Here is a 56,566-nt window from a genome sequence, read left to right as displayed (position 1 = left end):
CTGGCCAATATGAGCCATGAAATCCGCACCCCGATGAACGGCATCCTCGGCATGACCGAACTGACGCTGGACACCGAGCTGAACCGCGAACAGCGCGAATACATGACGGTGGTGAAATCCTCCACCGAAGCCCTGCTCACCGTCATCAACGACATTCTCGACTTCTCCAAGCTGGAAGCCGGCAAGATGACCATAGAAGAAACCGCCTTCGAACTGGAGGCGGTGCTGGGCAGCACCATGAAGAACGTGGCCATGCGGGCGGAGAGCAAGGGACTGGAACTGGCCTGCCGCATCGCCCCGGACATTCCGCCGGTGCTGCTGGGCGACCCCGGCCGCTTGCGCCAGGTGCTGCTCAACCTGCTGTCCAATGCCATCAAGTTCACCAGCGCGGGCGAGGTGCTGATCCGCGCCTCCCTGCTGGAACAGGATGGCAAGGACGTGCTGGTGAAATTCTCGGTCTGCGATACCGGCATCGGCATTGCCCGCGACAAGCAGGAAAGCATTTTCGAAGCCTTCGTGCAGGAAGACAGCTCCACCACACGCAAATACGGCGGCACCGGCCTGGGGCTGTCCATCTGCAAGCGTCTGGTGTCGATGATGCATGGCCAGATGTGGCTGGAAAGCCGGCCAGGCCAGGGCAGCACCTTTCACTTCACCGTGCGTTTCGCCAGCGTCGACCCGGCCAGCCTTCCGCGCCCGCTCAGCCCGGATGGCCTGCATGAGCTGCGTGCGCTGATCATCGACGACAACCGCATCAACCGCGACATTCTGCAGGAAACGCTGGCCAGCTGGGGGGTACAGGCAGAGCAAGCCGACAGCGGTGCCACCGGCCTGGCCATGCTGGCCAGCGCCTCGTCTGCTTATTCCTTTGTCCTGCTGGACGGCATGATGCCGGAAATGGACGGCTTCGAAACCGCCCAGCGCATCCAGGCGCTGCAACTGCCCGCACCACCGGTGCTGATCATGCTGTCCTCCGCCGGCAGCCACAGTGCCGAACAGTATCGCGCCAGCGGCATCACCTGCCACGTGGCCAAGCCGGTATTGCAATCGGAATTGCACCAGACCATCTTGCAGGCGCTGGGGGCAGCACCGCACCCCCTGCCCGCCAGCGACAGCCAGCCGGCCATCGCCACCAGCCATGGCAGCCTGCGCATCCTGGTGGTGGAAGACAATCAGGTAAACCAGCAGCTGGCCATCAGCCTGCTCAGTCGCTGGGGCCACCGGGCAACGCTGGCGGAAGACGGCCAGCAGGCACTGGACGAGCTGGCCGGCCAGCCCTACGACCTGGTGTTGATGGACATGCAGATGCCGGTGATGGGCGGGCTGGAAGCCACCCGCCGCTACCGCAGACAGGAAGCCGCCGGCCAGCACCTGCCCATCATCGCCATGACCGCCAATGCCCTGCCGGGTGACCGCGAACACTGCCTGGCCGCCGGCATGGACGACTACCTGTGCAAACCGGTGCGTGCCGCCGACCTGCAACAGCTGTTGCAGCGCTATGCACCGGCCGCCAGCCCGCCACCGGCATTCGACTACCGGGCCAGCCTGCTCCAGCAAGACCCTGAAGTCATCGACATCGTCGCCGCCAGTTTTCTTGCGTCTTTCCCGCAGGAAATCCAGCGCCTGCACCAGGCACTGCAGCAGCCTGATCCGCTTGCGGTAAAACGGCTGGCACACACCATCAAGGGCAATGCCGCGCTGTTTGGTGCCACGCCGATGGTCAGCGCCGCCGCACAACTGGAGCGAATCGCGGCCCAGAGCGACCTGGCGGCCCAGGAGCAGCTGCTCAGCACGCTGGAGCAGCAATTCAGCCTGCTGCGCGCCGTCCTGCTGGCCAGGCCACCGGTGCAGAACTGATCTTCGACAGGAATCAACCCCATGCTGATCCAGCTGATTTACTCCAGTAGCGCCAGTGCCGACTTCAGCCCTGCCGAGCTGACCGCCATCCTGGAGCAGTCAGTCAGCAACAATCAGGCCAATGCGGTCACCGGCTTGCTGCTGTACACCCATGGCAGCTTTCTGCAATTACTGGAAGGCAGCCCGGCGGCCGTGGATGCCACCTATGCCCGCATCGCACGCGACCCGCGTCATCACAGCATCGAGCCGCATCTGCGCACCCCCATCCACCAGCGCGAATTCAGCCAGTGGCATATGGGGTTTCGCCAGCTGGATGCGGCAGCTGCCCGCGCCCTGCCCCAGTTCGCCCCGGTGTTCGAACAAGGTTTCGACCCGCACCGACTGACGGCCTGTCCGGATGAGGGGCTGGCCATCCTCCGCGCCATCGCCGGGCTGGACAGCTAAACCTGCCAAGGGCCTTACCACTCCGCCATGCCCGCAGCACGCCAGTGTGCGGCAGTGTCTGCAATGCAGGTGTAGTCGGACAGAGCCAGCGGGCTGAAGCCATCAATAGCCGCCTCCCGGAAAAAAGCCTGTAGTTCGACCGCATGCAAGCTGTCGCCAATGGCCTGGCGTAGCCGTGCGACGGTCGCGGCAGGCGTGGACGCGGCCGTGATCAAGGGTAATCCGGGTTGCAAGCGGGTATGGCCAATGCAGGCCAGTTGCTCGAACAGCTGTGGCTGTTGCCGTGCCAGCAGGGCATGGCTGACACAGTCCAGCGCGGCAATATCCGCCTCACCCGCCGCCAGCAGCGCGGCCGAAGCGCGATGTGAACCGGAAAACCTGACCTGTGCAAAAAAGGGCTGCACCCCGGCCAGCGTCGCCACTTCGGCGCGCAAGGCGTGATAGCCCGACTGCGAATGCCGCTCATTGCACACCACACGCCGGCCATGAAAATCGGCCAGAGCAAGCCTGGCATCGCTCTTGCGCACCAGCAGTGCACTGCTGTAACGCCAGTCGGCGCAACCGGGCAGTTGATAATGAAAGGCTCCCAGCACCTGCACCTGTTCCCGCAGGAGCGCGGAAACCGGATAGCCGCAGGACTGGCTGAGCAGCACGCCCGGCTCGCGCCAGTGCGCCAGATAATCCTCTGGCCAGTACAGGTGGGTGGGTAAGGAAAGCTCGCCCAGTTGTTGCAGACGCTGGCGCAGCCACTGCCAGTAGTGTTCGGTCAAAGGCTGCGGCCACGGATACATGGGCAGGCTGGCCCAGGCCATGGCCTCAGTGCTCCACGCCGACATGCGGCGACAGGCGGTGGGCCAGCCAGTCGAAACACTGGTCGGCCACGATGGCCAGCAAGGCCACCAGCAGCGCGCCTTGCAGCACATAGGCGGTATTGAAACCGCTCAGCCCGACGATGATGGGCAGGCCCAGCGTGCGTGCGCCCACGGTAGAGGCAATGGCCGCCGTGCCGATATTGATCACCACCGAGGTACGCACCCCGGCCAGCAACACCGGGGCGGCCAGCGGCAGCTCCACCTGCCACAGAATGCGCCAGCGCCCCATGCCCAGGCCACGCGCCACTTCCAGCACGCTGTCCGGCACCGAGGCCAGCCCGGCCAGCGTACCTTGCGTCACCGGCAACAGGCCGTACAGCACCAGCGCAATCAGTGCCGGCCATTCACCAAAACCGATCAGCGGCGCGGCAATCGCCAGCACGGCCACCGGCGGCAGCGCCTGACTGATGGCCAGCACACTGTCCAGCAAGGGGCGGAATTCACGCCCGGCCGGCCGGCTGGCCAACAAGCCGGCTGCCACCCCGCCCAGTACGGCAATCAGGCTGGAGGCCAGCACCAGCAGCAAATGCGCCAGCACCAGGCTGGCAAAGCTGTCCTGGGTATAGAGCGGGCGTTCCACTTCGGGAAACAGCCAGGCAAACAGGCCGGCACTGTGCGGCAACAGGTAAAGCAAGGCCAGCAACAGGCCGCTGCTCAGCCACAAGGCCGCAGGCAGACGCGCCGGCTTCATGCGGCCACCGGCAGCAAGTCGGCAAAATGCAGCACGCCAGCCGGCTGGCCCTGTGCATCAATCACCGGCAGGCTGCTGACCCGGCGCGCGACAAAGGCCGACAGTGCCTCGCGCAGCGTGGCCGAGGCAGCAATCGGCTCGCCGCTGACTGGCTGCAGCGGCCTCATCCGGCTGGCCACGGTGTCCAGCCCCAGCAGCCGCACGCCGACATCGCTCTGGCCGACAAAATCGCGCACGAAATCACTGGCCGGATGCAGCAGGAAATCCTGGGCAGAACCCTGCTGCACCACCCTGCCCTTGTCCATCAGCACGATACGCTGGCCCAGCAGCAGGGCTTCATCGATATCGTGAGTCACCAGCACGATGGTTTTTCCGGACAGGGCCTGGATGCGCAGCAGCTCCTGCTGCAACGTGCCACGGGTAACCGGGTCCAGCGCGCCGAATGGCTCGTCCATCAGCAAGACTTCCGGGTCGGCCGCCAAGGCGCGCGCCACCCCGACACGCTGCTGCTGGCCACCGGACAACTGGTGCGGGTAGCGTGCCAGAAACTGCGCGGCCGGCAGGTGCAACAGCTCCAGCAGCTCGACCACCCGCTCGCGGATGCGGGCTTTCGGCCATTTGAGCAGGGACGGTACGGCGGCGATGTTCTGCTCCACCGTCCAGTGCGGAAACAGGCCCACCGACTGGATGGCATAGCCGATGCGACGGCGCAGCACCTCGGGCGGCTGGCTGCGGATATCCTCGCCGGCCAGCCGTATGCTGCCGCTGTCCGGCTCGATCAGCCGGTTGATCATCTTCAGCGTGGTGGATTTGCCCGAGCCGGAAGTACCGATCAGCACCGCCAGCTCGCCGGCGGCTACCTGCAGGTCGACATCGGCCACCGCCTGCCAGCCATTGAAAAACTTGTTTACTGCCTTGAGTTCAAGCATGGTCATCAGCCCCTTTCAGCCGGGCAATCAGCAGGCGAAACGCCACGTCCACCAGCAAGGCCAGCAGCAGCACCGGCAACACCCCCAGCAATACCTGGTCGAGTGCGCTGGCCGACAGGCCCTGGAACATGATGGCGCCAAAGCCACCCGCTCCGATCAGCGCCGCCACCGCCGCCAGCCCCACCGCCTGCACCGCAGTAATGCGCAGGCCGCTGAGAAACACCGGCAGCGCCAGCGGGGTTTCCACCTGCAGCATGATCTGCCACGGTGTCATGCCCATGCCACGCGCCGCCTCGCGCACCGCAGGCGGCACCTGCTGCAAGCCGGCCAGCGTGCCACGCACCACCGGCAACAGCGCATACAGGCTGAGCGCCAGCAGCGCCGGTGCCAGCCCGACGCCGGCAATGCCCAGCCCCGGCAACTGCCGGCCCAGCCAGGCCAGCGGGCCGATCAACAAGCCGAACAGCGCAATCGACGGAATGGTCTGCAATACATTGAGCACGGGAAACAGCAGCCGGGCAAAGCGGGCCGAGCGATAGGCCCACACCCCCAGCGCGCCGCCCAGCAGCAGCGCCGGCAGCACGGAAAACAGCACCAGCTGCAGATGGCGCAGCAGGGCATCGTCAAACGCATCCTGGTTATTGTGGTACTCGCGCAGCAGCGACAGGCTGTCCAGCCTGCCGGACAGCAACAGCCACAGCAGCGGCAGCTGGGCCAGCAACAGCAGCAACACGCGCCGAGGCAGGCCGCCAGCCAATACTTGCAGTGCTTCGGCCAGCTGCAGCAGCAACAACAGCTGCAACAGCCAGAAGCCACCGCCAAACGACACCCTCGCCAGCGCATCCTCATCGCCGGCACGCAGCGTGGCCTCGCTGCCGGCCAGCCACCACAGCGCCGCACCCAGCCACAGCGCCGCCAGATACACCAGCCGTTCGCGCCAGATACCTGGCCGCCACCACGGTGCCAGCAGCAGCGGCAAGGCTGGCAGCAGCGCCAGCCAGCGCAGGCCGGAGCCGCCCTGCAGCAAATCAAGCAGAGCGATGCCCTGCCCGGTCAGCAGGCGGTTGGGCGCATAGGTGAGCAAGGGCAGGCCCAGCGCCGCCGCCAGCGACAGCAACACCAGCAGCAGGCGCACCCGGCTATACAGACGCATGCGTTACCCTTGCAGGCCAGAAGCGCCCGCTCACTTGATAAAGCCCTTTTTCTTCAGGTAATCCTGCGCCACCTTGCGCGCATCGCGGCCTTCGATGGCAATGCTGGCATTCAGCTTCTGCAGCGTGGGGCCAGTGAGCGAGAGGAATACCGGCTTCAGCACGGCGGCGATTTTGGGCTGTCTGGCCAGCACTTCGCTGCGGATGATCGGCGTTGGCGCATAAATCGGCTGCACGCCCTTGACGTCATCCAGCGTCACCAGCCCCAGTGCCGCCACCGGGCCGTCCGTACCATAGGCCATGGCGGCGTTGACGCCGGAGGTCTGCTCCGCCGCCGCCTTGATGGTGACCGAGGTATCGCCGCCGGCCAGGGTCAGCAGCTGGTCCTGCTTCAGCTTGAAGCCATAGGCGCTCTGGAAGGCCGGCAATGCGTCGGCACGTTCGATGAACTCGGCCGATGCCGCCAGCTTGAAGCGGCCGCCCTTGTTGATCCAGTTGCCCAGGTCAGTCAGCGTCTTCAGCTTGTTGGCTGCCGCCACATCCTTGCGGATGGCAATGGCCCAGGTATTGTTGGCCGGCGATGGCGTCAGCCAGCTAATGCGGTTTTTTTCCTGGTCCAGCTTTTTCACCAGCTGATAACCCGCCTCGGCATTTTTCCAGGCCGGATTGCTTTCATCGGCAAAGAAAAAAGCGCCATTGCCGGTGTATTCCGGGTAGATGTCGATTTCACCGGCGGTAATGGCGCCGCGCACTACCTTGGTATTGCCCAGCGACACCTTGCTGACGGTCTTGATGCCATTGGCTTCCAGCACCTGCTGGATGATATTGCCCAGCAAGGCGCCTTCGGTGTCGATCTTGGAGCCAACCCGTACCGCATCGGCCGCCATGCTCTGGCCGGAGAAAGCGCTCAGCGCGAGCGCAGCCAACAGCCAGCGACGGGAAAATTTTGCTTGGGTCATGGTAGTCCTCTTGATGGATGAACAGCGGGCCTTCAGGCAAAGGGGTGCAGCGTATCGATCACCGGCCGGCGGCGGTGCCGCCACAGCAGCGGCAGATAACCCTGCTCGACAAAACCGCCACTGAGTTGCTGGTAATGCTGGCGTTCGGCCAGATAGGCCTGACGCAGGCGATACCAGGGCAGACCCGGCTGCAGGTGATGCACCAGATGGTAATTCAGATTGAGAAACAACAGCCGCCACGGCCAGGCGGCTTCGTTCAGCACCGAGCGGGCTGCTGCATCCGGCACAGCCCGGTGCTCGTAAAAGGAACGTACCATGGCCAGCGCCAGTGCGGGATAGGCAATGCACAACAGGTAATACCACGGCGCGATACCGTGCTGTCGCAGCCACAGTAGCAACAGGCCCAGCAAGAGCAGATGGCTGCCCCACACCAGCAGCTGTTGCCGCTGGCCGCTACGCACGGCAGCGCGCAGCGTGGCCAGCCAGCCCAGGGCCGGCCCCAGCAGCAAACGCCCCACGGCAGTGTTGCGCCAGCGCAGCAGGCTGCGGGCCAGCGCCCCGGCCGGCAGGGTGGCGTGGTAGTAGCTTTCCGGGTCCACCCCCGGCAGGGTCAGGCTGTCATCATGGTGATGGGCCAGATGGCTGTCACGATAGACGGCATAGGGATACCACACTGCCAGCGGCAGCTGGCCGAACAAGGCATTCAGCCAGCCATGACGCGTGGGGTGGCCGTGAATCAGCTCGTGCTGCAGCGACATATACCAGCTAGTCAGCACAATCAGCAGCGGCGTACCCAGCCACGGCCCCAGCTGGCGCCACAGCGCCGCCGTGCCAAACCAGCCGCCATAGATGACGACGATGAGCAGCCAGGTGGGCAGCTCCAGCCGCGCCAGCCAGGCCGGCGCCCCGGACCCGCCGGATGGCACAGCCAATGCACGATCACCATCCCGCGGGTCGGGAATGGCAGAACCCTCGCGATACAGACGGCCGGAATGCAAACCGGCATGTTGCAATGAGCAATACATGAGTCGGCTCCTGGAATGAGCCGACCACTATAGTGTTGCGCCTGCCACCACCAAACCAAGAAAAAATGACAAGCATTGCAGAAAAACGCCAACACTGAGCGTGTTGGCGATGTCAGGTTGACGTGGCAGAGCTTGTTTACGATTTAGCGAACGAAGGGTCAGGCAAGGCGAAAGGGCGTGAAAAAGCACAATGGACAGGGAGTCCATGCGCATTTTGAACGACATTTCAACACAGGATCACCCGAGTATCGCCGATCGTAAACACGCTCTCAGCTCTTGGGCAGGCCGGGCGGGTTAGTACGGGATTCGCTCACCGCCTCGGCACTCAGGCCCCAGCGGCTGAGTACCTTGGCGTAATTGCCGTTGGCAATCTGGGTATTGATGATTTTGGTAATGGCTGCGGCCAGGCCGGAGTCCTTGCGCGTGGTGACGGCGATATCCGCGGTCAGCGGCCAACCGCCAGAGAAGGTACCAGCCAGCTTCACCTTGCCGGTACGCGCGGCTTCCAGCGCATAGATGGCATTGGGGCCCAGCCAGGCATCGGCACGGCCGGACTGCAAGGCTACCCGTGCCACGGCTTCATCATCAAAATACAGGGCTTGCAAAGGCTTCAGGCCGGCGGCCTCGTTCTTCTTGTTCCACTCCAGCAGGATCTGTTCCTGATTGGTGCCCGCGCCCACAATCACCTTCAGCCCGGCGGTGTCCTTGGGCTCATTGATTTTCAGCTTGCTGCCCGCCTTGGTGTAAAAGCCCAGCAAATCCTTGCGGTAGGTGGAGAAATCAAATTTCTCCTTGCGCGCCTCGGTAACGGTGACATTGGAAATCACCGCATCGTACTTGCCGGACTGCAGGCCCAGCGGCCAGTCCGCCCAGGCCACGTTCACCAGCTCCAGCTTGCGGCCCAGGCCATCGGCCACCAGGCGCGAAATGTCCGGATCAGCCCCGATAATGGTTTTGGAGTCATTGGCAAAACCACCCAGTGGCAGAATGCCGCCGGCGATGGCCACCACCAGGGTCTTGTCCTTGACGAAGCGGACATCCTTGGGCAGCAGCTTGATGGCCTCTGGCACCGGGCGGGCACTGGGTTGGCCTTTTTGCTGCGGGCTCAGGTCGATGCTGCTGGCGGCATGGCCAAACAGCGGGGCCAGCAGGGTGAGGCTAAGGGCAGCCAGTACGGTACGACGCGGCAGATGGGTGTTACGCGACATGATGCTTTCCTTGTTGTGGTCTTGCTTGTGGTCGTGACGGTGTGTGAAATTTTTTGGTCAATGGCCCTAGAGCACGCGGGCCAGGAATTCGCGGGTGCGTTGCTGCTGTGGCTGGCGCAATACCTGCTCCGGGCTGCCGCTTTCCACGATGCGGCCCTGCTCCATGAACACCACGGTGTCGGCCACTTCACGGGCAAAGCCGATTTCATGGGTGACAATGATCAGCGTGGTACCGGAACGCGCCAGCTCCTTGATGACGTCCAGCACTTCCTGCACCAGCTCCGGGTCGAGTGCCGAGGTGGGTTCGTCAAACAGCAGCACCTTGGGGCGCAGGGCCAACGCTCGGGCAATGGCCACCCGCTGCTGCTGGCCGCCGGACAATTGGCGCGGCCAGGCAGCGGCCTTGTCCGCCAGCCCTACCCGCTTGAGCAGCAGCCGCGCCTGCGCTTCGGCCTCGGCCCGGCTCAGCCCGCGCAGCGCGATGGGCGCTTCAATCAGGTTTTGCAGAACAGTCAGATGGGGAAACAGGTTGAAGTGCTGGAACACCATGCCCACTTCAACGCGGCGTTGCAGGATGTCCTTTTCCTTCAGCTCATGCAGCGCGTGGCCCTGCTGACGGTAGCCGATCAGCTCGCCGTCAATGGCGATGAAACCGCCATCCACCCGCTCCAGGTGATTGATGCTGCGTAGCAAGGTGGACTTGCCCGAACCGGAGGGCCCGATGATGACGGTGACGCTGCCGGGCGGGACAGTCAGCGACACGTCATCCAGCACCTGCTGCTGGCCATAGCGTTTGCTGACCGCATGAATGGCCACTTCGCCGCCTTTGACGGCAGGCAGCTCGGTCAGCGACACCGGCTGCGCAATGAGCGCACTACCGCCAGCAGCCGCCGGCCACCAGCGCTGACGGGCACGCTGCCACAGCGACTGCGGTTGCTGGCGCAGCGCGCCACGCGCATAGCGACGTTCCACCTGCACCTGCACGGTGGACAGTACAGTGAGGATGATCAGGTACCACATGGTGGCCACCATCAACAGCGGAATCACTTCCAGATTGCGGTGGTACACCACCTGGATGGTGTAGAACAGCTCCGGCAGCGCCAGGATGTAGACATTGGCCGTGCCCTTGGCCAGACCAATGATGTCATTGAAAGCGGTGGGCAAAATGGTGCGCATGGCCTGCGGCAGCACGATACGGAAAATCTGCCGGCCACGCGGCAGGCCCAGCGCAGCGGCGGCTTCCAGCTGGCCCTGCTCCACCGACAAAATGCCGCCACGGATGATTTCCGCCGAGAATGCCGCCTGGTTCAGGCTCAGGCCCAGCACCGCTGCGGCAAAGGGGCTGATCAGCTCGGTGGTGGAATAGCTGAACCAGTTGATGCCGGTATACGGCACACCGATATTGATGGTTTCGTACAGATAGCCCAGGTTGTTGAGAATCAGCAGCAGCACGATCAGCGGAATAGAGCGGAACAGCCAGATATAGCTCCACGACAGGCTGGCCAGCAGCGGCGAGCGCGATACCCGCGCCAGTGCCAGCACCGTGCCCAGCGCCGACCCCAATACCGTGCCGATGGCGGTCAGCAGCAAGGTGCGGCCCAGGCCTTCCAGCACCGGGGCGGCCAGAAACCATTCGGCAAACACCGGCCAGCCCCAGCGTGGATTGGTGGCCACCGAACTGACGATGGCGGCCAGCAACAACAGGGCCAGCACGCTGCCGGCGATGCGTGCCGGGTAACGCGCCGGGATGATGCGCAGCCCGGCATAGCGGTTGCTGCCGCTGGCTTCTGCTGCCGCAGGCGCGTTTGCCTGCCGTGGCAGTGAATGGCTAAAGGCGATCTCGCCGACTTCGGTAATTTCACTCATGATGTCTTGTCCTGTGCAAAAGCCGGGGTGGGTGCTCGGCAAGCAAGTCAAAGCGGTTTCAGACGGCAATGCCGGCCAGTTCTGTCACGTAGGCAGGGTGGGATGGCACGCTGGCCTGACGTGGCACTGCCTTGGTAAACGGCAGGGTGCGCAAGGCTTCCAGATCGCCCGCCGGGTCGAACTGCGCCTGATAGCCGTGGCGCAGGTAGAGCCCGACCGCCTCGGGCTGGCGGCAACCGGTGGTCAGGTAAATCTGGCGGTAGCCCTGGCGCTGGCATTGCGCTTCCAGCTCCTGCAACACCAGCCCGGCCAGGCCCTGACGGCGGAACTGGCTGTGGGTCCAGATACGCTTGAATTCGGCGGTGTGCTCATCCAGCCGCTTGAAGGCCCCGCCGGCAATCGCCTGCCCCTGACGCAGCAGCAACAGGAAGTTGCCATGCGGCGGAGCAAAGGTTGCGGGCGGATAGCGCTGCATTTCTTCAGCCGCACCGCCGGGGCTGAACAGCTTGCCGTAGCGTGCGTCGTATTCCTGCGTCAGCTCGGCCAGCATCACGCTGGCGCGCGGGTCGGTACTGGTGGTGTAAACAAAGTAGTCACGCATGTGCTCGGTCCATTGCGATGTGTGTCTGGCTGTCGCTTGTTATGTGGCCGCCTGTGGCAGCGGCAGGTAGCGCTCGGCCAGGGCCACCCAGTAGCTGGCGGCCAGCGGCAGGATGGCGTCGTTGAAGTCGTAGCGCGGGTTGTGCAGACCGGCGCTGTCGCCATTGCCGAAAAACACGAAACTGCCGGGGCGCGCCTGCAACATGAAGGCAAAGTCCTCGCTGGCGGTACGCGGCCGGAAGGCCTCTTCCACCCGCGCTGCGCCCAGGGTGTCCTGCGCCACTTCACGTGCCAGTGCGGTTTCTGCCGGGTGATTGCACACCGGCGGGAAACCCAGGCGGTAATCCACCTCGGCCCGTGCGCCAAAGCTGGCGGCCTGTGCCTCCACCAGCGCCGGTACCCGCTGTTGCAGCAGGCTGCGCACTTCTGGGCGGAAGGTGCGTGCGGTCAGTTTCAGCTCCACGCTGTCGGGAATCACGTTGGACGCATGGCCGCCGTGGATGCTGCCCACGGTGAGCACGCCCATGTCCAGCGGGTCGACATTGCGTGACACCACCGACTGCAGCGCGGTAATCAGGTGGGCACTCACCAGCACCGGGTCCACCGTGTTATGGGGTTCGGCGCCATGGCCGCCCTTGCCGTGCACGGTGATGTGGGCCTGATCCACCGAGGCCATGGCCGGGCCTTCGATGCAGCCGATATGGCCGCAGCTCACTCCGGGCCAGTTGTGCAGGCCGAATACCGCATCGCAGGGAAAGCGCTCGAACAGGCCTTCTTCCAGCATGCGCCGTGCGCCGCTGCCGGTTTCTTCCGCCGGCTGGAAAATCAGCTGCAAAGTGCCGTCAAACTGGCCGTGCAGCGCCAGAAAGCGGGCGGCAGCCAGCAGGATGGCGGTGTGGCCGTCATGCCCGCAGGCATGCATCACCCCGGCGTTCTGGCTGGCATAGGGCAGGCCGGTGGCTTCCTGGATGGGCAGCGCATCCATGTCGGCGCGCAGGCCGAGCGCACGCTGGCTGCTGCCACGGCGCAAGCTGCCCACCACCCCGGTGCCGGCAATGCCGGTGGTCACCTGATAGCCCCACTGCTGCAACAGTGCGGCCACCTTGCCGGCGGTGCGGTGTTCGGCAAACGCCAGTTCCGGGTGCTGGTGCAGGTCGCGGCGCAGGGCCACGAATTCGGCATTGGCCGCCGCAATGCCGGTTTCGATCTGCAGGCTGCGCGGCAACACGGCGCTGTCTAATGCTGCATTCATCAGGCCACCTGCTGCTGGCTGCTATCGTCAGCCGCTTGCTGGTAACGGCTTTGCTTGCGCGGCAGGCCCAGATGGTCGCGCAGGGTGCGGCCGTCCAGCTGGCGCTTGAAGCGGCCACTGGCTTCCAGCACCGGCAACACATGGGTGATGAAGTCGTCCAGCCCTTCGGCCACCACCGGGAAACCCAGGATGAAACCGTCGGCCGCGCCCTCGTCCACCCAGCGGATGATTTCAGCCGCCACTTTTTCACCGCTACCGACAAAGTTGCTGCTCGGGGTGGCCACTTCCAGTGCCACCTGGCGCAGGGTCAGGCCATGTTCGCGGGCGCGGGCCTTGATCTGGTCGGTGGTGGAACGGAAGCTGTTGCGACCGATATCGCCCAGCTCCGGGAAGGCCTCGTCCAGCGGGTGCTGGGTAAAGTCGTGATGGTCGAAGAAGCGGCCCAGATAGGCCAGTGCGTCATCGATGGTCAGCAGTTGCTGGATGATGCGGAACTTGGCTTCGGCCTCGGCATCGGTAGCGGCTACCACCGGCGCAATGCCGGGGAAGATTTTCACATCGTCAGCCTTGCGGGCATGCAGTACGGCGCTGGTTTTCACCTTGCGCAGGAAGTCGCGGGTTTCCGCGATGGAGGGCGAGTGGGTAAACACCGCGTCGGCATACTTGCCGGCGAGGCCAATCCCGGCATCGGAAGAACCGGCCTGGAAAATCACCGGCTGGCCCTGCGGCGAGCGGCTGATGTTCAGCGGCCCGGCCACCTGGAAGAAACGCCCCTTGTGGTTCAGCGTGTGCAGCTTGTCCTTGTCGAAAAACTGGCCGGTTTCACGGTTACGCGGCAAGGCGTCGTCGTCCCAGCTATCCCACAAGCCCTGGGTGACTTGCAGGTATTCGTCGGCAATTTCATAACGCAGCGCATGTTCCGGATGCGGGCGGCTGTAATTGAGCGCCGTGCCTTCCAGCGGCGTGGTCACCACATTCCAGCCGGCGCGGCCGCCGCTGATCAGGTCGAGCGAGCCGAACTGGCGCGCCACGGTAAACGGGTCGCTGTAGGAAGTGGACACCGTGCCGGCGAGGCCGATCTTGCGCGTTACGCTGGCCAGCGCCGACAGGATCGAAATCGGCTCGAAACGGTTGAGGAAGTGCGGAATCGATTTTTCATTGATGTACAGGCCGTCCGCGACAAAGGCAAAGGCAATGCCGTTAGCTTCGGCCTTTTGCACGGTATCGATATAGAACTGCAGGTTGACGCTGGCATCCGCCGGGCCGCTGGGGTGTTTCCAGGCGTGCATGTGGCCGCCAGCGCCGTGCAGCATAATGCCGAAAGTAATGGGTTTGCTCATGTTCAGCTCCAAAAATGTTGTTCAGTACGGTCAGGCGGCCAGCGGCTCGCGCGCTTCGGCCAGCAGGGCAATGGAGGCGCGGCGCAGCGCAAACTGGGCCACAGGGATATCGATGATGAATTCGCGGATGCCGTAGCTCTGGTGCAGGGAATCCAGCTCGGCGCGCACATCACCGGCGGTACCGGCAATCACGTGCGGATGTTTTTCTTCCAGCTGGTACTGGCTGCTGCCAGCCTGGCGGGCAAACTCCTCGGCGGCCTCGCGGCTGGGCACGTTAACACTGCGGCCGTCTTCCAGCGTCACCTTGAACAGCTTCAGCTCCCCCACCAGCGCCTGTGCCTGTTCGCGGGTTTCCGCCACAAAGGCATACAGCGCCAGTGCCGGCACCTTGCCGGTCCACTGGCGGTACACGGCAATGGATTGCTGGATATTCAAAGGGTCGCCATTGAAGTGGCCGGCATAGGCAAAATCCCAGCCCAGGCGGGCGGCCAGCCGGGCGCTGTCCGGGCTGCCGCCCAGCAGGAAGCGGCCCGGTGTGATGGGCGGCTGCGGTGTGGCCTTGGCACCGGCCAGCGGGTGACCTTCCGGCTGACCTTCGTTCAGAAAGGCATTCAGTTCCGAGAGCTGGGCGCTGAAATCAGGCTTGCGGGCGGCATCGTGATAGTGCTGCAAGGCACGGGTGCTGAACGGCAGGCCGCCAGGGGCCTTGCCCACGCCCAGATCCACCCGGCCTGGTGCCAGTGCCGCCAGCAGGTTGAAGGTTTCCGCCACTTTGTAGGGGCTGTAGTGCTGCAGCATGACGCCGCCACTGCCCACGCGGATGCGGCTGGTATGCGCCAGTATGTGGGAGATCAGCACTTCCGGTGCAGAGCTGGCCAGCAACGGCGTGCTGTGGTGTTCGGCCACCCAGAAACGGTGGTAGCCCAGTTGTTCGGCCAGCTTGGCCAACGCCACGGTATTGGCCAGCGCATCGGCCGCACTAGCACCAGGGGGAATGGGGCTTTTATCCAGAATCGACAGTGAATAAGACATTTGTGTGCACCACTTGATTGACGCCACAAAATCTATTCCCGCCGCAATTTAATATCAATAGCAAATCCATAAGTTAAAAAGATAAGCTTATTAATCAACCCGGCAAATATTTTTTATAAAAAAATCGACTGGTACATTCTGAAAAAATGCTTATACCGATAATGGCAAGAACCAGCATAAATATTGCTAAGCCTTGAAACACAAAGCTGCATCAACACCGCCCACCCCTCGCAGTCATTCCCCAGACAATATCAGCTACCCATTTGCAATGACACGGCAGCTGATTAACTAATAATATTTTCTTGATTAATAAAACGGGAACATTGCGGAACAATAGCCATCAGCCACCGACAACGCATTCTGCACTGGCGGCCTGTGATGTTCTCTTTTCCAACTTAATCGCGACTTGATCATGAAAATAAAACTGCTCGCACTGACCATGGCGGCTCTGCCGCTACTGGCCCATGCCGATGATGGCGTCACCGTATACGGCAAAATCGCTGGCAACCTGTCCAATGTGAAAAGCTATTCAGCCACCACCAATAACGGCCAGCCCTTCAGCAGCTGGCGGGTAGATGACAACACCTCGCGCATCGGTTTCAAGGGCAGCGAGAATCTGGGTAATGGCGTCACCGCCATCTGGCAGGTGGAAAACCGCATTCACGTTGATGGCAGCGGTACGGATACCTTCGCCAGCCGCGACTCCTTTGTCGGCCTGCAAAGCGAGCTGGGCAAGATTCGCCTGGGTCGCCTGTCCGACTACGCCAACCTCGACATGGAATATATCGATCCGGGCTCCTACAGCAGCGTGGCCGGCCAGATCTACTCCACCCGTCTGGATGGCCGCATCAATAACGCCATCCGCTACGACAGCCCCAATCTGGCAGGTTTCAGCTTTACCACCACCTGGGGTGCCGATGAAAAGCGCGCCAGCGACAGCAGCGGCAACCCGACCAACAACCAGGTATTCAACCTGGGTCTGAGCTACGAACAGGCCGGCTACTTCGCCAAGTTCAGCTATGAGAACAAGGGCGATGCCCAGCAGGTGAACAGCTCAGCCCAGACCGGTGCCGTGAAAAACTGGTGGCGGGTGGAGGCTGGTTATATCAGCGACCCGATCTACCTGGCGCTGGGCTTCCAGAGCGTGAATGGCTACCTGGGGGTGAGCAGCGGCAAGTTCGTCGACAGCCCGGGCGTGGTTTACAACGTGAATGTGCTGAATGCCCGCCTGGCGGCCAGTGGCCTGAGCGCCAGCGCGGCGGCCTCCAGCCAGGAGGTGAAGGCGCGTGAGGCCGTACTCACCTTCGGCTACAACATCGGCCCGTGGCTGCCCTATGTCTCGCTGACCAAGGGCTATGACCTGAGCGTGGGCGGCAGTGACATCGACAAGACTGGCTACACCCAGTATGTGGTCGGCACCATCTACACGCTGTCCAAGCAGACCAAGGCCTATGCCTCGTATGGTCGTGCCAACTGGGGCGGCAATGGTGTGGCCAGCGAAAGCGCGCTGAGCCTGAGCCTGGCCAAGTATTTCTAAGCAGCACGGCCCCGCCTGCTGGCGGGGCTGCTTCCTGCCCACACCATAGCAAGGATGCCTGATGAGCCGTGACCTGTTATTGCTGCTGGAACCCGGTTTCAGCCGCCCCGACCACCCTGCCGCACAAGGCTTTGTCTGCCCGCACAGCACGCTGCTGGAAGGCCTGCTGGCGGTGCAACCGGCACTGGCCGAGCGCATTGAAATACGTCGACTACCGTTTCCACGCCCGCGCCATGCCGTGATCGAGCTGGTTGGCGAAGACAACCAGGCCCTGCCACTGCTGCTACTGGCTGCCGACAGCCCGGTGCCACCGCAGGCGGCGCAGCATCAGGGCCGCTATTTCCTGCAGGATGCCCGGCAGATCGCCGCCTATCTGGCCGAGCAGCATGCGGCCTATCATCTCTGAACCGTTCACCCTTAGCGAAAGCGCATCATGGGAATCAAACGCCTGAACCACGCCGTACTCTATGTCAGCGATGTGCCGCGCAGCACACGCTTTTACCAGGATGTTCTGGGCTTCCACCCCTCGTCCGGCCGGCAGCCGGAACAAGCCTTCTTTGCCCAGGCGGCAGAGTCGGACAACCATCACGACCTGGCCTTGTTCGCCCGCAATCTGGGGCAGCAACGGGCAGGCGTTTTCAGTCCGCGCGGCGAAACCCCGGCCGCCAACGAACCGCCGGCTGGCCTGTACCACCTGGCCTGGGAAGTGGATACCCTGCAAGAACTCAAGCGTATTCGCGACCAGTTGCAGGCGCTGGGCAAACTGGGTCTGGAAGAAGACCATGGCATCTTCAAGAGTGTGTATGGCCACGATCCAGACGGTTTGCTGTTTGAAGTCAACTGGTTCCTGCCCGCCGATGCCATCCGCGATGAAGACCGCGACATCGGCACGGCTGAGCTTGACTGGGAGCGCGAACTGGCACGCTTCGGCAAGCTTTAAAACACAGCGGGGGTGGTCGAGCCATGCTCGCCACCCCCTGGCCTATCCATCCCGCCTGCGCTTAGTGCTGATACCAGCCCACCGGCCCCGGCTGCAGATTGATATTCACCTGTTTCACCTGCTGGTATTCCAGCAGGCCGTTCACCCCCAGGTCACGGCCATAGCCGCTCATCTTGTAGCCGCCCCACGGCGCTTCATTGAAGGTGGGGTTGTAGCAGTTGATCCAGGTGACACCGGCACGGATTTCCTTCACCACCCGCAGCGCACGCGCACCATCGGTAGTGAATACACCACCAGCCAGGCCATAAGGGGTGTCATTGGCCATGGCAATCGCCTCGGCTTCGCTGGTGAAGGTCTGGATCGCCACCACCGGGCCGAATACCTCTTCACGCACGATGTCCATGTCGCGGGTGCAATTGTCGAAAATGGTGGGCTGCACAAAATAGCCCTTGGCGCATTCGCCCTCGGTATGGCGCACACCGCCGCACACCAGCGTGGCGCCCTGCTGTTTGGCGCGTTCGATATGGCCCAGCACCTTTTCCAGCTGGGCTGCCGACACGATGGCCCCCATGTCCGGGTCTTTCATGCCGGGGCCGATGCTCATGGCGCGGGCGCGTTCGGCCAGGCGGGCAACAAAGCGGTCCTTGATGCTCTCTTCGATCAGGATGCGCGAACCGGCCGAGCACACTTCGCCCTGGTTGAAGAACACGCCGATCATCGCCCATTCCACCGCACCTTCCAGATCGGCATCGGCAAAGATCACATTGGGCGACTTGCCACCCAGCTCCAGCCCCACTTTTTTCAGATTGCCCACTGCGGCGGCGGCAATGGTCTGGCCGGTGCGGGTGCTGCCGGTAAAGGTGATCATGTCCACATCGTGGCTGGCGGCCAGCTCCTGTCCGGCAGCCGGGCCGCTGCCCAGTACCAGGTTGGCGGTGCCGGCCGGCAGGCCCACCTGATGGAAAATCTCAAACAGGGCCACCGCCGACAGCGGGGTCACCTCGCTGGGCTTGAACACCACGGCATTACCAGCCGCCAGTGCCGGGGCCAGCTTCCACGCTGCCATCAGCAGCGGGTAGTTCCACGGCGTGATCAGCGCGCACACGCCAACCGGTTCGTGCATGGAATAAGCATGCATGGGGCCGAAGCCATCACTCACCTCGTACACCCCGCCCTGCGGCTTGGTGATCAGGCCGGCGTAGTAACGGAAGCAGGCAGCAGCATCATCCACATCGCAGCGCGCTTCGCGCAGCGGCTTGCCATTGTCCAGCGTGTCCATGACGGCCAGTTCGTCGGCGCGGGCGGCGATGGCATCGGCAATGCGCAACAGCAGGTCGGCGCGCTTGGGGCCGGCCATGCGTCGCCATGCGCCGCTCTGGTAAAACGCCGCCTTGGCGGCGGCAATCGCCTGCTTGCTGTCCTCGGCCACGCTGTCGGTGACCAGGGCAATCACCTCGCCATTGGACGGGTTGATCACTTCGCGGGTGGCACCGCTGACCGAAGCCTGCCACTGGCCGTTGATATAGTTGTTGCGCACTTCCATGCTTCCCTCCTCCTGCTTGTTATGGTCGCCCAGTCTCCGTGGTGGAGTGCTCAGGCGATATAGATCTTGCGTAGCGTGTCGGTGACGGTCCAGGTGGTGGCCGTACCCGCTGCCAGGTGGCCGACGCTGCCGGCCTGCAGCTGCAAGGCCGGGCGGCCATCGGCAAAGCTCACCGTAGCACTGCCGGCCAGCACCACGAAAAATTCGTCCACCTCAACGTCGGTGGTGACGCTGGGCGACATTTCCCACACGCCTATGCTGCAGCCATGCAGGCTGCCCAGTTCGGCCGTGCCGACACGGGCCGGGCCGGCAATCAGCTGAGCAGCCGGGACATCGCGGTATTCCAGTGCAACGCGCGTGGCGTCCACTGCGTGGTTGGCCAGCAGGGCAAAGGGATTGGACATGGTCGGTTCCTTGGATTCTCAAAAAAGGGGCGAACAGATTCAGGAGTCGAAGCCCAGACCCAGCGCATCCATGGTGCGCAGCATCAGGTTGCGCTTGCCGTGGTTGTGGTCGGCGCGGTTCAGCGACCAGCGCGTGGCCTGTACCGCCACATAGGCCAGCGGCTCCGGCGGGAAAGGCGGCGGGATCTCGCGCACCATGCGCAGCCGGGTGCGTTCGGTATCCAGCCCGTCCAGCTTGTCCAGCAGCACATTGCCGGCAAAGCGGGTGGCCCCGACACCCAGGCCGGTAAAGCCGGCGGCATAAGCCACCTTGCCACCACGCGCCAGCGCGAAAAAGGCACAAAAACGGGTAGAGGTATCAATGGCACCACCCCAGCGATGGCTGAAACGCAGCCCGGCCAGTTGCGGGAAGGTGGTGAAGAAATGGCTGGCCAGCCGTTCGAACGATTCGGGGCGGTCGTCATGCTGATCGCTCACCTTGCCGCCAAAGTTGTACACCGCATCGTAGCCGCCAAACAGGATGCGGTTGTCGCGGGTAATGCGGTAGTAGTGAAACTGGTTGGCCATGTCGGCAATGCCCTGACGATGCTGCCAGCCGATGGAGGCCAGTTGTTCTGGCGTCAGCGGCTCGGTCATCAGCACGTAGTCGTATACCGGGATGGTGTGCCAGCTATAACGCTTGAGCAGCGAGGGAAAGGCATTGGTAGCCAGCACCACCCGTGCTGCGTTCAGCTGGCCCTGCGCCGTATGCAGCGTCACCTGGCGGCCGCTGCTCTGCAGCCTGGTCACCGCCGACTGTTCGTAAATCTGCACCCCCAGCTCACTGGCCACCCGTGCCAGCTCCAGCACCAGCTTGCCGGGGTGGATCATTGCCGTGCTGTCCTTTTCCCAGAAGCCGGACAGGAAGGTGGGCGAATTCAGTTCGGCGCGGATTTCCGCCGCACTCATATAGCCTTCGCCGCGCAGCTGCTCGTCCTGGTAGGGCTCCACCGCCACCACCAGCACGCCGGTGCGCTCGAAATCACAGTCGATGCCATAACGCTGGATGGTGGCTTCGATTTCGTCCAGATTACGCAGGCCCAATGCTTCCAGCTCGGTCATCTCCTCCGGCCAGCGCTTGTGACCGTTTTCTTCGCCATGGGTGAGGCTGGCTTCGCAAAAGCCGCCGTTGCGGCCGGAAGCGGCCCAGCCTACACGCTGTGCTTCCAGCAGTACCACGCTGCGCGCCGGGTCGCGCTCCTTGGCCAGAATGGCGGTCCACAGTCCGAGAAAACCACCGCCGACAATGGCCAGCGCGGTATCGGCGCGGCCCTGGAACTGGGGAAAGGCGCGGCGGCGGGCGGCCACGTCGTCACCCCAGAACGGGCGGTTGACGCTATCGGCCAATGCGCTGTGGATCAGCGCGCTTGCGGGAGCCTGACGTTCGAAAACGATTTGCGGCATAAAGCTGTCATTCCTTGTGCACATTGCACGCTGTTTGAGATTGGGTACGACGACCGGCGGCGGACACACGGCAGCTTGCCAGCGCTGGCGAATGTTTGCTGGCCTTGCCGGTACGGCGCCAGACCAGTGTAGCCTGCACGCTGCGCCGCTGCCGCACGCCTGGCGTGGCAGGCCCGGATAATGGTCCGGACTGTGGCCAGTTTGCGGCTTGGCATAGCTTGTATCAGGTGATATGTTGAGATAAATCCATAATTTCTTAACTTCAGTTTTAGTTTTACTCACCTGATGAGCAAAAAACCCCCTTTAAGCCAGGTCAGCGATTTTGATATCCGCCTGCTGCGCCTGTTCAAGACCGTCGTGGAATGCGGCAGTTTTTCCGCGGCCGAAAGCGTGCTGGGCATCAGCCGCTCGGCCATCAGCCTGCATATGGGGGACCTGGAAAAGCGGCTGGGCATCTGTCTGTGTCAGCGTGGTCGCGCCGGTTTTGCGCTCACCGACGAGGGGCGCGCGGTGCTGCACGCCAGCCAGACCATGCTGGCGGCCATCGAGGAATTCCGCACCGAGGTCAACCAGCTACACCATCAGCTACGTGGCGAGCTGAACATCGGCATCATCAATAATCTGGTCACCCAGTCGCACATGCACCTGACGCGGGCGCTGAAATCGCTGAGCGCACGCGGGCCGGGGGTGCGCATCAATATCTCCATGACCACCCCCAGCGAAATCGAACTGGGCGTGCAGGACGGCCATCTGCATGTTGGCGTGGTGCCGCTGATCAACCCGCTGTCCGGGCTGGATTACATCCAGTTATATGAAGAACATTCCTTGCTGTACTGCAGCCGCGAACACCCCTTCTTTGCCCGTACCGACATGGATATCAGCGAGGAAGAGCTGTGCCGAGCCGAGGCGGTGGCCCCCAATTACCGCCTGACCGCCGAAGCCATGGAGCGCCACCATGCGCTCAATTGCAGCGCCACCGCCTCCGACCGCGAAGGGATTGCCTTCCTGATCCTCACCGGCGGCTATATCGGCTTTCTGCCCGACCACTTTGCCGCTGGCTGGGTGGCACAAGGGGTAATGCGCCCCTTGCACCCGGCCCGCTTCTGCTACGACATTCCGCTCAATGTGGCCATGCGCAAGGGCCGCCGCCCCAACCGGGTACTGGAATGTTTCCTGCAGGCGCTGGAAGACAGCCGCAAGGCCTGAAGGCCCGCGACAGGCCTGTCATGCAAAAAGCCCGCACAGGCGGGCTTTTGCTGTTGTGCGGCCGTGGCAGGCCGCAGCGGCGGATTTACTTGCCAGCTTCGCCGACAAAGATTTCCACGCGGCGATTGGCAGCGCGACCGGCCACGGTGCTGTTGTCGGCCACCGGCTGACGCGAGCCCATGCCATCGATGGCGATACGGTTGGCAGCCACGCCACGGTTGACCAGGTAGTCGCGGGTGGCGCTGGCGCGGTTGACCGACAGCGGATTGTTGATGGCATCGCTGCCGGTATTGTCGGTATGGCCAACGATACGCACGGTGGTGACCGGATTCTGCTGCAAGGTGGTGGCGAAGCGATCCAGTACCGGGCGCAGATTGGGCTTGATATCGTAGCTGCCGGAATCAAACGACACGTCGCTGGGGATATTCAGCTTGAGCTGGTTGTCGGCAGTCTGGCTCACGCTCACCCCAGTCCCCTTCGAAGCCTGCTCCATGGCTTCTTTCTGTTTCTGCATGTGCTGCGACCACAAATAGCCGCCACCCGCACCCAGCGCTGCACCCACGGCAGCACCGGTCACCGCGCTGCGACCGGTGTGACCGCCGGCAGTCAGCGCGCCCAGCAAGGCACCAACACCCGCGCCAACTGCAGCACCAGTGCCGGTGGTTTGCTGGGTTTCATTCATATTGGCGCAACCGCTCAGGCTGGCCACCGCCATACTAACGACCAACAGCGAAGTGACTTGTTTTTTCATCGTAGACTCCTTGTTACGGGATGAGCATGCTGCATGCCCGATACAGATACCGTCCGTGCCCACCGCAAGCGGCGCACGATGGCGGCCTTCATGGTTATGGTTAGCCAGCGCCACAAGCCGGGCTGGCCGCTGCAATCAGAACAGCTGATACATGGCATCAGGTCCCTGCTGCTGCAAGGTGGGCCGACCCAGGCTGCACCAATATGGCCAGCAGGCTAGGCAGCGTCCAGGGCGCGACAAGCACCGCTTATGGCCGGATCAGGCGGCACAAGTTCACCAGGCTGGTGTGGCTGCCATTATTTTAAATCATAGCAAGTAACTGTTTACATTCTAGCCTTGCTTCCCGCTACCGTATGTAAGCAATCGTGTGCCTTGTGTAAGGGAAAGTACAGCCTGACAGGAGCCGGCGGCGACAAAAAAAAGCCCCCTTGCGGGGGCGTAAGTGATGCTAAGGGTCGTCAGGGAAAGCAAAAACGGATAATCGGCCGCTCAGGACTGCGTGGCCACCTTGGCCGGGCGTGACTCCATCCACGGCGTGCCGTACAGACGGGAGCGAATCCAGCCCACCGCCAGCAATGCCACGGCCAGTGCACCGGTGCTGATCACTTCGACCTGGTGCTCGGGACGGATGGCCATCAGCAATACCACGGCGCAGATGAACACGATGACAATCCAGGTCAGTGTCGGGAACATCCACATGCGGAAGGCCGGCGTTTCACCATTGGCCTCCATGCGCTGACGCATGCGCAGCTGGGAAATGGCAATCACCAGGTACACCAGCAGGGCGATGGTGCCGGAGGTAGCCAACAGGATGTCGAACACTTCCTTGGGTACCAGGTAGTTGGCAATCACGGTGATGAAGCCCACCACCATGGAGCCAAGCACCGCCTTTTGCGGCGTGCCGTTGGCGGCGATATCGCCAAACATCTTCAGGGCATCGCCACGGCTGGACAGCGAGTACAGCATGCGCGAGGCGGTATACAGCGCGGAGTTGAGACAGCTGGCTACCGACACCAATACCACTACGTCAACAATGGCCTTGGCATTGGGAATACCGATCAGCTGCAGCGTGCGCTGGTAGGAACCCAGAGCGGCCAGTTGCGGATCGTTCCACGCCACCAGCGCGGTCACCACAAAGATGGAACCCAGATAGAACAGGCTGATCCGCCATACCACCGAATTGGTGGCCTTGGTGATCTGCTGCTGCGGGTTGTCCGATTCAGCCGCCGCGATGGTGACGATCTCGGTCCCGAGGAAGGTGAACATGGTGGTCAGCATGGCACCCAGCACGGCGCCAAAGCCATTGGGCATGAAGCCGCCGTGATCAAACAGGCGGGCAGTGCCACTGACCTGGCTGCCCGGAATCAGGCCCAGCATGGCCGCACCGGCCACCGCCAGGAAGGCAACAATTGCCACCACTTTCACCAGCGCAAACCAGAACTCGAACTCGCCGTAGTTCTTCACGCTGAACAGATTGGTGATGGTAAGCAGTACGGTAATGCCCAGGGCAAAGGCCCACATCGGCACGCCGGCAAACCAGGCATGCAGGATGGTGGCGGCAGCGTTGGCTTCCAGCGGAATCACCAATACCCAGAACCACCAGTACAGCCAGCCGATGATGTAGCCGGCCCAGTGGCCGATGGCACGGTCGGCATAGGTGGAAAACGAGCCGGTATCCGGCGCGGCTACCGCCATTTCACCCAGCATGCGCATGACCAGCACCACCAGCAGGCCGGCCATGGCATAGGCAATCAGCACGGCAGGGCCGGCTTCGGCGATGGCGTGGCCGGAGCCGACAAACAAACCGGCACCGATGACACCGGCAATGGACAGCATGGTGACGTGACGCTGCTTGAGCCCGTGGCTCAAACCTTGAGATGAAGCACTCATGAAAGAATCTCCCAAACCGGCGGCCCGCGTGGGCAGGTCCGCCGGCTAATAACATTTTTTGTTTTTGTAGCGGTGAAAGTGACCCACATTACTGCTTGCCTGCTGCCGACAAGACCACGGCCAGCCCGGTAGCGGGCGCAGCCCATGCAGGCCGATTCGGGATGCTTGCGGCATTTGTCAGCACGGCTACTGTTTATGCTGCCATGCGGTAAAAAAATGGCATTTTTTTAAACAGCAAGCCATTGACTACAATATCCAAAGTAGTCAAATCCTTGTATTGAATGAACTTTACAAGAGTTGCCGGCCTGATGATTCTAATCATGCGTTTAATAAAACACCACAATGAATAATATTTTAAACAGCAAATCAGCGCGTCCGCCGCTCGAAAAATGGCAGGCAAGTCATTGAAAGAAATGGCTTTGCCAGGAAAAATGCACAAGGAGTAAAAACCAGGAAAAAACACCATATCTGGAAGAAAAATGCACTGGACGCCACACTTTTCAACTTATCCAAGTGCCAGCCGCCAGCCACGGCAGGCGGCGGCAAACAGCGCCATGCCGCGCTAGCGTAAAGATGGCCTGCTGGCCGCCGCTGCGATGGGTAATTGCAGCAGGGCAGCGGTCATGCCCTGTGCCAGATAGAGCAGCGAGGCCGCACCGCCATAGCTCCAGGCCGGCGCCACGGCGGCAAAGCGCTGCTGCCGCACAAAGGGCAGGCCCTGCCACAAGGGGCTGGCAAACAGCTGCGGCGCGGCGGCAAAGGGCTGCTGATACAGCACGATATCCTGGCGCAACGCCAGCAGCTGACCCACCCGCTGCTGGCTGACACCCCATACCGAGGGCGCCGGCTGCGCCGTGGTGCGCAGGCCCAACCGGCGCAGGGCCAGCACCGGCATGGCATTGCTGCCGTAGACATACACCATGGACGGGTTGGCAAAGCGGATGACCTGCACCGTGGGCCAGGCAGCAGCACCACGCGCCTGCAACTGCTGGCGCAAACCGGCAAAGCCTTGCTCCAGCAGCTGCAAGCGCTGCTGCGCCTGCAGCTGCCGCCCCAGCACCCGCCCCAGTTGCAGCAGGATGCGCTCGGCTGCCTGCGCATGATCCTGCCCCGGCTGATAGGCGTCGATATTCAACACCGGGGCAATGCGCTGCAGGCTGCTGCGCATGGACAGCAAAGTGGGGCTGATGATGATCAGCTGCGGCTTGAGGCTGGCCAATAGCTCCAGATTGGGTTCCAGCCGGCTGCCGGCCGACGGCACCTGCGCCGGCAGGCGCGGACGTACCACCCACTGCCGGTAGTCATCGGCATCTGCCACCGCCAGCGGGGTAATGCCCAGTTCCAGCAGGTTTTCCGCCGCCTCCCAGCTCAGGGCGACAATGCGTTGCGGCGGCGAGCCCGCCGGCTGGCGGCTGGCCTGTTCCAGTTCATCCATTCCCCCCGCCATGGCCGGCAGCAAGCTGCCGGCCAGCCAGACGACAAAGCAACAAAGCAGTACGCGCAAGCTCATCGCCCACCCCCACGGCGCAGCCGTTGCCAGCACAGCAGCACGATGAAATAGGCCCCGCACAACACCGAGGCCAGCATGCCCAGCGGCAACTGCCGTGGATAGATCAGTACCCGCCCCAGCCAGTCGGCCAGCAGCAGCAGCATCGCCCCCAGCATGGCCGCCAAGAGCAACTGTGCCACCGGCCGGCGTGCGCCCAGCAGCGCAGCGATATGCGGAGCCAGCAAGCCCAGAAAAGCCACCGGCCCCAGCACTGCCGTCACCACCGCCGTCAGCAAGGCCACCAGCAGCAGCAAGCCCAGCCGCGCCCGTTCCAGCACCAGACCGCGCCCCTGCGCCACGCCATCGCCGGTGGACAGCAAGGCCAGCACCCGTTGCGCCGCCAGCGCCAGCATGCCCAGTAGCAGCACCGCCAGGCTCAGCCATAGCGCCTGTGCGCCGCTGACCCGGTAACTGGAACCGGCCAGCCAGCCCAACACGGCAAAGCTGTCCGCCGTCCCCTTGGCCAGCACTGCCTGCAGCAGCGCATCCAGCAAGGCCGCCAGGGCAATGCCGCTCAGCGCCATCATGCCGGGGGCGTAGCCTTGCCTGCGCCCCAGCCACAACAGCAGCCCCAACACCAGCAGGGTGCCGGCCAATACCAGCAGCGGCCCGCCCTGTAGCAGAGGCTGCCCCAGCCAGCTGGCTGCCAGCAACAAGGCCAGGCTGCCGCCAGCCGACAGGCCCAGCAGATCGGGGCTGGCCAGCGGATTGCGCAATAGCCGTTGCAGCAACACCCCGGCCATCGCCAGCCCGGCGCCGGCACTGAGCGCCACCAGGCTGCGCGGCCAGCGCAAGGACCAGAGCAGCGCTTCCGGCCAGCCCAGCACCCAGCGCAGTTGCCCGCCAGCAGGCATCGGCGACAGGCAAACACTCAGCAGGGTCAGCAGCAGTAACAGGGAAACCGCCAGCAGCCAGCCTCCCCTGCCCCAGCGCCGCTGGCCAGCCACCACACTGGGTGGTGCAGCCGCCTGCTGTGCCGGCCGCAGATTACGCCGCGCCAGCCACAGCAAGGCCGGTGCGCCCAGCAAGGCAGTCACCGCACCGCTGGGCAGGCTATCACCCGCCCACTGACTGAAGGCCAGTGCCAGACAATCACTACCCAGCAGGCACAGTGCCCCCAGCAGCGCGCTGGCAGCCAGCTGCGCCCGTGGCTGGCGTGCACCGAGCAGGCTGGCCAGATTGGGCGCGACCAGGCCGATGAAGCCGATCAGCCCCACCGCCGCCACCGACACCGCACTCAGCCACAACGCTGCCAGCAGCAATAACAGAATGGTGCTGATGGCCACGCCACGGCCACGCGCAGCGGCCAGCCCCAGCACCAGCAGCGACAGCGGGCGCGGAGCCAGCCATAGCAAGAGCAGGGCCGGGCTGAGCCGGGGCAGCAGCCACAGCGTCCATTGCCAGTCGATCTGAGCCAGATCGCCAGCACCCCAGACAAACAGATTGCGCGCGTACTGGTCGTGCAGCAGCACCAGCGCCGTCGCCAGCGCGCCCAGCAGCAGGTTGACCGCCATGCCGCCCAGCACCAGCGGCAAGCCGTTCAGCCCCTGCGGCCCGGCCAGCAGCAAGACCAGCCCCAGCGCCAGCATGGCCCCGCCCAGCGCCGGCCAGGCCGGGTGCAGCGCCAGCACGCCGGGCAGGAAGATACTGGCCAGCACCACCCCCAGCCATGCCCCGGCCGACAGGCCCAGCGTCATTGGCGACACCAGCCGGTTGCCGGTCAGCTGCTGCAGCACGCTGCCGGACAAACCCAGTGCAGCCCCCACCAGCAGGGCCATTGCCGCACGCGGCAAGGCCGCATAGTGGAATTGCAGGCCGCTGAAATCGACCGGTGCCTGCCACAGCTGCGCCCACTGTGCGGCCGGGTGCAGCCCGCCATCTAGCCACAGGTGTAAGGACAACAAGCCCAGCAGGCCGCATAGCAGCAGCGGATAGCGCCAGCCACGCCAGCTGGCAGGTAATAACAAGGTGATGACTGCTTGCATCTCAGGCCACCACCGCTACCGGACAGGGCTGGCCGGCCTGCGGCAGCAGCTGGATATCCACCCCGTACAGCCCTGACAGGCGCGGCGAATGCAGCAGCTCCAGCGGCGAGCCATCGAAATACAAGCGCCCTTGCTGCAAGGCGACGATGCGGTCGGCATGGCGAGCCGCCAGATTGATGTCGTGCAGCACCACCACCACGCCACGGCCGCTGTCGCGGTTAAGCTGCCGCAGCAGGCCCATCAGCTGGTATTGGTGTGCCAGGTCCAGCGCCGAAGTCGGTTCGTCCAGCAGCAACAGCGGCGACTGCTGCGCCAGCAGCATGGCAATCCAGGCGCGCTGGCGCTCGCCACCAGACAATAGCTCGGCCTCGTGTGCGGCGTGCTGCATCACATCGGCAGCACGCATGGCCTCGGCCACGATGGCACTGTCTGCAGCACTCCAGCGGCCAAATGCGCCCTGCCAGGGATAGCGCCCCAGCCCCACCAGCTCGGCTACGGTCAGCCCGGCCACCTCGGGCAGGCGCTGCGGCAAATAAGCCACGGCACGGGCAAACTGCCGCGCCGACAGCCGGTTCAGCGGCTGGCCATGCAAGTGCAACTGTCCCTGATCGGGCTGTAACTGGCGCGCCAGCAGGTTCATCAAGGTGGATTTGCCGGAGCCGTTATGCCCCAGGATGACGGTGAAAGCCCGGCCATCCAGCTGCAAGGCCGGCAGTTGCAATACGCTACGGCCTTGCCGCTCCACACGGATATCACGCAGGGTCAGCATGCTGCGCCCACTCCTCTCTCAGCAGCGCCACACGCGCTGTTACTTGCAATTTCGGGCAGGTGCTGCACAGCGCACCATCGCAACGGCGGAAATGCTGGCAGCAGGCACGCCGCGCCAGCGCCAGCCGCTCGCCACCGTTTTCCAGCGTTACCGGCCACACGCCGCTGGCCTGCGGCAAGCCCAGTGCGCTCAGCCATTGCCCGGTCAATTGTTCGATGGCGGCGTTGTCGCGCGCCGGTTGCAGTCGCTGCAACAACAGCAAGGCCGCCACCACGCAATCGGCCAACAAGCGACCAGCCAGCTTGGCATGCAAGGGCTGCTGCGCGGCCAGTTGCGGCAACACGGTGGCGGCGATGGCGCTCAGCTGCGCGGCCGCTGGCGGGCGCAGACTGGCTGCCGACCCATGGCGCAGCGGCTGCGCCGGCAGGGAAAAACCGGCCACCATGCCGGGCAGCAGGCATTGCTGCATGGAGCTCCAGTCCGGCAGGGCTCCCGCCAGCTCCACCGCCAGCACCGTGGCGTAAGCCGGCTGCCACAGCAGCAGGCCCCAGCTACGGCAGCCCCAGTAATGCGGGCCGGCTTCCGGATGCCGGCTGCGCAAATGCAGCAGCAGCTGGCCAATGGCCGGGCCGGCCGCCGCCAGGGCAAACTCGTCGGCGGCGGCCTCGCCTATGCGGCCATCCAGACCGGGCAGCGCCTGGGCCAGCTGTTGTAGCAACTGGCCCAGCGCACTACCCTCGCCTGCGGTGCTGGCGTCAAACGGCATGGCTGGCCAGTGGATTGTGCAGGGTGCCGGCAAACTTCAGATTGCCAGCCGGATTGGCCAGATCCAGCATCTGCTGGTTATTGCCCAGTTGCAGCCGGTTCAGGCATGAGCGGGCAAACTCCGGCATGAACAGGTCGTAGCGGGCAAAGCGCTCGGCCAGTTGCGGGAATTGCTGTTGATAGCCCTGTATGCACCCGGCCACCTCCTGCCAGAACACCTGCTCCGGCAGGTCGCAGTGCTCATCCAGAATGGCCGCCAGGTAGCGGAAGAAGCCGTCGAACACATCGGTAAACAGCGCCAGCAGCTTCATCTCCTCCGGCACCTTCACCGCCAGCCGCGCCACGGCAGGCGGCAGGGCGGCATCCGGATTCAGGATGGCGGCTTCCTCGGCAATGTCCTTCATGATGGCGCGCTGCGGAATATTGTTTTCCAGCTGCAGGATGAGGTTTTCCCCGTGCGGCATGAACACCAGTTCATGGGCGTAGAAGCAGTGCAGCAGCGGTGCCAGATAGGCTTGCAGATAGCGCGCCACCCAGCTGCGCGCATCCAGGCCGGAACTGTGGATCAGCGCCGCCAGCAAGGATTCCCCGGCGGCATCGATGTGCAATAGCGCGGCCATGGTCATCAGCCGTTTGCCCGATCCCAGCAGCGCGGCCGGGCTTTCGCGCCACAGCGCCGACAACATCTTCTTGTACGGCGAATCCTTGCTGATGCCGCCATCGAAATAGGGATTGCGAAAACCGATGGAAGCCACTTCGCGCAGGATGGCAAAGCCCTGCTGATGCAGGTAGGCATCGCTGTCCACCAGTTGGCGGATCCAGTCGTTGATGGCCGGGGTGGCCAGCATGTAATACGGCGACAGCCCACGCATGAAGCCCATATTGAGAATGGACAGCGCGGTTTTCACATAGCGGCGCTGCGGCTGGCTGATGTTGTAGAAGGTGCGGATGGACTGCTGCGCCAGATAGGCATCCTCGCCATAACCCAGGCAGACGATATGGCGCTGTGCCACCTCCGGCGCAAAGGACATGGCCAGCTTGTTGAACCACTGCCAGGGGTGGGCCGGCATCAGCAGGTAGTCGTCCATCTCCAGTTGCTGTGCGGCCAGCTGGCGGGCAAAGCCGGCCAGTGCCTCGCCGCCCAGTTCTTCTTGCAGCAGGCGCTGGTAGTCCAGATCGGCCGCGCACGAGAAGGTGGCACGCGACTTGTGCACCGCCAGCCAGATCAGCCGCTGTGGCGCGGCCGCTTCCGGCGCATGGCGCAGGTAGTCCACCGCATCGAAGCCGATGCGGCCGTTATTGGCGACAAAGCCGGGGTGGCCTTCCATCATGCTGGTTTCCACCGACTGGAAATCGGCACGGGTCAGCTCCTCGGCACTCAGCCCGCCACGGGCATGCTTGTAGGCACTGCCATACAGGGTGCTGCTGATCTCTTCCAGATACACCGGCATCATGTCGTCGCCAATGCCCAGCAGACCTTTGAATTCGATGATGAAGGCCAGCGCATCCAGCGCGGCCGGCGCCCCGTGCAGGCTGCGGCTGAGCGAAGCGGCATCGATCAGCCAGTGCTCCAGCGCCAGCACGCGGGCGCGGAAAGTGTATTCGCCGCTGCCATCCGGGATGGGCAGGCGGTAGCTGCCCCAGTCGCCCTGCTGCTGTTGCAATTGTGGAGCCAGCAACAGCTCGTGGGAGAACTCGGCAATGGCCTTGCGCAGCAGCAGGCGGTTGACCTTGGCCCAGATGGCCGGCTGCAAATGTTGAACCAGTTGTTGCGGATGTTGATGGCTAGGCGTTTGCATGGTGTTCCTTGCGTGACGGCCGCACAGCGCCGAGGGGGGCGGCCGGAATAATGGGTGATCAGACGGCACAAGCCGGCTGGGCGGCGGCGCAGGCCGCGGCAAACTGTGCCCGGCTGCAAAAAGCCAGCGCAGCACGCTTGTGTGGCAGCTGGATCTCGCCCTGATAAACAAAGCCGGCATGGCGGTTGAGGCGGTGGATCTTGTCATTGCGCACATCCGGCTCCACCACCACCCGCGCCACGGCCGGGTCGGCAAACAGCGCTGCCAGCACGGTATGCATCACCGCCCGGCTGAAACCGCTGCGCGGCTGCAAAGGTGGAGCCAGCAGCAGATGCATGCCGATATCGCCCGGCTGCACCGGGTAGTGCCGGCCCAGTTCGTCGTGCGCCGGGTCGTAACGCTCCATCAGGAAGGCCGGCACACCGTCCAGCCGGCCCAGCAGTGCCTGGGCATGGCCGCTGTCCTGCAATTGGGCATAGGCGGCGGTGACCGCCGCCAGATCGCAGTGCTGCATGCCCCAGTAACGGGCGTAATCGCGGCCAACCCAGTCGTGCAGCAGCGGCATGTCCTGCGGCACGCGCAGCGGATAAAGGCTGAACTCGCCCATGCCGGCAAATCGATGGGAAAACAGCGGAGCAAGGTCAGGCGTGCTCATCAGCAAACTCCTTGGGAAAGGGTGGCCGAACGGTGGGCAATAACAGCGGATAAGCCAGCAGGCACAGCAGCAGCCCCAGCGCCGCCACCACAAAGGGCGCAGCCAGGCCATAAGCCGCCACCAGCGCACCGGCGGCACTGGACGACAGTAATACGCCCAGGTTCTGGCACAGATTGATGCGGCTGTAGTCACGGGCGTAATGCAGCGGGGTGCTCAGGCGGAACAGCTGCATATCCAGCCGCACTGTCAGCTGGAACAAGGCCCAGCCGAACAGGCAGCGTCCCAGCAACAGCAGTGGCAGCTGTGGCAGCGCCTGCAGCAGCAAGCCGCCCGCCCCCAGCAACAGCAGGCTGCGGGTACTGCCGGCCGCTGGCCGGGCAAGCCGCTGCCGGCGCCGGTTGTGCCACAGGCCGAGCAAGGCCAGCAGCGCCGGCAAGGCAAACACCGCCGCTGCCAGCGTGCTGTTGTCCAGCCCGCTTTGCTGCTGCCAGTACAGGGCAAAGAAGCCACGCACCAGATAGGCGCTGCAGTAAAACAGCAGCATCAGCAAGCCCAGCCGCCACAGGCCGCCAGCCGCTTGCTGCGGGTGTTCGCCCACGCTGCTGGCCGGTGCGGCAGCCTGCGGCAAGGCCGGTAGCGGTACGCGCAGCAGCCACAGGCACAAACCCATCTGCGCCAGATCGGCCAGTGCCATCAGCAAGAAGGCATGGCGGGCTGGCAACAGGCCCAGCAATACCCCGCCCAGCAAAGCCCCGGCGATGCCACCAAAGTGGACGATGACCGACAGCAGGCCGATCAGCCCGGCATGCTCCTGCGGTGCGGCCTGGCTCATCAGCCGCGGGTAGATCAGCAGATAGCTGGATTTGCAGCCCACCATGGCCAGCGAAGCCAGCCAGAACAGCAACATGCTGTCGGCGGCGTAGCAGACTACGCACAGCAGCGCTGCCGCCAGCTGGGTGAAGGGCAGCAGCCGCAGCAACTCCACCCGCCGCGCCAGCCGCGCCCACAGCGGCAGCGCCAGCATCACCACCAGGCATAGCGCGGCCAGATAGTTGCCCACCAGCCGGGCATCTTCCACGCCGAAACGGCTGGCGAAGTACTGCGGGTAAAACGGCAGCAGTACCGCATCGCCCACCACCGCCAGCGTGCTGAGCGTCAGCAAGGCCCGCCTCATGCGCTGAGTCTTTCCGGATCAGGCAGGCTGTCCGGTGCGGTGAATTGCTGGAAGGCAATGCGCTGCTCCACCGGGTAATGCTCCACGCCGCTGATGCTGCGAATCAGCCGCGCATTGCGATAGCAAGCCATGCCCAGATCCGGCGACGACAGGCCGTGGGTGTGCAGCTCGGCGTTTTGCACAAACAGGCGATGCTCGGCATCGATGCTGTAATCGCGTGCCACGGCAAAACGGCCACGTTCGTCACGGCGGATACGACCGGCAATCGGCGCCAGGAAGGCCGGCTGGCGGTAGCCATAGCCGGTCGCCAGCACCAGCCCGGCTGTTTGCAGACTGAAGCGCTTTTGCTGCTCCAATTGCTGCAGCTCCAGCTGGAAATGCCCTTGCGCCTTGTCGTAGCGGCAGTCGCTGAGTGCGGTATTGGCCAGCAGCATGGTGGCCGGTGTACCGTTCAGGTGCTTGCGGTACAAGAGTTCGTGGATGTCGTTGATCAGGCTGGCATTGATGCCCTTGAACAAGCCTTTTTGCTGTTGCAACAACTGGTCGCGCTGCGGCAGCGACAACCGGTGGAAGTAATCCACATACTCCGGCGAGGTCAGCTCCAGCGTGAGCTTGGTGTATTCCAGCGGGAAAAAGCGCGGCGAGCGGGTCAGCCAGTTCAGCTGGTAGCCGTAGCGGTCGATGTCCTGCAGCAAGTCGTAGTAAATCTCTGCCGCGCTTTGCCCGCTGCCGACAATGGTGATGGACGGCTGGCGCTGCAGCGCCGCCTTGTCGGCCAGATAGCTGGCCGAATGGCTGGCCTGCCGCGCTACCGACTGGCAGCACTCCGGCCACAGCGGCACGGTGCCGGTGCCCAGCACCAGATGGCGGGCGCGGTACAGCTCCAGCTCGCCGCTGGCCAGGTTCTGGCAATACACCTGGTAGAGGCTGTTGATTTCGTCGTACTCCACCCGCTCTACCTGGCGCTGCCAGCGCAGGCTGTCCAGCTGGGCGCATACCCACTGGCAGTACTGGTTGTATTCCTGGCGCAGCATGAAGAAATCTTCGCGGATGTAAAAAGCGTAAATCCGCCCGCTGCTTTTCAGGTAGTTGAGAAAACTGAAACGGCTGGTGGGGTCGGCCAGCGTCACCAGATCTGCCAGAAACGGCGTTTGCAGGGTGGCGTTTTCCAGCAACATGCCCGGGTGCCAGTCAAAACCCGTCGCCTGATCCAGGAATACACCGTCCAGCCCTTCCAGCGGCTGGGTCAGGCAGGCCAGGCCCAGATTGAAGGGGCCGATGCCGATGGCCACGAAATCGTGAATCTTGCCATTCATCGCGCCATCCTCCGCCGCGTGGCGTCACTTGCTGCTTGCAGGACAAAAGTCAGTTTCATTCGGGTCGCTCTCCGTGTGCTGGTCAGGCCAGCGGGTGGGAGGCCGGCCACGGCCGCAGCGCGTGCAGGCCGTTTGCCGGTCAGGGCTGGCGCAGCGGGCAATACCGGCCCGTTGCGCCGCTACAGGACAGACCACCCGCTACATGGCTGGCGACTCGCTGTTGCTTGCTCATGAATCCCACTCCCGAATCAGAATTTTCACAATCATATTGCGAATGATAACGATTATCAATAGCATTATTGCATCAGCCAGCCATCCTGCCCAAGCACGAGGCATGGCCGATGCCGCCATGACACAAGCCCGGCAGGGGCCGGGCGCGGCAAGCAAGAACTCAAGGACGATGCGTGATGACAAGCAGCAACAGACGCCAGCAAGCAGGCCGCCAGCTGGGGAGAACCCTGTGCGTGGCCACACTGGCACTGGCCGTACAGCAGGCTTATGCCGCCGACAGCAGCACACTGGAAACGGTAACGGTCAGCGCAGAACAGCGCCCCGATGCACTGACCCCCACCCAGGGCTACCAGGTGGGCAGCAGCAAGAGCGCCAGCAAGACCGACACCCCGCTGGCGCAGATTCCGCAAGCTGTCTCGGTCGTCACCCGCCAGCAGATCGAAGACCAGAAACCGCGCACCATCAGCGAAGCGCTCAACTACACGCCGGGGGTGTTCAGTGGCGCGGTGGGCTCCACCACCCGCTACGACTACATCGTGCTGCGCGGCTTCAGCGACCATCCCACCGCCAATGAATTCCTCGATGGCCTGCGGCTGTTTGGTGATCCGGACGGCTACAACACCCTGCAGATCGACCCCTATGCGGTGGAAAGGCTGGACGTGATACGCGGGCCGGCCTCGGCCAGCTATGGCCAGGCCTCGCCCGGTGGCGTGGTGGCCATCACCAGCAAGCGCCCCTTGCAAGAGGACTACCACGAGCTGTCGCTGACCGTGGGCAACCGCCAGCAACGCAGTCTGGGGCTGGATTTTGGCGGTGCCGTGGCCGGCCGCGACGACCTGTCCTACCGCCTGGTGGCCAAGGGCAGCGCCGCCGACCAGCAACAAAACGGTGCCAGTACCGAGCGTTATGTGCTGGCCCCTTCGCTCAACTGGAAAATCAGCGACAGCACCAATCTGCTGCTGCAAGCCTATTTGCAGAAAGACCCCAGCACCGGCTACCACGGCACCCTGCCCTATTACGGCACCGTGGTGCCGCATAACGGCAAGACCATCTCCCCCGACTTCAACGAAGGCTCCAGTGGCGACGGCATGAGCCGCGAGCAGCAATACTATGGCTATCAGCTGGAACACCGCTTCAACGACGCGCTGACCTTCCGCCAGCAATACCGCCTGCAACTGAGCAAGACCGACCTGAGCCAGTATTCCGATGTCGGCTGGGTATCCGACAGCTCGGACCTGCTCAACCGCACCTATGCCCGCTCCAGCGAGCGCTCCACCGCCCACATCATCGACAACAGCCTGGAAGCCCGCTTCAATGCACTGGGGATGAAGCACACCGTGCTGGCCGGGCTGGACTACCAGACCAGCCGCAACAAGGGCGACAACTCCTATACCTACACCGGCACCACCATCAATCCCTTCAACACCGTGTACGACGACAGCAGCCACCCGCTGTCCTTCAAATACTTCGACCGCAAGCGCGACCAGACCGGCGTCTACCTGCAGGACCAGATGGCGCTGGGCAACTGGAAACTGACCGCCGGCCTGCGCCACGACCAGGCCAAGGTATCGGAAACCAATACCGGTACCGGCAGCCGCACCAGCTGGGAAGGTGGCAAGACCACCGGACGGCTGGGTCTGGTGTACGAGGCAGAAAACGGCCTCGCCCCCTACCTGAGCTATAGCGAGGGCTTCGACCCCAGCCAGGCTTATGCCACCGACAGCCATGGCAATGTGCTCAAGCCGATGCAGAGCAAACAGAGCGAAGCCGGCCTGCGCTACCAGCCCACCAGCGATATCCAGCTGTCCGCTGCGGTGTATGAGCTGCAGCAAAGCAATGTGGCCCAGTACAACGCCATCAGCTTCAGCTACGACCCCATCGGCAAGGTGCGCTCGCGCGGTGTGGAACTGGAAGCCAATGCCAAGCTGAGCAAGCAGCTGTCGCTGCTGGCTGGCTACACCTATACCGACATGCAGGTCACCGAGGGCAGCAACCAGGGCAAGACGCCCTATCTGGCCCCGGCCCACAAGGCCACGGCCTGGCTGGATTACGCCTTTGCTAACGGTGTCAATCTGGGTGGCGGGGTACGCCGTACCTCGTGGATGTGGGCCGACAGCGCCAACACCCTGACCATTCCGGGTGTCACCCTGTACGACCTGCGCCTGCGCCTGCAACTGGGGCAGTTCAGCCCGTCGCTCAAGGGCAGCACGCTGCAGATCAACGCCAACAACCTCAGCAACAAGACTTACATTGCCTCGTGCTACAGCAGCTATGCCTGCTACTACGGCGAGAAGCGCAATATCAGCGCCACCCTCAGCTACAAGTGGTAAACCAGCCCGGCAAAGAAAACGCCTGACATGGTCAGGCGTTTTTTACTGAGCGCAGGACCAGCAGCCCCCCCCTTTACTCCCGCGCCAGCTGCGCCATGGAAAACCCGGCCACCCAGGGCAGGAAGCTGGCCGCCGGCATGGGCCGGGCAATGTAGTAGCCCTGGGCCACATCGCAGCCCAGGCCAAGCAGCTGCTGCCAGTCGGCGTGGCACTCCACCCCTTCGGCCACGGTCTTGCGGCCCAGATCGTGCACCAGGTCGATAGTGGAGCGCACGATGGCGGCCGAGTCCTTGCTGCCGGACAGATTGCTGATAAAGGACTGGTCGATCTTGATGTACTCCACTGGCAGGCGCTGCAGATAGCTGAGCGAGGAATAGCCGGTGCCAAAATCGTCGATGTACAGCGGGATGCCATCGTCACGCCATTGCTGCAACACACGCAGGCAACTGCTGGCATCCTCCATCAGCGTGCTTTCGGTAATTTCCAGTTCCAGCAGCCCTGTTTGCAGCTGGCGTTGCTGCTGCCAGCGGCGAATCTTGTCACCCAGCGCTTCGTCCCGCAGATTATGCGCCGACAGATTGACCGCAACCGGCAGGGCGCAGCCTTGCTGCTGCCAGTCCTGCAGCAGGTCCAGCACGCTGTTGATCATCCACTCGGTCAGCGGTTTGATCAGCCCGGTGCGCTCGGCCAAACCAATAAACAGCGCGGGGGACAGCAGCCCCTGCGCGCCGTGCTGCCAGCGCACCAGCGCTTCCGCACCGCACACCCGGCCGCTGGCCATTTCTACCTTGGGCTGCAGATAAACCCGCAACTCGCCCCCCTCGATGGCCTGCCGCAACTCGCCGGCCATGTTCAGATGCGGCGACTGGTCGCAATACTCCTGCGGATTGAACAGCCAGTGGCTGACCCCCTTGTGGCCGGCGGCATGCACGGCAATATCGGTCTGGCGCAACAGCTCGTGCACCGAGCCGGCATAGTCGGGAAAGCAGGAAATGCCGGTTTTTGCGCTGACATCCAGCCGGATGTCAGCCACCAGGAAAGGCTGGGCCAGACACTGCTCCAGCTGCTGGGCCACGGTGTGGGCGGCGGCCACATCATGTGCGGGCAACAGCACGGCGAATTCGTCACCACGCAGTCGTGCCACCACGGCCGAGACCGGGGCACACTCGGTCAGCCGCCGGCCGAATTCGCGCAGGATGTGGTCACCATGGCTGAAACCCAGTGCATCGTTGATTTCACTGAGCCTGTCGATATTCAGCTGCAACAGCGCCAGTGGCGTTTGCTGCCCGCTGGCCATCATGGTGGCCAGTGTTTCCACCAGCTGGGTTTCATTGGCCAGGCCGGTGAGCGCGTCATGGTGGGTCAGATAGTGCATGGCGGCCTGTGCCCGCTTTTGCTCGGCCCGCCCGCGCAACATGCCGATGCCGAAGGCCAGATCGTCGGCAAACTCGCTGAGCAAGGCGATTTCGTCACTGTCGAAGCAGGCGGTGCCACCGGTGTGGACGAGCAAAGCGCCGATGATGCGGCCATCCACCCACAAGGGGCAGGACAGGCCCTGCACTGCTTCATTACTGGCCATGTCGGTGCCCAGCGGCACTTGCAGCAAGCTGGGCCGCTCGCTGAAAGTGATGGCTGCCAGCATGCTGTCGGCCATGCCGGCCAGCCGTTCCAGCCCGCCGGGAAAACCATGCTGCGCCGCCGGAAACAGGCGCTCGCCCTCGGCGGCATGCAGCCAGACCGCGGCGCTGGCATAGCCGGCCACGCTGACGATAAGCCGGCACATGTCCTGCAACAGGCCGGGCTCATCGCTGGCGCGCAGCATGGCGTGATTGCCGGCACTGAGGGTACGCAATGCGCGGCTGACACCCTCCAGCTCGGCCACCCGCCCAGCCAGTTCCAGATTGAGCGCCTGTATCCTTTCTTCGTCGCGCTTGCGCCCGGTAATGTCGTTGCCCAGCACGTAATAGCCCTCCACCGCGCCGCTGCTGTCGCGCTTGGGCACATAGCGGATGGCATGCCAGACACCGGCAAAGGGCTGCCAGTCGTATTCCTGCTGCTCGCCCTGCAAGGCCTTTTCTATCATCGGCTGCACCCGCTGATAGCGTTCCGGGCCAAGGATGTCGCTCACCAGGCAAGCGGTGATGTCGTCATGCTCGGGAGCAAAGCGCTGGCGGTATTGATCGTTGACATAGACATAGCGCTGCTCGCGGCTGACAAAGGCGATATAGGCCGGCAAGGCAGTGATGATGCTGTGCAGATGCGCCATGCTGTCTGCCCATTGCCGGGTTTTCTCGTCCACCCGCCTCTCCAGCTGCACGTTCTGCTGCTGCATGGCGCGCTCGACACTGCGCTCGAGGCTGACATCGCGAAACACCAGCACCACGCCGCGAATCTGTCCGCTGCCATCGGTAATGGGGGCGGCACTGTCGGCAATCGGCCATTCCCGGCCATCGCGGGCGATCAGACAAGTGTGATTGGCCAGGCCCTGCACCTTGCCGGTAGCCAGCACGCGCTCCACCGGCACCAGTGCCGGCTCGCGACTGAGCTCGTGGATGATGTGAAACACCGAAGCCACCGGCTTGCCGGCAGCCTCGGCCAGCGTCCAGCCGGTGAGTTGCTCGGCCACCGGATTCATGCGCGTGATGCAGCCGGCCGCATCGGTGGCCAGCACGGCATCGCCAATCGAATGCAGGGTGATGGAGAGATTTTCCTGGCTGTCGGCCAGCTGCCGCCGGCTGGCTTCCAGCGCACGCAGCTGGCTGCGGATCAGCCGGTATGTGGCGGCCAGCAAGAGCAGCAACAAGATGGCGGTGACACTGCCCAGCTGCAGCAAACGCTGCCTGGTGGCCAGATAGTCCGCCTGATGCAAGTCGAGGCTGCCACGCTCGAGGGCATCCATTTCATCCAGCAGGCGATAGACCGCCACCCTGGTTTGCAGCAAGGGCGACTGATTGGCAAAGCGGGTGGCCGCAGCGGCCCCCTGGGTCTTGCGTACCTGCTCCACCTGGCGGGCGATCTGCAACCGCTGGTCGAGCACCCGGCGCAGGCTGCTCCAGTGCTGCTGCAGTTCGCGGCTGTCTGCGGTCAGCCGGCGAATCTGTGCCAACAGCAGCTCGCGGCTGGCAATGCCCTGATCACGCTCCTGCAGCTGGGCCGGATCGCCGCTCAGGCGAAAATTCTGGCTGCTCAATTCGATTTGCAGGGTATCGCCGCGTATCCGTGCCAGGCCATTGAGCACCTCATGCGAATGGGCCACGCTTTCGCCGGCACGACTTGCCTCATCAGCCACCGACCAGGTCATGGCAGTCAGCACCACCACGGCCAGCGCTGCGCTGACAAAAGCGGTAATGACTTGTGAATCAAAGCTGAAGCGCATGGCAGCATCATCCCTGTCGGTGCTGGCTGGTGGTATGCCATCTTGCACAAAGCAACTGGCAATAACGGCAGATTCCAATCATGACTTTAGCATTTGCAACGCCAGTCCGCCGGCCAATCCGCCACAACATCACCGTCCCGGCCATGACATGGCACTAAAGTCGAATGGGACAGCCGCGCCGCAGACCTTAGGCTGTTGCCATGACGCCTGGTCATGCAGCTAGCAGCACAACAGCCTGCCGTCCCGGCCGGTCCCCCAGGCAGTCCGGTCACCCACATAAGGAGATAACACCATGACAACAACGACTTTCTTCATTCCGCCAGTCAATGTAATGGGCGCCGGTTGCCTCAAGGAGGCGGTCAATGCCATCCAGGCCTATGGTTTCAGGCATGCGCTGATTGTTACCGACAAGGTGCTGGCAGAAATCGGTGTGGCCGCCAATGTGCAGGCCCTGCTGGCCGAGCGCGATATCCAGGCCAGCATTTTCGCCGGTGCCCAGCCCAACCCCACCATCGGCAATGTCGAAGCCGGCTTGCAGGTACTGCGGGAAAAGCAGTGTGATTTCGTGGTGTCGCTGGGTGGCGGCTCGCCGCATGACTGTGCCAAGGGCATTGCACTGGTGGCCACCAATGGCGGCAAGATTGCCGATTACGAAGGCGTGGACCGCTCGAAAAAACCGCAGCTGCCGCTGGTAGCCATCAATACCACCGCAGGCACCGCCAGCGAGATGACCCGTTTTTGCATCATTACCGATGAAGCACGCCATATCAAAATGGCCATCGTCGACCGCAATGTCACCCCCATCCTGTCGGTCAACGACCCCGACCTGATGCTGGCCAAGCCCAAGAGCCTGACTGCCGCCACCGGCATGGATGCGCTGACCCACGCCATCGAAGCCTATGTGTCCACCGCAGCCACGCCGATTACCGATGCCTGCGCGCTCAAGGCGGTGGAGCTGATCTCCCGCCATCTGCGCACGGCAGTGGAAAACGGCAAGAATCTGGAAGCACGCGAACAGATGGCCTATGCCGAATTCCTGGCCGGCATGGCCTTCAACAATGCCTCGCTCGGCTATGTGCATGCCATGGCCCACCAGCTGGGCGGGGTTTACGACCTGCCGCACGGGGTGTGCAATGCCTTGCTGCTGCCGCATGTGGAAGCCTTCAATGCCCAGACTTCGGCGGCACGGCTGGCGGATGTGGCAGCGGCGATGGGCGTAGACACCCAGGGGCTGACCGCCGAGGCCGGTGCCAAGGCCTGCCTGGTCGCCATCCGCAAGCTGGCGGCGGATATCGGCATCCCGGCCAGCCTGGCCGAGCTGGGCGTCAAGCACGAGGACATTCCCCTGCTGGCCAGCAATGCGCTGAAAGACGCCTGCGGCCTGACCAACCCGCGCCAGGCCACGCAGCAGGAGATCGAGCAGATCTTCGCCGGCGCCATGTAAGCCGCCAGCGGCCGGTACCAGCGACCGGCCCTGTCAGGCATCACCGGCAAACACCCCCTTCTGCCCTAGTACGGCCTGCCCTCTACGGCAGGCCGCACTATTTACCCAGAGGCCCTTACTGCGCCAGCGGCTGGGTGACAAAGACGATGCGATTCACCCCGGCCTGCTGGGCCAGCGCCATGACGGCCGCCACCGCCTGGTATGGCGTGGCCTTATCGGCTTGCAATTGCAGTTGCGGATTGCTGGTGCGCGCGCTGTGCAGCCGGCTGTCCAGTTGCTGCTGGCTGATGGCCTGCCCGTCCAGCTGCAGGCTGCCATCGCGCTGCAAGGCCAGATGCAGCACCGTATCCTGCTGTGGCGCGCGGGTGGCCGCCGTTCTGGGCAGATCGATACCGATGGCCTGATGAAACAGCGGCGCAGTAATCAGGAACACCACCAGCAACACCAGCATCACATCCACCAGCGGCGTGGTATTGATCTCGGCCATGGGCTGGCCATGCTGGCCGGAAGCAGAAAAACCGTGAAATGCCATGCTTACACCCCGCGGCCGGCGGTTTGCGGCTGCGCCTCGCCAGCCGGTTCTGCCTGCGCCAGCGGCATGCGCACGCCAGCCACCAGATAGGCATGCAGGCCATGGGCAAAGCTTTCCAGCTGGGCCAGCAACAGCCGGTTGCCACGGGTGCTGGCGTTATAGCCGAGCACAGCGGGGATGGCGACGAACAGGCCGATTGCCGTCATGATCAGCGCCTCGCCCACCGGGCCGGCCACCTGATCCAGCGTCATCTGCGTGCGGCCGGATAGGCTGATCAGCGCGTGGTAAATCCCCCATACCGTGCCGAACAGGCCGACAAAGGGCGCGGTGGCGCCCACCGAAGCCAGCACGGTCAGCCCCTGCTCCAGCCTGGCCTGCGACTGCTGCAGCGCCTGCTGCAGGATGCGCCCCAGATAATCAGCCGCATCCAGCTCGCCACCCAGTCCCACGCCGGATTTGCTGGCATAAGCCTGTGCCGCCTGCTCGGCCTGGATGGCCAGTCCGCTCAGCATGCGGCTGCCATCCTGCTGCGTCAGCACGGCCATGGCCGCGGCCTTGCCCGGTGCCTGCCAGAAAGCCGGCAGCGCCTGGCGCAATGCCCGCCGCAGCCGCCGCTGTTCGATCAGCTTGAGCAGCAGCAGGCTCCAGCTGCATACCGACATCAGCAGCAGAAGGATGGTCAGCACATGCGACACCACATCGCCCTGCTGCCAGAAATGGGCAAAACCCAGTTGCTTGTCCATGGTATTTCCTTGCAAAGAATCAGCTGCGGCCACCGCCATCAATGGCCCAGGCGAAAAGTAATCGGAACGATGACACTGGAGGCAATCGCGCTGCCGCCGCGCCGTGCCGGGATGAAGCGCCAGCCGGCCACCACCTCGCGGGCGGCATCGTCCAGCCGGGAAAAGCCGCTGCTGTGATACACCTCCACCGCCTCGGCCTGACCGGCGGCAGACACCCGCACCCGCAACAAGACCCGCCCCTCTTCGCCATTGCGACGTGAGGCCGGCGGATAGCCCGGTGCCGGATTGTGCAGATAATCGGCGGCAAAACCCGGCTCGCTGCTGGTGGGCTGGGGCGCCTGGGCCGGCTCGGCGCTCACCGGTAGCGCCCTGGTGTCGGCATTGCCGGCCAGCGCTGGTGCAGGGGCCGTCGTGGAGGCAGCAGGGGCGGCAGCGTGGGTGGCCGCCAGCACGGCAGGCGCGCGTGGCGGCCGCGCCGCCGCATGCTGCGCCAGCGCCGGCAAGGGGCGCGGCGGCTGGCGGGTGGGTGACACCGGCCTTGGCACCGCCGGGGCAAGCGGAGCCACCGTCGGCAGCAGCTGTACCGCAATGCTGGTGGGCAAGGCCGTGGCAGCCGGCTGCAGGGTTTGCCCGAGCAGCCAGCTGCCCAGCACACCATGCAGCAGCAGCACCATCAGCCAGACACCGGCGCGGGAGCGCTCTGCTCCGGCCATCCCTTCCATGTGCATCCCGTCCACCTGCTTTCCCCCATGCCGTGGCTGCGCGGCATGGCAGCCCATCCCGGAGCCTGTGCAAGGTCTCGCCTTGCCTGCGTGAAACCAGGCGAAATCAAGCGAAAACCAGTGGAAAAGCGGAATTTACATGGCGTAAATGAGCATTCCGCAGGCGTGTTTGACACGGTGTCAGCCCAGCGCAGCAGACGATGGACAGGCTCTCAGGCCGCTACCTTAGCAGGAGTCCTGTCCCATGCCGTGCGACCAATTGTCGCAGCCGGCAAAGTTCCGCCCTGCGACAAAATGCCACATTCCCAGCCAATCACCACAGCGGGCATGATCCACGCCGCTTGGAGCCACTGACCAACTCCCCGCACCTGCGCCACCTTGCCCTACGGCTTGTACTGTCGGCATTGGCCCGGCCAGGCGGCGAGTTGTTGTCAGTGGCTCTTAAACAACTGATGAACTCTCAATCAATAACAAGCGGGAAAACGTGATGATGTGCAGTGGAGAATTTCAATACCGTCAGCTGGCACTGGCCGTGGCCATCGCCATGTGCCAGGTTGCTCATGCCCAGGCCGAAAACACCGACCAGCAGGCGGACAAGCAGCTGGCCGAGGTAACAGTGCAATCGCCAGCAGCCAGCAGTGGCCTGCCGGACAATCTGCCAGCCAGCAGCAGTGGCATGAGCGCGGACAAGATCGCCCAGACCGTCAATGTCACCAGCACCGAAGACACGGTGAAGTACCTGCCCAATGTGCAGGTGCGCAAACGCTATATCGGCGACCAGAACAGCATCATCGCCACCCGCACCTCCGGCCAGACCAGCAGCGCCCGCGCCCTGCTGTACGCCGACGACATCCTGCTGTCCAATCTGCTGGGCAACAACTACGCCTACCCGCCGCGCTGGAATCTGGTCAGTCCAGACGAAATCAGCCATGTTGACGTGTTTTACGGCCCGTTCTCCGCCGAATACCCGGGCAATTCCATCGGCTCGGTCATCGTGCTGAGCACCCGCATGCCGGAAAAATTCGAAGCGCATGCCAGCAGCACGCTGTTTGACGAAAGCTTCAGCCAGTACAAGACCAGCCAGCATTTCACCGGCAGCAAGAACGCCGTGATGCTGGGCGACCGCCAGGACAAGCTGGCGTGGATCCTGGAAGCCGGCCACCTGGATAGCCTGGGCCACCCTGCCACCTTTGCCGCCAACCCCAACAAGTACACCGGAGCCAGCGCAGCCACCGCCACCAGCGGTGCAGTGAGCGATACCGACACCACCGGCAACAAGCGGCTGATCATCGGTGCCACCGGCGCCGAGCACTCGATCCAGGACAACGCCAACCTCAAGCTGTCCTACGACCTGAGCCCCACGCTGAAGCTGAACTACACCCTGGGCTACTGGCAGAACAATTCTACCGTGGGCGTGGACAGCTATCTGCGCGACGCCAACGGCAATCCGGTCTACACCGGCATCGTCAACATCAATGGCCAGAAATACAATCTGGCCAATGCCTTCCAGCCCAGCAAGAAACAACAGGAACATCTGCTGAATGCCCTGTCCTTCAAGACCAGCACCGATGGCAGCTGGGACTGGCAAGGCACGGTCAGCATTTATGACTTCAGCAAGGATACCCAGCGCAGCGCCACGGCCGGCCTGACCGGTGCCGGCACCATCACCAAGCTGGATGGCACCGGCTGGCAAACCGTCGACCTGAAAGGCGACTGGCGTCCCGGTGGCAGCCTGGCCAGCGAACACCAGCTGCGCTTTGGCTATCACTACGATCATTACGTGCTGAACAGCCGCAGCTATGCCACCAGCGACTGGCAAAACGGCAGCCAGGGCAACCTGACCGCCGCCTTTGCCGGCAATACCCAGCTTAATGCCGTGTTTGCCCAGGACACCTGGCGGCTGCGCCCCGGCACCCAGCTGATCATCGGCGGCCGCTACGAATGGTGGGATGCCTACGGCGGCGCCACCACCACCGGCAGCTATACCTCTTACGATCAGAACCGCAGCCAGCAATTCTTCTCGCCCAAGGCGGCGATGCTGTTCGACCTGAACGAACAATGGACGCTGCGCACCGCCTATGGCCGTGCCTATCGCACCCCCACCGTGGCCGAGCTGTTCCAGGGCACGGCGGCCAGCAGCAACACCATCGTCAACAACAACCCCAATCTGAAAGCCGAACGCGCCGACACCGGGGAAATCACCGCCACACGCCAGCTGAATGGCGGCACGCTGCGCCTGACCGCCTTCCGCGAAGAGCTGGCCGATGCCCTGCTGTCGCAGACCAACACCACGGTCACCCCCAACGTCACCAATATCCAGAACATCGACCGCGTGCGCACCAATGGCCTGGAACTGGCCTGGGAACAGAGCGATATCGGCCTGCGCGGGCTGGATGTCAGTGCCAGCCTGACCTATGCCAAGTCTGAAATCATTGCCAACGGCAACAACCCGGCCTCGGTAGGCAACCCCTTCCCCGGCATCCCCGAATGGCGTGCCACGGCCGTGGTGAGCTACCGCCAGAACGACAAGCTGTCCTATTCGCTGGCCGCACGCTACAGCAGCTTCCAGACCTCGGACGTCAACAATACCGTAGTCAATACCGACGTCTACGGGGCCAACAGCGCCTACTTCATCATGGACACGCGCATCAGCTACAAGCTGGATCGCCAGTTCACCGTGGCAGTGGGCGTGGACAACCTCAACAACTACAAGAGTTACGCCTATCACCCGATGCCGCAGCGCACCACCTATGCCCAGCTGAAGTTCGACTACTGAGGCCGTGGCGGCCAGCCTGCCGCCCTTCCTTGTTCGCCGTACACGGCGCGGCATCCGGCATGCCGCGCCATTTTCATTGGAACATCCGCATGAAACGTCTGCTGTTTCTTGGCCACCGCTGGCTGGGCATCGCGCTATGCCTGCTATTGTTGCTCTGGTCTTTTTCCGGGCTGCTGATGATATACGCCGGCCCGTCCAGCATCAGCGAATCCACCCGGCTGGCCCATGCCCCGGCCCTGACACCTGCCGCCAACTGGCTGAGCGCCGGCGCGGCCTGGCGGCTGGGCATGCCGAGCGCCGACAGCCCGCCAAGCTCGGCACGACTGCTGGTGCAGGCCGGAGAGCCGGTCTGGCTGATGCAGGATGGCAGCGGCCAACGCTATCGCCTGTCGGCACGCGATGGCCAGCGCCATGACATCAGCGCCGCCCAGGCCATCGCCATTGCCCGCGAATGGGCACCCGGCAGCCAGCCGCAGATCCGGCAGGCCCCATTTGCACGCGATGCCGGCACGGCGATGATGAACTACGACCCCTATCGCCCGTTTTACCGCGTCAATCTTGACGACGCCGCACAGCATGAACTCACCATCTCCCAGCGCACCGGCGAGGTGATCAAGGCCAGCAGCCGGCTGGACCGCCTGCTGTTCTGGGGCGGCAGCTACCTGCATTTCCTGCGGCCACTGGATGCCATCGGCCTGGCCGATGCCAGAAAACCCATCCAGACCTGGGGCGCGCTGGCCAGCCTGCTGGCCGTGCTGAGCGGCCTGTACCTAGGGCTGTGCCGCTGGCGGCCGGGCTGGCTGGGCCAGCGCCGCTATCCCAATGGCAGCAGCAATCCCTATCGTGCGCTGTGGCAACGCTGGCATCTGTGGCTGGGGCTGTGCGGCGGCCTGCTGGCGCTGAGCTGGACGCTGAGCGGCTTTCTTTCCAACAACCCATGGCAGCTGTTTTCCGGCCATCAGGGACAGGGCCGGTCGCATCATCACGCCACCGTGGCCGCCCTGCCCGCCGCCGCACTGGACTTCCCCATGGCGCAAGTCGTCGCCCAGCTGGCAGGCCAGCACATGGTGGAACTGAACTGGTATCACGCCGGCCCGCTGGCCATGCTGCAGGCGCGCGACCAGCAGCTGCGCAGCCGCATCATCACCAGCCATGGCTTTGAGCTGGCGGCAGGCCAGCGCGAATTTCCCGTCGCCGCGCTACTGGCCAGCGCCCAGGCCATGACCGGCCACGCCGCCATACGCCATGCCGAACGCCTGCTTGCCGCGGATGATTACTACTATCCGGACCGGCATCAGGACGACTCGCGCCGGCCATTGCCGGTCTGGCGCATCCAGCTGGCGGATCCGGCAGCCAGCTGGCTTTATCTGAATCCGCAAACCGGGGAGAAACTGCTGCAGCTGGATCGCAGCCAGCGTACCTTCCGCTGGCTGTTCAGCGGCCTGCATAACTGGGACCAGGCCATCATGCGGCCACGGCCGTGGTGGGATGGCTGGATGCTCACCAGCAGCCTGGCGGTACTGGCGCTGTCCATCAGCGCGCTGGTACTGGCCGGCAAACGGCTGCGGCTGAAGGCAGGCGCAGCAAGACGGCGCCGTGCGGCGACGGCCGGGCAGAGCGCAACACCGGCGGTGCCGGTCAGCGCCAGCGACAGTCATTCGCGCTGAGCATAAAGACACAGGGCGGCCTGCAAGCAGGCCGCCCTGTGGGTATAAGCCGGCAGCACAGTGCTGCTCAGTGGCTGCTCAGTGCTGGCCGGAACCGGCCATGCCGTCGAAAGTCATGGCCAGCATGTGCGCCACGATCTGCTCGGTACTGTAGCGTCCGTATAGCTGCATGTAATCGACCGCCGGGTCGCAGGTGCGCGAGTAATAGGCATACAGCAGCACGTCAGTGGGCAGATCCGCCCGCAGCTCCCCGGCCTCTTTGGCCGCATCGACAATGCCGGCCAGCAGCTTGTGCAATTTGTACACGCGGCTGACATAGCGCAGGCTTTTGGTCAGCATTTCCCTCACCTGCGGGCTGGACGACGGCAGGAAAGGCAAACCGCCCTCCAGCCTCACCCGCAAGGCCCATTCCAGTAATCCCGCCAGCCTTGATTTGGCGCTCAGCGCGCCATCCTGTGCCTCGAGAAATGCCAGCGCACCATCCAGCAGCCTGATCATCACCTCGGTAGCCAGCTCTTCCTTGGACTTGAAATGCTTGTACAGACTGGGCTTGGAAATACCTGCCTCGCCAGCGACATCGTCCATGGTCATCAGGTCGAAACCCTTGCTGGCCAGCAACTTGGTGGTGGCGTCCAGCACTGCCTGTTCGCGCAGCTTGAAGGCTTGATCCTTGAAGCTGAGCTTGCTGAAAATACTCATGAGTACAACCTTTTACTAATTGGTAGCTTTTTTTCCAAAGCAGTTATATCCTGAATATAAGCACTAGCGCACAGCGTGCCAAGCAGTTTTCTTCATTCCGAACCGTCGACGGGAGATCAGGTGAACCAAGCCAGCCCCAAGCACCAGCGCATCGCCATCATCGGTGCCGGCATTTCCGGCCTTGCCAGCGCATGGCTGACCGCAGGCCACCATGAGGTGACACTGTTTGAAGCAGGTAATTACGCCGGCGGTCACACCAATACCGTGGATATCGAACTGGAAGGCCAGCGCTGTGCGGTGGATACCGGCTTTCTGGTCTTCAACGAGGCTACCTATCCCAATCTGATCGCGCTGTTTCAGCAGCTTGAGCTGCCCTGCAGTGGCAGCGACATGTCGTTCAGCGTCTCGGTAGACCAGGGGCGGGATGAATGGGCCGGCAGCAGTCTGTCCAGCGTATTTGCCCAGCGCAGCAAGCTGCTGTCCCCGTCGTTTTACGGCATGCTGGGCGATATCCTGCGCTTCAATGCTGCTGCCAGCTCCAATCTGCAGCTGGCCGCCGAACTGGGGCTGACACTGGGCGAATTGCTGGAACAGGGCAGCTACGGCAACCGTTTTCGCGATCACTACCTGGTGCCGATGGCTGCGGCCATCTGGTCCAGCCCGGCCAGCCAGATTCTGGCCTTCCCGGCAGAAACCTTTCTGCGCTTTTGCATGAATCACGGCTTGCTGCAGATCCGCCACCGCCCGCGCTGGTTTACCGTGCCAGGTGGCGCACGCCAGTATGTCCAGAAAATGCTGGCCAGCCTGGACGATGTGCGCCTGTCCAGCCCGGTCAGCCGGGTGGAGCGCCGCGAGCGCGGTGTGGTGGTGAGCAGCCGCCATGGCGAAGAGCACTTCGACAGTGTGATTTTCGCCACCCATGCGCCGCAAACCCTGCGCCTGCTGGCGGATGCCACAGCAGAAGAGCGGGCCATACTGGGCGCGGTGCAATACCAGAGTAATATCGCCGTGCTGCATACCGATAGCAGCCTGCTGCCACGGCGGCGCCAGGTGTGGTCGGCCTGGAATTTCCTGTCGGAGAGCAACAGCGGTGGCCAGCGCGCCGTCTGCGTCAGCTATCTGCTGAACAAATTGCAGCCGCTGCCCATCAGCACGCCGCTGATGGTGACGCTCAATCCGCTGCAACAGCCGGAACCCTCGCAGGAACTGGCGCGCTTCCTGTACGAGCACCCGCTGCTGGATGCAGCGGCCATCGAGGCTCAGCGCCGGCTGCCGGCCATCCAGGGCCGCCGGCATTGCTGGTTTGCCGGCGCCTGGACCGGCTACGGCTTTCATGAAGACGGGCTGAAATCCGCACTGCGCGTGGCAGCGGATTTTGCCCCGCTACCACACTGGGCCAAGCTGTGAAGCAGCCCGATGCCTATCTGCTGAACGGCAGCGTCATCCACCAGCGGCTGCGCCCCGTCCACCATCGCTTTCGCTACCCGGTATTTGCCTTGCGCTTCAGGCTGTCCGCACTGGAGTCCATCGGCAAGGGCTGGCTGGGCCTGTGGCTGGGAGTGGATCGCTGGCGTCCGCTCACGCTCAAGCGCCGCGACCACGGCCCCGGTGATGGCAGCCCGCTACTGCCGTGGATACGCCAGCAGCTGGCGGCAGCCGGCCTGCCCTGCGATGGCGAAGTGTGGCTGCAATGCTTCCCGCGCCTGTTCGGCTACGCTTTCAACCCGGTCAGCTTCTGGTATTGCCACAATGCTGCCGGCGAGCTGATTGCCATGCTGGCCGAGGTGAACAATACCTTTGGCGAGCGCCATTGCTATCTGCTGGCCAATCAGGATGGCAGCCCCATCCGCAACGGCAGCACCCTGCTGTGCCGCAAGCAGCTGCATGTGTCACCGTTTTGCCAGGTGGCCGGACACTACCGTTTCCGGCTGGCCGAACTCCCCGGGCGCATGCTGATGCGCATCGACTACCACGATGATGCCGGCGAACTGATCAATACCAGCATTTCCGGCCCGCTGCAGGCGCTGACCCCACCGGCGCTGGCCAAAGCCCTGCTGCGCCAGCCCTTGCTGACCTTTGGCGTTATCTGGCGCATTCACTGGCAGGCACTGCAGCTGTGGCGGAAAAAACTGCCCATCTATCGCAAACCGCTCGCCCCTTCTCACTCGCTCAGCCATGGACAGGAGCCGCAAGCATGAGCATCACCCACACCCTGGACAAACTGCCGCCCACACTGCCGCCCAGCGCCCGCCTGTTGTTGTCGCGCCTGCAACGCTTGCAGAGTGGGGGCTTGCGCTTGCTGACACCGGCCGGCCATGCACTGTGGTTCGGCCAGCCGCAGCACAGCGTGAATGCCGAACTGCATATCCATGACTGGTCCGGCTGCCGCAAGCTGCTGACTGCCGGCGACATCGGCTTTGCCGAAGCCTATCGCGACGGGCTGCTGGACAGCCCGGAGCTGACCGCCCTGCTACGGCTGGCCCTGCGCAACGAACACGCCGTGCCGCCGGCGCTGTCCGGCAGCCTGCCGGCGCGATGGTGGTATCGGCTGAAGCACCTGCTGCGGCGCAATAGCCGTCGTGGCAGCCGCCGCAACATCCACGCCCACTATGATCTGGGCAATGATTTTTACCGCCTGTGGCTGGACCCGTCCTGGACCTACTCCAGCGCCTGGTTCAACGGCGACTACACGCAGTCGCTGCAACAGGCTCAACAGGCCAAGTATCAGCGCATCTGCGACACGCTGGGTTTGCAGCCGGGCATGCGGGTGCTGGAAATCGGCTGCGGCTGGGGCGGGTTTGCCGAACACGCCAGCCGCGCCGGCATCGCAGTGCATGGCATCACCATTTCACCGGCCCAACTTGAACTGGCGCGCCAGCGCCTGGCAAATCAGCCGCTGGCCCAGCTGGAATTACGCGACTACCGCGACCTGGACGGCCAGTACGACGCGGTGGTGTCCATCGAAATGTTCGAAGCGGTAGGCGAAGCCTACTGGCCGCAATATTTCCGCACGGTGCGCCGCTTGCTGCGCCCGGGTGGGCAGGCACTGATCCAGAGCATCACCATCGCCGACGCCTATTTCGAACGCTACCGCGCCAAGAGCGACTTCATCCAGCAGTTCATTTTTCCTGGCGGCATGCTGCCCAGCCCCGCCCGCTTCAGCCAGACTGCCAGCGCCGCCGGCCTGCACACCAGTCAGCGGCTGGATTTTGGCCCGGACTATGCGGAAACCCTGCGCCGCTGGCGGCAGGCCTTCGAGGCTGCGCTGGACAGCGTGCGCCAACAGGGCTTTGACGAAGCCTTCATCCGCCTGTGGCGGCTGTACCTGTGCTATTGCGAGGCTGGTTTCGACGAAGGACGCATCGGGGTCAGCCAGTTTCTGCTGCAAGAGCGCCCGGCATGAACGACCGGCTCAGCACCGACCAGCACGCCACCCTGCCACCGGCAGCCAGTGCCACGCGCTGTTACCAGGAGTAAGCCATGATGTTGCTACCCCCGCCCAACCCCCGCATCGCCAGCTGGCGCCAGCGGCGGGTGTGGATTATCGGTGCCTCCAGCGGCATTGGCGCGGCGGTGGCCAGCCAGCTGCTGCAACAGGGCGCGCAGGTGATCCTGTCGGCACGCAACCAGGCAGCCCTGCAGCAGGTTGCCGCCGCCCATGCCGCCGCCATCGTCCTGCCGCTGGATGTCAGCCAGCCGGCAGCCTGGCAGCAAGCCTGGGCCGATCTGGAAGCCCGCCACAGCCTGCCTGACCTGGTGGTGTTCTGCGCGGCGGACTATCGCCCGGAGCATAGCTGGGACATCCGTGCCGACTCGGTCAGCCATACCCTGAGCACCAATCTGGCCGGGGTTTATTTCGGGCTGGAAACCATCCTGCCAGCGCTGATGGCCCGCCACAGCGGCGGCATCGCGCTGGTGGCCAGCGTGGCCGGCTATGTCGGTTTGCCCGGTGCCTGCGTTTATGGGCCGGGCAAGGCGGCGCTGATCAATCTGGCCGAGTTATTACACGCGGAATTGCGCCAGCATGGCATCGCCGTTTACCTGATCAACCCCGGCTTTGTCGCTACCCGGCTCACTGCCCGCAACGACTTCACCATGCCGGCCTTGCTGAACACCAGCCAAGCGGCGGCGCATATCGTGCGCGGGCTGGAACGCGGCTGCTTTGAAATCCACTTTCCTTTCAGGTTCACCACATGGATAAAACTGCTCAGACTGCTGCCTTATCGCCTGAGGCTGCCGCTGCTGCGCCGGCTGGCACGGCGCTGAGAGCGCGCCTGTCGGCACTGGTGGGGTGGTACAGCCAGCTCACCCCGCACAGCCTGGAACAGCTGCCGCAGTATTACGCCGCCACCGTCAGCTTCAAGGACCCCTTCAATACGGTGCACAGCCGCGAGGGGGTGAGGCTGATCTTTGACCATATGTTCCGCAAGCTGGAGCAGCCGCGCTTCGTGGTGCTGGAGCAATTGCTGGATGGCCAGCAGGCATTTCTCAGCTGGGATTTTCATTTTCGCCTGCATGGCAAGGACTACTGCCTGCACGGCGGCAGCCATCTGCGATTCAACGAGGATGGCCTGCTCATCCTGCACCGCGATTACTGGGATTCGGCCGAAGAACTGCTGCACAAGCTGCCCTTGATCGGCGCACCGCTACGGCTGCTGCGCCGGCTGCTGTCGGTACGCGACGAGGACCGTACAGCATGAACGCCGGCTGGAAGGGAAACAAACAGGCACTGCCCTCCAAGCCCTGCCGTGGCTGCGGCAGAACGATGAGCTGGCGGCGCAAATGGGCACGCTGCTGGGAACAGGTGCAATTCTGCTCCGAACGCTGCCGCCGACAGCATTGAACAAGCAAAACCACACCCTGCCACCATGTCACTCGCTCTTGCTTACACTCCCCGACATCCTGTGCAGCCAGCCCGGCGGAGCCGCCGATGACTGAGCTGCGACTGATTCTGGGCGACCAGCTCAACCCCCGGCACAGCTGGTTTTCCCGCGTCGATGACCATGTGGTTTACCTGCTGCTGGAGCTGCGCCAGGAAACCGACTACGTGCGCCATCATGCGCAAAAGCTGCTGGCAGTACTGGCCGCCATGCGCGACTTCGCCGCCCGCCTGAAAGCGGCTGGCCACCGCGTGCGCTATGTTGCACTTGATCACCCGTCCAATCGCGGCACACTGGAAGCCAATCTGGATGCCCTGGTACAGCACTACGCCGCCAGCCATTTTTGCTGGCAACTGCCCGATGAATGGCGGCTGGACCAGCAACTGCAAGCCTGGGCAGCCCGTCAGCCCCTGATCTGCCAGGCGGTGGACAGCGAGCACTTCCTCGCCCCACGGCTGGCTGCCAGCCAGCTGTTTGCCGGCAAGGCCAGCTGGCGCATGGAAACCTTCTACCGCCACATGCGCAAGCAATATGGCGTGCTGCTGGATGAGCGTGGCGGCCCGGCCGGCGGCAAATGGAATTTCGACCAGGACAACCGCAAACCATGGCGCGGCACCCCCGCGCCGCTGGCCGATGCACGCCCCAGCCACGATCACAGCGCACTGTGGCAGATGCTGCAGGATGCCGGCGTGGCCGCGCTGGGTCAGCCCTGTGCCGCGCAGCTACGCTGGCCGCTGCACCGCGAGGAGGCCCTGGCCTTGCTGCAGCATTTCATCCAGCACGGCCTGCCCTGCTTCGGCGACTATCAGGACGCCATGCACAGCGAACAGCCGCGGCTGTTTCATTCGCTGCTGTCCTTTGCTCTCAACACCAAGATGCTGTCGCCGCGGGAAGTGATAGACGCCGCCGCGGCCGCCTGGCAGGAGGGCAAGGTGCCGCTGGCCGCTGCGGAAGGCTTCATCCGCCAGATTCTGGGCTGGCGCGAATATGTGCGCGGCGTGTACTGGGCGCGCATGCCCGGCTATGCCAGCAGCAATCACTTCGACCACCAGCGGCCGCTGCCGCACTGGTTCTGGAGCGGCGACACCGGCATGCACTGCCTGGCCCAGGCCATCGGCCAGTCGCTGCGCGATGCCTACGCCCACCACATCCAGCGGCTGATGGTCATCGGCAATTTCTCCCTGCTGGCCGGGCTGTCACCACAGGCCCTGCATGAATGGTATCTGGGCATTTACATCGATGCCTTCGAATGGGTGGAGCTACCCAATACCCTGGGCATGAGCCAGTTTGCCGATGGCGGCCTGCTGGCCAGCAAGCCTTATGTCTCCGGCAGTGCCTATATACAGCGCATGAGCAATTATTGCGGCGACTGCCGCTACCGGCGCGAACAGCGTCATGGCGATGACGCCTGCCCGTTCAACGCCCTGTACTGGGATTTTTTCCAGCGCAATGCCGCCACCCTGGCGGGCAATCCCCGACTGGCGCTGGTCTATCGCCAGCTGCAGCAGATGGACGCGGCGGAAAGCGCCGCCATTACCACGACCGCCCATGCCATCCGTCAGCGGCTGGACACCCTGTAAATCACCACACCATAAGGAAGCCACACCATGAAACGATGCCGCATCTCCCTGATCCTGCTGCTGGCCAGCACCCTGCTACTGGCCGCCTGCTCCACCCTGCCGCCACCGGGCATCCAGCCGGTAAGCGGCTTCGAGCTGACGCGCTATAGCGGCCAGTGGCATGAAATCGCCCGGCTGGACAACCGCTTCGAGCGTGGTCTGAGCGAGGTCAGCGCCACTTACTCGCTCAATGCCGATGGCAGCATCAAGGTCGTCAACCGTGGCTACGAGCAGTCCAGCGCCAGCTGGAAAGAGGCTCAGGGCCGGGCGCTGTTCAATGGCGACAGCCACGTGGCGTCCTTGAAAGTGTCCTTCTTCGGCCCCTTCTACGGCGGCTACCATGTGGTAGCGCTGGACCCGGACTATCAATGGGCCATGGTAGCCGGTAACGACCGCGACTATCTGTGGATACTGGCACGCGACAAGCAGCTGCCGCAGGCCGTGACCCAGCCGCTGCTGCGTCAGGCCGCCAGCCTGGGCTTTGATACCGCCAGCCTGATCTGGGTAAAGCAAAGCGCAGCCGGCCAGTAAGACCCGATAACAAAACCCCCGCGCCCGCGTTGCGCCGCCTTGCCGTACGCCATGTACTGTCTGC

The 56,566-nt window shown here is 63.7% G+C and carries 48 protein-coding genes and 1 pseudogene; 18 read left to right on the top strand and 31 right to left on the bottom strand.

Annotated features, from left to right (window positions below):
- Together EAY64_RS09935 and EAY64_RS09930 are read left to right on the top strand one after the other, a co-directional pair.
- On the top strand, positions 1-1,857 hold a 1,857-nt coding region (locus EAY64_RS09935), incomplete at its 5' end, for a response regulator (protein WP_147456206.1).
- 21 nt (positions 1,858-1,878) lie between these two features.
- The gene (locus tag EAY64_RS09930) at positions 1,879-2,301 is read left to right on the top strand and encodes a BLUF domain-containing protein (protein WP_103524613.1); all 423 of its coding nucleotides are present in this window, start codon (positions 1,879-1,881) and stop codon (positions 2,299-2,301) included.
- Between the two features lie 14 nt (positions 2,302-2,315).
- On the opposite strand, the gene EAY64_RS09925 is transcribed toward EAY64_RS09930, so the two are convergent.
- The 13 genes and pseudogenes from EAY64_RS09925 to EAY64_RS09870 form a co-directional block, all read right to left on the bottom strand.
- Positions 2,316-3,113, bottom strand: a complete 798-nt coding sequence (locus EAY64_RS09925; protein ID WP_158604657.1) for a phosphate/phosphite/phosphonate ABC transporter substrate-binding protein — start codon at positions 3,111-3,113, stop codon at positions 2,316-2,318.
- Positions 3,114-3,117: 4 nt separating this feature from the next.
- Positions 3,118-3,864 (bottom strand): ABC transporter permease, encoded by a 747-nt coding sequence (locus EAY64_RS09920; protein WP_103524611.1) that lies wholly within the window; start codon positions 3,862-3,864, stop codon positions 3,118-3,120.
- On the bottom strand, positions 3,861-4,799 hold the full coding sequence (locus tag EAY64_RS09915; protein ID WP_304511181.1) for an ABC transporter ATP-binding protein: 939 nt from the start codon (positions 4,797-4,799) through the stop codon (positions 3,861-3,863). The genes EAY64_RS09920 and EAY64_RS09915 overlap by 4 nt, the downstream gene beginning before the upstream one ends.
- Entirely contained in the window at positions 4,786-5,946 is a 1,161-nt protein-coding gene (locus tag EAY64_RS09910; RefSeq protein WP_103524610.1) for an ABC transporter permease, read from the bottom strand. The genes EAY64_RS09915 and EAY64_RS09910 overlap by 14 nt, the downstream gene beginning before the upstream one ends.
- Before the next feature lie 30 nt (positions 5,947-5,976).
- The gene (osmF, locus tag EAY64_RS09905) at positions 5,977-6,903 is read right to left on the bottom strand and encodes a glycine betaine ABC transporter substrate-binding protein OsmF (RefSeq protein ID WP_103524609.1); all 927 of its coding nucleotides are present in this window, start codon (positions 6,901-6,903) and stop codon (positions 5,977-5,979) included.
- 32 nt (positions 6,904-6,935) lie between these two features.
- Complete coding sequence (locus EAY64_RS09900; RefSeq protein ID WP_103524608.1) at positions 6,936-7,928, bottom strand: fatty acid desaturase; 993 nt, start codon at positions 7,926-7,928, stop codon at positions 6,936-6,938.
- Positions 7,929-8,197: 269 nt separating this feature from the next.
- The gene (locus tag EAY64_RS09895; RefSeq protein ID WP_103524607.1) at positions 8,198-9,136 is read right to left on the bottom strand and encodes an ABC transporter substrate-binding protein; all 939 of its coding nucleotides are present in this window, start codon (positions 9,134-9,136) and stop codon (positions 8,198-8,200) included.
- Positions 9,137-9,202: 66 nt separating this feature from the next.
- A complete protein-coding gene (locus EAY64_RS20525; protein WP_226034256.1) occupies positions 9,203-9,952 on the bottom strand; it encodes an amino acid ABC transporter ATP-binding protein in 750 nt (249 codons plus the stop codon).
- Between the two features lie 153 nt (positions 9,953-10,105).
- Positions 10,106-11,002, bottom strand: a pseudogene (locus EAY64_RS20605) (amino acid ABC transporter permease); the annotation flags it as partial.
- A 58-nt stretch (positions 11,003-11,060) separates the two neighbouring features.
- Positions 11,061-11,603, bottom strand: coding sequence for a GNAT family N-acetyltransferase (locus EAY64_RS09885; RefSeq protein ID WP_103524605.1), 543 nt, complete (start codon positions 11,601-11,603; stop codon positions 11,061-11,063).
- Between the two features lie 39 nt (positions 11,604-11,642).
- On the bottom strand, positions 11,643-12,854 hold the full coding sequence (locus EAY64_RS09880) for a M20 aminoacylase family protein (protein WP_103524604.1): 1,212 nt from the start codon (positions 12,852-12,854) through the stop codon (positions 11,643-11,645).
- Positions 12,854-14,194, bottom strand: coding sequence for an LLM class flavin-dependent oxidoreductase (locus tag EAY64_RS09875; protein ID WP_103524603.1), 1,341 nt, complete (start codon positions 14,192-14,194; stop codon positions 12,854-12,856). The genes EAY64_RS09880 and EAY64_RS09875 overlap by 1 nt, the downstream gene beginning before the upstream one ends.
- 30 nt (positions 14,195-14,224) lie before the next feature.
- Complete coding sequence (locus EAY64_RS09870) at positions 14,225-15,226, bottom strand: LLM class flavin-dependent oxidoreductase (protein WP_103524602.1); 1,002 nt, start codon at positions 15,224-15,226, stop codon at positions 14,225-14,227.
- A 412-nt stretch (positions 15,227-15,638) separates the two neighbouring features.
- Here EAY64_RS09870 and EAY64_RS09865 point away from each other — a divergent pair, with 412 nt between their 5' ends.
- From EAY64_RS09865 to EAY64_RS09855, 3 genes are all read left to right on the top strand, one after another.
- Positions 15,639-16,763 (top strand): porin, encoded by a 1,125-nt coding sequence (locus EAY64_RS09865; protein ID WP_103524601.1) that lies wholly within the window; start codon positions 15,639-15,641, stop codon positions 16,761-16,763.
- Positions 16,764-16,824: 61 nt separating this feature from the next.
- Positions 16,825-17,169, top strand: coding sequence for a DUF3088 family protein (locus EAY64_RS09860; protein ID WP_103524600.1), 345 nt, complete (start codon positions 16,825-16,827; stop codon positions 17,167-17,169).
- Between the two features lie 27 nt (positions 17,170-17,196).
- Entirely contained in the window at positions 17,197-17,703 is a 507-nt protein-coding gene (locus tag EAY64_RS09855) for a VOC family protein (protein ID WP_103524599.1), read from the top strand.
- 61 nt (positions 17,704-17,764) lie between these two features.
- Here the strand turns inward: EAY64_RS09855 and EAY64_RS09850 are convergent, their stop codons facing one another.
- From EAY64_RS09850 to EAY64_RS09840, 3 genes are read right to left on the bottom strand one after another with little or no spacing between them, the layout of a single operon-like run.
- Complete coding sequence (locus tag EAY64_RS09850; RefSeq protein WP_103524598.1) at positions 17,765-19,246, bottom strand: aldehyde dehydrogenase family protein; 1,482 nt, start codon at positions 19,244-19,246, stop codon at positions 17,765-17,767.
- Positions 19,247-19,296: 50 nt separating this feature from the next.
- Positions 19,297-19,650, bottom strand: a complete 354-nt coding sequence (locus tag EAY64_RS09845; RefSeq protein WP_103524597.1) for a cupin domain-containing protein — start codon at positions 19,648-19,650, stop codon at positions 19,297-19,299.
- A gap of 39 nt (positions 19,651-19,689) precedes the next feature.
- Positions 19,690-21,093, bottom strand: coding sequence for an NAD(P)/FAD-dependent oxidoreductase (locus tag EAY64_RS09840; protein ID WP_103524596.1), 1,404 nt, complete (start codon positions 21,091-21,093; stop codon positions 19,690-19,692).
- Positions 21,094-21,378: 285 nt separating this feature from the next.
- Here EAY64_RS09840 and EAY64_RS09835 point away from each other — a divergent pair, with 285 nt between their 5' ends.
- The gene (locus EAY64_RS09835) at positions 21,379-22,299 is read left to right on the top strand and encodes a LysR family transcriptional regulator (protein ID WP_103524595.1); all 921 of its coding nucleotides are present in this window, start codon (positions 21,379-21,381) and stop codon (positions 22,297-22,299) included.
- An 85-nt stretch (positions 22,300-22,384) separates the two neighbouring features.
- On the opposite strand, the gene EAY64_RS09830 is transcribed toward EAY64_RS09835, so the two are convergent.
- From EAY64_RS09830 to EAY64_RS09775, 10 genes are all read right to left on the bottom strand, one after another.
- Positions 22,385-23,050, bottom strand: coding sequence for a YiaD family glycine zipper/OmpA-like lipoprotein (locus tag EAY64_RS09830; protein ID WP_103524594.1), 666 nt, complete (start codon positions 23,048-23,050; stop codon positions 22,385-22,387).
- A 489-nt stretch (positions 23,051-23,539) separates the two neighbouring features.
- Positions 23,540-24,940: a GABA permease gene (gene gabP, locus EAY64_RS09820; protein ID WP_103524592.1), complete on the bottom strand. Its 1,401-nt coding sequence runs from the start codon at positions 24,938-24,940 to the stop codon at positions 23,540-23,542.
- Positions 24,941-25,502: 562 nt separating this feature from the next.
- Complete coding sequence (locus EAY64_RS09810; protein ID WP_199106446.1) at positions 25,503-26,450, bottom strand: ABC transporter substrate-binding protein; 948 nt, start codon at positions 26,448-26,450, stop codon at positions 25,503-25,505.
- Positions 26,447-28,474 carry a Fe(3+)-hydroxamate ABC transporter permease FhuB gene (gene fhuB, locus EAY64_RS09805; protein ID WP_103524590.1) on the bottom strand — a complete coding sequence of 676 codons (2,028 nt, stop codon included), beginning with the start codon at positions 28,472-28,474 and terminating at the stop codon, positions 26,447-26,449. The genes EAY64_RS09810 and fhuB overlap by 4 nt, the downstream gene beginning before the upstream one ends.
- Position 28,475: 1 nt before the next feature.
- The gene (locus EAY64_RS09800; protein ID WP_103524589.1) at positions 28,476-29,243 is read right to left on the bottom strand and encodes an ABC transporter ATP-binding protein; all 768 of its coding nucleotides are present in this window, start codon (positions 29,241-29,243) and stop codon (positions 28,476-28,478) included.
- The gene (locus EAY64_RS09795; RefSeq protein ID WP_103524618.1) at positions 29,227-30,009 is read right to left on the bottom strand and encodes a siderophore ferric iron reductase; all 783 of its coding nucleotides are present in this window, start codon (positions 30,007-30,009) and stop codon (positions 29,227-29,229) included. The genes EAY64_RS09800 and EAY64_RS09795 overlap by 17 nt, the downstream gene beginning before the upstream one ends.
- Entirely contained in the window at positions 29,999-31,807 is a 1,809-nt protein-coding gene (locus EAY64_RS09790) for an IucA/IucC family protein (protein WP_103524588.1), read from the bottom strand. The genes EAY64_RS09795 and EAY64_RS09790 overlap by 11 nt, the downstream gene beginning before the upstream one ends.
- Before the next feature lie 58 nt (positions 31,808-31,865).
- Entirely contained in the window at positions 31,866-32,462 is a 597-nt protein-coding gene (locus tag EAY64_RS09785) for a GNAT family N-acetyltransferase (protein WP_103524587.1), read from the bottom strand.
- Complete coding sequence (locus tag EAY64_RS09780) at positions 32,449-33,636, bottom strand: MFS transporter (protein WP_103524586.1); 1,188 nt, start codon at positions 33,634-33,636, stop codon at positions 32,449-32,451. Before EAY64_RS09780 ends, EAY64_RS09785 begins: the two co-directional genes overlap by 14 nt.
- Entirely contained in the window at positions 33,633-34,952 is a 1,320-nt protein-coding gene (locus tag EAY64_RS09775) for a lysine N(6)-hydroxylase/L-ornithine N(5)-oxygenase family protein (protein ID WP_103524585.1), read from the bottom strand. Before EAY64_RS09775 ends, EAY64_RS09780 begins: the two co-directional genes overlap by 4 nt.
- Positions 34,953-35,359: 407 nt before the next feature.
- Between EAY64_RS09775 and EAY64_RS09770 the strand changes: the two genes are divergently transcribed.
- Entirely contained in the window at positions 35,360-37,513 is a 2,154-nt protein-coding gene (locus tag EAY64_RS09770) for a TonB-dependent siderophore receptor (RefSeq protein ID WP_103524584.1), read from the top strand.
- A gap of 73 nt (positions 37,514-37,586) precedes the next feature.
- Here EAY64_RS09770 and EAY64_RS09765 read toward each other — a convergent pair whose 3' ends face one another.
- Positions 37,587-40,889, bottom strand: coding sequence for an EAL domain-containing protein (locus EAY64_RS09765; RefSeq protein WP_103524617.1), 3,303 nt, complete (start codon positions 40,887-40,889; stop codon positions 37,587-37,589).
- Positions 40,890-41,181: 292 nt separating this feature from the next.
- On the opposite strand from EAY64_RS09765, the gene yiaY reads away from it, so the two are divergent.
- Positions 41,182-42,333 carry an L-threonine dehydrogenase gene (yiaY, locus tag EAY64_RS09760; RefSeq protein ID WP_103524583.1) on the top strand — a complete coding sequence of 384 codons (1,152 nt, stop codon included), beginning with the start codon at positions 41,182-41,184 and terminating at the stop codon, positions 42,331-42,333.
- Between the two features lie 115 nt (positions 42,334-42,448).
- Here the strand turns inward: yiaY and EAY64_RS09755 are convergent, their stop codons facing one another.
- From EAY64_RS09755 to EAY64_RS09745, 3 genes are read right to left on the bottom strand one after another with little or no spacing between them, the layout of a single operon-like run.
- On the bottom strand, positions 42,449-42,865 hold the full coding sequence (locus tag EAY64_RS09755; protein ID WP_103524582.1) for an ExbD/TolR family protein: 417 nt from the start codon (positions 42,863-42,865) through the stop codon (positions 42,449-42,451).
- Positions 42,866-42,867: 2 nt separating this feature from the next.
- Positions 42,868-43,608 carry a MotA/TolQ/ExbB proton channel family protein gene (locus tag EAY64_RS09750; protein WP_103524581.1) on the bottom strand — a complete coding sequence of 247 codons (741 nt, stop codon included), beginning with the start codon at positions 43,606-43,608 and terminating at the stop codon, positions 42,868-42,870.
- Positions 43,609-43,646: 38 nt separating this feature from the next.
- The gene (locus EAY64_RS09745; protein ID WP_199734426.1) at positions 43,647-44,336 is read right to left on the bottom strand and encodes an energy transducer TonB; all 690 of its coding nucleotides are present in this window, start codon (positions 44,334-44,336) and stop codon (positions 43,647-43,649) included.
- A gap of 481 nt (positions 44,337-44,817) precedes the next feature.
- On the opposite strand from EAY64_RS09745, the gene EAY64_RS09740 reads away from it, so the two are divergent.
- Both EAY64_RS09740 and EAY64_RS09735 read left to right on the top strand, forming a co-directional pair.
- A complete protein-coding gene (locus tag EAY64_RS09740; protein WP_103524579.1) occupies positions 44,818-47,106 on the top strand; it encodes a TonB-dependent receptor in 2,289 nt (762 codons plus the stop codon).
- 89 nt (positions 47,107-47,195) lie between these two features.
- On the top strand, positions 47,196-48,773 hold the full coding sequence (locus EAY64_RS09735; RefSeq protein WP_158604655.1) for a PepSY domain-containing protein: 1,578 nt from the start codon (positions 47,196-47,198) through the stop codon (positions 48,771-48,773).
- Positions 48,774-48,851: 78 nt separating this feature from the next.
- Here the strand turns inward: EAY64_RS09735 and EAY64_RS09730 are convergent, their stop codons facing one another.
- Positions 48,852-49,472, bottom strand: coding sequence for a TetR/AcrR family transcriptional regulator (locus EAY64_RS09730; protein ID WP_103524577.1), 621 nt, complete (start codon positions 49,470-49,472; stop codon positions 48,852-48,854).
- A gap of 120 nt (positions 49,473-49,592) precedes the next feature.
- Between EAY64_RS09730 and EAY64_RS09725 the strand changes: the two genes are divergently transcribed.
- The 8 genes from EAY64_RS09725 to EAY64_RS09690 all read left to right on the top strand — a co-directional run bounded on the left by EAY64_RS09725 (position 49,593) and on the right by EAY64_RS09690 (position 56,502).
- Positions 49,593-50,879 (top strand): NAD(P)/FAD-dependent oxidoreductase, encoded by a 1,287-nt coding sequence (locus EAY64_RS09725; protein WP_103524576.1) that lies wholly within the window; start codon positions 49,593-49,595, stop codon positions 50,877-50,879.
- Positions 50,876-51,670, top strand: coding sequence for a DUF1365 domain-containing protein (locus EAY64_RS09720; RefSeq protein WP_226034244.1), 795 nt, complete (start codon positions 50,876-50,878; stop codon positions 51,668-51,670). Before EAY64_RS09725 ends, EAY64_RS09720 begins: the two co-directional genes overlap by 4 nt.
- Complete coding sequence (locus tag EAY64_RS09715; protein WP_103524575.1) at positions 51,667-52,875, top strand: SAM-dependent methyltransferase; 1,209 nt, start codon at positions 51,667-51,669, stop codon at positions 52,873-52,875. The genes EAY64_RS09720 and EAY64_RS09715 overlap by 4 nt, the downstream gene beginning before the upstream one ends.
- Before the next feature lie 77 nt (positions 52,876-52,952).
- Positions 52,953-53,738 carry an SDR family NAD(P)-dependent oxidoreductase gene (locus EAY64_RS09710; protein WP_226034243.1) on the top strand — a complete coding sequence of 262 codons (786 nt, stop codon included), beginning with the start codon at positions 52,953-52,955 and terminating at the stop codon, positions 53,736-53,738.
- Entirely contained in the window at positions 53,666-54,172 is a 507-nt protein-coding gene (locus tag EAY64_RS09705) for a nuclear transport factor 2 family protein (RefSeq protein ID WP_103524574.1), read from the top strand. The genes EAY64_RS09710 and EAY64_RS09705 overlap by 73 nt, the downstream gene beginning before the upstream one ends.
- Positions 54,169-54,315, top strand: a complete 147-nt coding sequence (locus EAY64_RS20785; protein WP_103524573.1) for a DUF2256 domain-containing protein — start codon at positions 54,169-54,171, stop codon at positions 54,313-54,315. The genes EAY64_RS09705 and EAY64_RS20785 overlap by 4 nt, the downstream gene beginning before the upstream one ends.
- An 87-nt stretch (positions 54,316-54,402) precedes the next feature.
- On the top strand, positions 54,403-55,932 hold the full coding sequence (locus EAY64_RS09695; RefSeq protein ID WP_103524572.1) for a cryptochrome/photolyase family protein: 1,530 nt from the start codon (positions 54,403-54,405) through the stop codon (positions 55,930-55,932).
- A gap of 27 nt (positions 55,933-55,959) precedes the next feature.
- Positions 55,960-56,502 carry a lipocalin family protein gene (locus EAY64_RS09690; RefSeq protein WP_103524571.1) on the top strand — a complete coding sequence of 181 codons (543 nt, stop codon included), beginning with the start codon at positions 55,960-55,962 and terminating at the stop codon, positions 56,500-56,502.
- Positions 56,503-56,566: the final 64 nt, after the last annotated feature.

The organism is Aquitalea palustris, from assembly GCF_003693445.1.
Classification (GTDB): Bacteria; Pseudomonadota; Gammaproteobacteria; order Burkholderiales; family Chromobacteriaceae; genus Aquitalea; species Aquitalea palustris.
The sequence above is the reverse complement of the archived record's forward strand: the minus strand, read 5'-3'. Positions and strand labels throughout refer to the sequence as shown.

Coding starts and splice junctions, on each gene's coding strand:
- EAY64_RS09930 (WP_103524613.1), top strand. CDS start 1,879: ATGCTGATCCAGCTGATTTACTCCAGTAGCGCCAGTGCCGACTTCAGC.
- EAY64_RS09925 (WP_158604657.1), bottom strand. CDS start 3,113: ATGGCCTGGGCCAGCCTGCCCATGTATCCGTGGCCGCAGCCTTTGACC.
- EAY64_RS09920 (WP_103524611.1), bottom strand. CDS start 3,864: ATGAAGCCGGCGCGTCTGCCTGCGGCCTTGTGGCTGAGCAGCGGCCTG.
- EAY64_RS09915 (WP_304511181.1), bottom strand. CDS start 4,799: ATGACCATGCTTGAACTCAAGGCAGTAAACAAGTTTTTCAATGGCTGG.
- EAY64_RS09910 (WP_103524610.1), bottom strand. CDS start 5,946: ATGCGTCTGTATAGCCGGGTGCGCCTGCTGCTGGTGTTGCTGTCGCTG.
- osmF (WP_103524609.1), bottom strand. CDS start 6,903: ATGACCCAAGCAAAATTTTCCCGTCGCTGGCTGTTGGCTGCGCTCGCG.
- EAY64_RS09900 (WP_103524608.1), bottom strand. CDS start 7,928: ATGTATTGCTCATTGCAACATGCCGGTTTGCATTCCGGCCGTCTGTAT.
- EAY64_RS09895 (WP_103524607.1), bottom strand. CDS start 9,136: ATGTCGCGTAACACCCATCTGCCGCGTCGTACCGTACTGGCTGCCCTT.
- EAY64_RS09885 (WP_103524605.1), bottom strand. CDS start 11,603: ATGCGTGACTACTTTGTTTACACCACCAGTACCGACCCGCGCGCCAGC.
- EAY64_RS09880 (WP_103524604.1), bottom strand. CDS start 12,854: ATGAATGCAGCATTAGACAGCGCCGTGTTGCCGCGCAGCCTGCAGATC.
- EAY64_RS09875 (WP_103524603.1), bottom strand. CDS start 14,194: ATGAGCAAACCCATTACTTTCGGCATTATGCTGCACGGCGCTGGCGGC.
- EAY64_RS09870 (WP_103524602.1), bottom strand. CDS start 15,226: ATGTCTTATTCACTGTCGATTCTGGATAAAAGCCCCATTCCCCCTGGT.
- EAY64_RS09865 (WP_103524601.1), top strand. CDS start 15,639: ATGAAAATAAAACTGCTCGCACTGACCATGGCGGCTCTGCCGCTACTG.
- EAY64_RS09860 (WP_103524600.1), top strand. CDS start 16,825: ATGAGCCGTGACCTGTTATTGCTGCTGGAACCCGGTTTCAGCCGCCCC.
- EAY64_RS09855 (WP_103524599.1), top strand. CDS start 17,197: ATGGGAATCAAACGCCTGAACCACGCCGTACTCTATGTCAGCGATGTG.
- EAY64_RS09850 (WP_103524598.1), bottom strand. CDS start 19,246: ATGGAAGTGCGCAACAACTATATCAACGGCCAGTGGCAGGCTTCGGTC.
- EAY64_RS09845 (WP_103524597.1), bottom strand. CDS start 19,650: ATGTCCAATCCCTTTGCCCTGCTGGCCAACCACGCAGTGGACGCCACG.
- EAY64_RS09840 (WP_103524596.1), bottom strand. CDS start 21,093: ATGCCGCAAATCGTTTTCGAACGTCAGGCTCCCGCAAGCGCGCTGATC.
- EAY64_RS09835 (WP_103524595.1), top strand. CDS start 21,379: ATGAGCAAAAAACCCCCTTTAAGCCAGGTCAGCGATTTTGATATCCGC.
- EAY64_RS09830 (WP_103524594.1), bottom strand. CDS start 23,050: ATGAAAAAACAAGTCACTTCGCTGTTGGTCGTTAGTATGGCGGTGGCC.
- gabP (WP_103524592.1), bottom strand. CDS start 24,940: ATGAGTGCTTCATCTCAAGGTTTGAGCCACGGGCTCAAGCAGCGTCAC.
- EAY64_RS09810 (WP_199106446.1), bottom strand. CDS start 26,450: ATGAGCTTGCGCGTACTGCTTTGTTGCTTTGTCGTCTGGCTGGCCGGC.
- fhuB (WP_103524590.1), bottom strand. CDS start 28,474: ATGCAAGCAGTCATCACCTTGTTATTACCTGCCAGCTGGCGTGGCTGG.
- EAY64_RS09800 (WP_103524589.1), bottom strand. CDS start 29,243: ATGCTGACCCTGCGTGATATCCGTGTGGAGCGGCAAGGCCGTAGCGTA.
- EAY64_RS09795 (WP_103524618.1), bottom strand. CDS start 30,009: ATGCCGTTTGACGCCAGCACCGCAGGCGAGGGTAGTGCGCTGGGCCAG.
- EAY64_RS09790 (WP_103524588.1), bottom strand. CDS start 31,807: ATGCAAACGCCTAGCCATCAACATCCGCAACAACTGGTTCAACATTTG.
- EAY64_RS09785 (WP_103524587.1), bottom strand. CDS start 32,462: ATGAGCACGCCTGACCTTGCTCCGCTGTTTTCCCATCGATTTGCCGGC.
- EAY64_RS09780 (WP_103524586.1), bottom strand. CDS start 33,636: ATGAGGCGGGCCTTGCTGACGCTCAGCACGCTGGCGGTGGTGGGCGAT.
- EAY64_RS09775 (WP_103524585.1), bottom strand. CDS start 34,952: ATGAATGGCAAGATTCACGATTTCGTGGCCATCGGCATCGGCCCCTTC.
- EAY64_RS09770 (WP_103524584.1), top strand. CDS start 35,360: ATGACAAGCAGCAACAGACGCCAGCAAGCAGGCCGCCAGCTGGGGAGA.
- EAY64_RS09765 (WP_103524617.1), bottom strand. CDS start 40,889: ATGCGCTTCAGCTTTGATTCACAAGTCATTACCGCTTTTGTCAGCGCA.
- yiaY (WP_103524583.1), top strand. CDS start 41,182: ATGACAACAACGACTTTCTTCATTCCGCCAGTCAATGTAATGGGCGCC.
- EAY64_RS09755 (WP_103524582.1), bottom strand. CDS start 42,865: ATGGCATTTCACGGTTTTTCTGCTTCCGGCCAGCATGGCCAGCCCATG.
- EAY64_RS09750 (WP_103524581.1), bottom strand. CDS start 43,608: ATGGACAAGCAACTGGGTTTTGCCCATTTCTGGCAGCAGGGCGATGTG.
- EAY64_RS09745 (WP_199734426.1), bottom strand. CDS start 44,336: ATGCACATGGAAGGGATGGCCGGAGCAGAGCGCTCCCGCGCCGGTGTC.
- EAY64_RS09740 (WP_103524579.1), top strand. CDS start 44,818: ATGATGTGCAGTGGAGAATTTCAATACCGTCAGCTGGCACTGGCCGTG.
- EAY64_RS09735 (WP_158604655.1), top strand. CDS start 47,196: ATGAAACGTCTGCTGTTTCTTGGCCACCGCTGGCTGGGCATCGCGCTA.
- EAY64_RS09730 (WP_103524577.1), bottom strand. CDS start 49,472: ATGAGTATTTTCAGCAAGCTCAGCTTCAAGGATCAAGCCTTCAAGCTG.
- EAY64_RS09715 (WP_103524575.1), top strand. CDS start 51,667: ATGAGCATCACCCACACCCTGGACAAACTGCCGCCCACACTGCCGCCC.
- EAY64_RS09710 (WP_226034243.1), top strand. CDS start 52,953: ATGATGTTGCTACCCCCGCCCAACCCCCGCATCGCCAGCTGGCGCCAG.
- EAY64_RS09705 (WP_103524574.1), top strand. CDS start 53,666: ATGGATAAAACTGCTCAGACTGCTGCCTTATCGCCTGAGGCTGCCGCT.
- EAY64_RS20785 (WP_103524573.1), top strand. CDS start 54,169: ATGAACGCCGGCTGGAAGGGAAACAAACAGGCACTGCCCTCCAAGCCC.
- EAY64_RS09695 (WP_103524572.1), top strand. CDS start 54,403: ATGACTGAGCTGCGACTGATTCTGGGCGACCAGCTCAACCCCCGGCAC.
- EAY64_RS09690 (WP_103524571.1), top strand. CDS start 55,960: ATGAAACGATGCCGCATCTCCCTGATCCTGCTGCTGGCCAGCACCCTG.